We start from the raw sequence: 51,107 nt of genomic DNA, 5'->3' as shown, positions 1-51,107 counted from the left end.
GTTTGAATTTCATTCCACGCAAACAGTTTCAGTTGTGGTATAATAGCCATAGCAGGCGACCCTCCAGAAAATAAAATTGTGGCTTCGTCAACTACAATTTTACCACGGATGAACTCGCCTGTTTACTATTTTTAACCACATCAAGAGGCTGGGGTGGAATTTCGGAACCCGGCCTATTTTTGTGTCTGAAAGGGTACGTTTTCCGCTGATTTTTGGGGGAAAGATTATTTTCGCTTATTTCTCAGCCCTTGTCCCGTTTGGCTTCCCGGACATCGCAAAAAGCTCCTTACAATTTATGCGTTGGATAATGCACTTCCAGCAGCGCCAGTCCGTGCGCAGGGGCCGTGACTCCCGCCCGTTTGCGGTCGCGGGCCTGCAGGATGTCAGGAATCTGCTGCGGATCGATGCGGCCTCTCCCGACATCGACCAAAGTGCCTGCCATGATACGCACCATGTTCCAGAGAAATCCCGATCCTTGCACGGTGATCCTCAGCAAATTCCCCTGTTCCTCGACCGCCACCTGGTCCACACGTCTCACTTTATCCTCAATCGGTGCGGCTGCATTGCAGAAACTGGTAAAATCGTGCTCCCCGGTTAAATGGCCGGCCGCTTGCCGCATTCGCTCCAGGTCCAATTTATAAGGAACGTGCCAGGCATAGCGCCGGCAAAAAACATCCGGAACGGCGCCGCGATCGATCTGGTAACGATACACTTTGCCGCTCGCATCATACCGGGAATGAAACGATTCGGGCACTTCCTGCGCATCCCGCACCACCACGTCAGGCGGCAGATTGGCGTTCATCGCCAGCGGCCATTTTTCCACAGGAATCCGGGACGACGTGAGAAAATTGACGGTTTGCCCCCAGGCATGCACCCCCGCATCGGTCCGCCCAGAGCCGATCACCTGCACCGGTTCGCCGGTAAGCTTGCGGATCGCCTGCTCCAGTTCTCCCTGTACCGTGCGCAGATGCGGTTGGGCCTGAAAACCGTGAAAATCGGTCCCATCATACGCCACCGTCAATTTGATGTTCCTCACGCGGCGCTCACCTTCACTTTGCCATTTGCTTTCGGGCTCCCCCGAAGTACTCGAAATATTCTGCAAAGCTGCACGTTACTTCGGCGGAATGGATTTGGGTTCCCACGAAAGTATTCGGAATGTTCTTCGCAGCTTCACTTCACTTTCGTGGGATAAATTTTCGAGGTTTGCCCGCAGGAGCAAACCCCGTTGTGCTTTACGACCCCCCACGCGAAAAAAGGGCAATGACCCCAGTCATCCCCTTTTCCCGCTTACTTCACCAGTTCAACGATTGCCATCGGCGCTCCGTCGCCGCGGCGAGGACCGATTTTCAGGATCCGCGTGTAGCCGCCTTGCCGTTCCGCGAAACGGGGAGCGATCTCGGCAAACAGTTTTTGCACCGCGTCCTGGCCGGTTTCCGCGTTTGCCGTTTCCGGGCGGACAAACGCAGCCACTTGCCGGCGCGCATGCAGGTCGCCGCGCTTGGCGAGAGAGATCATTTTTTCGGCGATCGAGCGAATTTCTTTCGCTTTCGCTTCCGTCGTTTCGATCCGCTCGTAGATGAACAGGTCGGTCACAAGATCACGGAACAACGCCTTCCGTGCTCCCGTGCGACGATTCAGCTTGCGGTATGCCACTTCAATCCCCTCCTTCGAATCAGGATGATTCGTCCCGCGTTGGCCGCAGGGATGCGGTCGTTCTTAGCGGGCTTCCTCTGCTAATGGTTCATCCCGCGTTCGACGCCGTGCAGCCGACGGTTCCCAGCGGGGTGAACCTTTCTTGCTGTCTCAGTCTTCCTGCCGGAGAGACAGGCCGAGTTCTGCCAGCTTTTCCTGCACTTCCTCAAGCGACTTGCGACCGAGATTCCGCACTTTCATCATCTCTTCCTCGGTCTTCGAGCATAACTCCTGAACGGTGTTGATGCCCGCCCGCTTCAGGCAGTTGTAGGAACGGACGGAAAGATCCAGTTCCTCGATCGTCATCTCGAGCACCTTTTCTTTCTTGTCGTCTTCCTTCTCGACCATAATCTCCGTATCTTTCACTTTATCCGTGAGTCCCACAAACAGCATCAAATGTTCAGTCAGAATTTTGGCAGCCAGGCTGACCGCCTCATCCGGACGAATGCTCCCGTCGGTCCACAGCTCAAGCGTCAGTTTGTCGTAGTTGGTTACTTGTCCGACGCGGGTATTTTCGACGCTGTAATTCACTCGCGAGATCGGAGTGAAAATCGAATCAACCGGAATCACGCCAATTTCCATATCCTCACGCTTGTTGCGATCGGCAGGAACATATCCACGGCCACGGTTTGCCTTGATTTCCATGTAAAACTTCGCCCCGTCAGCCAACGTGGCAATATGCAGATCGGGGTTTAACACTTCCACGTCGGAATCTGCCTGAATGTCGGCAGCCGTTACCACCTTCGGCCCTTCTGCTTCGATTACCAGCGTTTTTTCTTCGTCGGAATGAATCTTTAACGAAAGCCGTTTGATATTGAGGATGATCTCGGTTGTATCTTCGACCACTCCCGGAATCGTCGAGAATTCATGGAGCACCCCTTCAATTTTTACCGAAGTGGCCGCCGCTCCGGGCAAAGACGACAGCAGAATCCGGCGGAGCGAATTCCCGAGCGTCGTGCCATACCCGCGCTCCAGCGGTTCCACCACAAACTTTCCATAAGTGCCTTCGGGGTTAATTTCAACCGCCTCAATTTTCGGCTTTTCAATTTCGATCATGCAGGAACCTCCTTCTCGACAACTGATGCAAGCTGGTACGACGAGCCCGGCACATGCTCATACTGGTCAGAACAGGTAGCGATTAACGCGAGTACAATTCAACGATCATCTGTTCCGCCACAGGGGTGTCGATCTCTTCACGCCCCGGCAGCCGAACGATCCGCCCAGACTTCGCATTCAGATCGCGCTCCAGCCAGCCGACCACCGTTTTGCCCTCAGCCGCTTCCAGGAGTTCCTTGATGCGGGGGGACTCCCAGCTCTTCTCGTTGATGGCGATCACATCGCCGACGTTCGTCAGGTAGGACGGAATGTCGACGCGCTTGCCGTTTACGTTGATATGACCATGCCGCACCAGTTGGCGGGCTTCCGCTCGGGAAGAAGCGAATCCAAGGCGGTACACCACATTGTCAAGACGGCTTTCCAACAGCTGCAGCAAGGTTTCCCCCGTGATCCCCTTGCGGCGGGCAGCTTCCTCATAGTACTTGTGGAATTGCTTTTCCAGTACGCCGTACACCCGGCGCGCTTTTTGCTTTTCACGAAGTTGCAGTCCGTATTCGGACACTTTTTTGCGGCCTTGTCCGTGCTGCCCGGGAGCATACGGACGGCGGTCGATGGCACATTTATCGCTGTAGCAGCGCTCACCTTTCAGATACAGTTTTACGCCTTCACGCCGGCACAGCCGACAGACGGCACCCGTGTATCTTGCCATTCTAGTGTTGACACCTCCTGTTGAGTTTATACTCTTTCACGTATAAAGCGGATCCAATCCGTATATGCTAAAAGTTTCGTTACACGCGACGACGCTTGGGCGGACGGCATCCGTTGTGCGGAATCGGGGTAACGTCCCGGATCATCGCGACTTCCAGACCTGCCGCTTGCAGCGAACGAATCGCCGCTTCCCGACCGGCGCCAGGTCCTTTCACGTAGACTTCGACCGTTTTCATGCCATGCTCCATCGCTGCCTGCGCAGCCGCTTCCGCCGCCATTTGCGCAGCGAACGGAGTCGATTTGCGAGACCCTTTAAAACCGAGTGCGCCCGCGCTTGCCCAGGAGATCGCATTGCCGGCAGGGTCGGTAATGGTCACGATCGTGTTATTGAACGTGGACTTGATGTGCGCAATGCCGGATTCAACATTTTTCCGGTCGCGACGTTTGGTGCGGGTCGCCGTTTTGCCGCGTCCTTTTACCGCTTTTGCCATGCTTTACTTACCCCCCTTTTTACTTCTTCTTGCCGGCAACTGTCCGGCGCGGACCCTTACGGGTACGAGCATTCGTTTTCGTGCGCTGGCCGCGAACCGGCAGACCTTTCCGATGGCGGATGCCACGGTACGATCCGATTTCGATCAGCCGCTTGATGTTCAGCGCGATTTCACGGCGCAGATCTCCTTCCACCGTGTAGTTCTTATCTATCACATCGCGCAGTTTGCTGATTTCTTCTTCCGTCAGATCACGTACCCGAGTATCCGGATTAATTCCGGTGTCAGCCAGAATTTTATTCGCTGTGGAACGACCGATCCCGAAAATATAGGTGAGGCCGATTTCCACCCGCTTGTCACGTGGCAAGTCAACACCTGCAATACGTGCCATGTGTCTGTTACACCTCCTAAAACAATCTCAAACTAAAATTATATACCAATCTGCACATGTATTTCAAACAACTTGGAGGAGAATAGAATCCCCGCACACCGAACGGGGACAGCCGCTCTATCTCTCCGCGCTGACCCAAAACCGACGATCTTCGTTATCCCTGTTTTTGCTTGTGCTTTGGATTTTCGCAGATGACCATGACCGCCCCTTTGCGGCGGATGATCTTGCATTTCTCGCAAATCGGCTTGACTGACGGCCGAACTTTCATCGCGCTGATCCCTCCTTCTCAGCAAGTCGTTACTTAAACCGATAGGTGATGCGGCCACGGGTCAAATCGTATGGCGACAATTCCACCGTGACCCGGTCTCCCGGCAAAATCCGGATATAATTCATACGAATTTTTCCAGAGACGTGGGCAAGAACTTTATGGCCATTCTCCAATTCAACCCGAAACATCGCGTTTGGCAAAGGCTCTATGACAGTACCTTCGACTTCAATCACATCATCTTTCGCCATCTGTGAACTCCCCCTTTGACCTGACATGCTCCGGATGCAGTTGACTTGCAAACCGATTGAGGCAGTATCGCAATTTTGAGTTGGTAACGCGACCTGACTGCTGGATGCTGGTGTAAACCTCCATTGCAAATTCGCCGGTGAAACGGATGTGCTGGATGTTCTTTTTCTTCGGCTGGTCGAACTTCCGCTTGCTTCCGTCCGCCAGCAGCACAAACCGTTCGCTGAGAATGCCGACGACGATTGCGTATTGACCTGTCTCTCTCCCTTTCGTGACTTCCACGATTTGACCGATTAACGGTTCAGGCAACGGTTGGGTCATCACTATTCACCTTTACAGACGGGTCAGAATCTCAGGTCCGTTTTCCGTAATCGCGACAGTGTGCTCAAAATGGGCGGCCAGCGATCCGTCAGCGGTCACCACCGTCCAGTTGTCCGCCAAAGTTTTGCAGTGGTAAGCGCCGACATTCACCATCGGCTCAATCGCAAGCGTCATTCCGACCTTCAAGCGCGGTCCCCGATTGGGAGGCCCATAGTTCGGAATCTGCGGATCCTCATGCATTTGCCTGCCGATCCCATGTCCCACATAATCGCGAACCACGGAAAATCCGGCAGCTTCCACATGTTTTTGGACTGCGTGACCGATATCAGACAGCCGATTTCCTTCGCGGGCCTGTTCAATTCCCTTAAACAGCGCCTCTTCCGTCACCCGCAGCAGGCGAGCCGCCTCGTCTGATATGTTGCCAACCGGATATGTCCAGGCGGAGTCTCCATGAAATCCCTGGTAGTACGCTCCGATGTCGATCGAGATGATGTCTCCCTCGCGCAACACCCGCGGCCCCGGTATTCCATGGACCAATTCCTCATTGACAGATGCACAAATGGAAGCCGGATAACCGTGATACCCTTTAAACGAAGGGGTCGCACCGTGTTTGCGGATCAGTTCCTCCGCAATCTCATCCAGCTCTCGGGTTGTGATTCCGGGCCGAATGGCTTTGGCCAGTTCTTCGTGTGTGAGCGCAACGATTCGCCCGGCCTCGCGCATGATCGCCAGTTCGGTTTTTGACTTGCAGATGATCATTCGACACCTCGAAGGATGTTTGATATCTGGGCAAACACTTCATCAATTTCAGCTTCTCCGTTGACGGAACGGAGCAGACCTCGCGTTTCGTAAAACCGCAACAGCGGTTCCTGCTGCCGAATGTTGACATCCAGTCTCGTTGCGACCGTCTCGACCGAATCGTCTGCACGCTGATACAGTTCGCCGCCGCACTTGTCACATTTTCCTTCCTCTTTCGGAGGATTAAAAATCACGTGATAAGTGGCCCCGCAGGAACGGCAGATGCGGCGGCCCGTCAGCCGCTCCAGCAACGTTTCGCGCTTGACCTCGAGGTGAATCACGACATCGATCTTGCGCCCCATCTCATCCAGCGCTGTTTCCAAAGCTTCGGCTTGGGGAACAGTGCGAGGAAACCCGTCAAGCAGAAAGCCTTTTTTCGTATCCGAACGGCTCAACCGCTCTCGCACGATGCCGATCGTCACTTCATCGGGCACCAGTTGCCCCCTGTCAACATATTCCTTCGCCTTCAATCCAAGCGGAGTTCCTTCCGCCATCGCGGCACGGAACATGTCGCCTGTTGAGATGTGCGGAATGCCAAACTCCTCTACGATTCTTTCTGCTTGAGTCCCTTTGCCTGCGCCAGGCAAGCCCATAAAGATGACTTGCATGTTCCCCGCCTCCCTCAAAAAACCTTCTCTTTTTTGTTTGTTTAACGAATGAACCCTTTGTAGTGACGCTGCAACAGCTGACTTTCCAGTTGCTTCATTGTTTCCAGCGCCACGCTTACCACGATTAACAGCGACGTGCCGCCAAAGTACAGATTCAAGGTCGTAACGTTCGAGAACAGGTACGGGAGCACCGACACAGCCGCCAGGAACAGCGCACCAGCCAACGTAATCCGGTTCATCACGCGGGTGATGAACTGTTCGGTCGGTTTACCAGGACGCACACCGGGAATGTATCCCGAGTTCTTTCGCATCTGGTCTGCCAGTTGTTGCGGATTGATTTGCACAGCCGTATAGAAATACGTGAACCCGATGATCAACAGCACTTCGAGTAAGACATACATCCAGGATCTCGGGCCGAGGTTCGCCACAATCCAGTTCGCCCACGGCTTCGGTTGAAACCAGCTGGCGACCGTCGACGGAAAAATCAACAGCGACGTTGCGAAAATCACCGGAATCACGCCAGCCGCGTTGACTTTCAACGGAATGTGGGTCGTCTGCCCGCCATACATTCTCGGTCCCACCATGCGCTTTGCGTACTGGACAGGGATCCGGCGAACGCCCTGTTGCACATAGATAACGCCGACGATCACAATCAGAATCCCCACCAGCAGCAGCGCCACGTATACCAGGTTGAGGAACAGCCTTTCCGGATGCGTGTAAAACCAAGCGTTGTAGATCTGGTTGATACCCGGCGCGACCCGTGCAATAATCCCGGCGAAAATGATCAGCGAAATGCCGTTGCCAATCCCCTTTTCCGTGATCTGTTCACCGAGCCACATCAAAAATGCGGTGCCTGCCGTCAGCGTGATGGCGATCATAGCGATCGTCGCAAATCCTTTGTCAATGATCAATCCCGGGATCATCCGGTCAAATGACAGCGCAAATCCGACCGCTTGAATCAAGCCGAGGACGACCGTCAAGTAGCGGGTCACCTGGGCCAGCTTGCGGCGGCCGTGCTCCCCTTCTTTCGACCATTCCGCAAACTTCGGAATCACGTCCATCGCCAGCAGTTGGACGATGATCGAGGCGGTGATGTACGGTGTGATCGACATCGCAAAGATCGAAAAGTTTTGCAGCGCACCACCGGAAAATGTGTTCAGGATACCCAAAAACGCGTTTTGCGTTGGGTCGAACAGTCGGGCGTTGACATTCGGAACCGGAATGTAAGAACCGATCCGAAAAACGGCCAGCATGGCCAGCGTGAACAACACACGCCGGCGCAAATCAGGCACTTTAAAAATATTTCGCAGGGTGGAGAACATTTAGATCACCTCGGCCTTACCGCCAGCAGCTTCAATCTTCTCAATGGCCGAAGCGGAGAATCCTTGAGCTTGCACGGTAAGAGCAACTTCGATGTCCCCTTGCCCCAAGATTTTAACGCCATCCTTGATTTTCTTGATGATCTTGGCTTCCAGCAACTTCTCCGGAGTTACCACCGTTCCCGGTTCAAACACGTTCAGTTTGGATACGTTGACTTCCACCAGTTCCTTCTTGAACGGAGCGTTCGTGAAGCCGCGTTTCGGCAGACGACGGTACAACGGAGTTTGACCGCCCTCAAAGCCGGGGCGCACGCCGCCGCCCGAACGCGCCTTCTGGCCTTTGTGACCGCGGCCCGCCGTCTTGCCAAGGCCGGAACCGATCCCGCGGCCTACGCGTTTGCGGGTCTTTCTCGCACCGGGAGCCGAACTCAGTTCATGCAGTTTCATACGTACACCTCCTTGTGCTTGCGCAACGTTTATTCCGTGATTTCTTTCACTTCAACGAGGTGGCTGACCTTGTTCACCATACCTCTGATTGCCGGATTGTCAGGTTGCACAACAGTTTGGTGAAGCTTGCGCAGACCGAGCGTCCTGACGGTGACACGCTGATCCTCCGGACGACCGATCACACTGCGTTTGAGGGTAATCGCCAATTTTTTCGACACGGTATTCCCCTCCTTAACCTAAAAGCTCTTCGACAGTCTTGCCGCGAAGTTTCGCCACTTCTTCCGGGCGCTTCAGCCGTTTCAGACCGTCCAGCGTCGCATGCACCATGTTCAGCGCATTGGACGAACCGAGCGATTTCGTTACGATGTCTTTCACGCCAGCCAGTTCCAGAACGGCGCGCGCCGGACCGCCGGCGATCACTCCGGTACCTTCCGAAGCCGGCTTGATCAACACTTTGCCCGCTCCAAAATGGCCGATCACTTCATGCGGAACGGTGGTTCCAACGATCGGAACCGAAATCAGGTTCTTCTTCGCGTCTTCAATTCCCTTGCGGATCGCATCCGGCACTTCCGCCGCTTTGCCAAGACCGGCACCGACGTGTCCGTTGCCGTCGCCGACGATCACGAGCGCCGAAAAGCTGAACCGGCGACCGCCTTTTACCACTTTCGCTACGCGGTTGATGGCGACCACTTTTTCCGAAAGTTCCAGTTGATTCGGATCAATACGCATGTAGTTTCCCTCCTTCGTGCTTAGAATTCAAGACCCGCTTCGCGCGCAGCATCCGCCAATGCTTGAACCCGTCCATGATAGAGATAGCCGCCGCGGTCGAACACGACCGTTTTGTATCCTTTTTCAAGCGCACGTTTGGCCACCAATTCGCCGACTTTCTGAGCCGCTTGGATATTGCCGCCATTCTCGATCTGATCCCGCAGTTCCTTGTCAACAGTCGATGCGGACACCAAGGTGACGCCTTTTGTATCATCGATCAATTGCGCGTAAATGTGTTGATTGGAACGGAACACGTTGAGACGCGGACGTTCCGGCGTGCCGAACACCTTCTTCCGTACGCGGACGTGACGGCGCTTGCGCGCAATGTTTTTGTCAGGTTTGCTGATCATTCCGTTTCACTCCCTTCAAGCCGCGAGACGATTATTTCTTACCGGTCTTGCCGACTTTACGGCGGATGATTTCGTTCTCGTATTTAATCCCTTTACCTTTGTACGGCTCCGGTTCACGCAGCGAACGAATCTTGGCCGCGAACGTTCCCACTTGCTCCTTGTTGATGCCTTTGATCACCAGCTTGTTGGTGCCTTGCACCTCGATGTCGATTCCCTCTTCCGGAACGATTTCCACCGGATGGGAGAAACCGAGGGACAGGGTCACCTTGTTGTCCGCCTTCGCCGCACGGTAGCCGACGCCGACCAGTTCGAGGGTTTTTTGAAACCCGTTGGTGACGCCTTCGACCATGTTGTTGACAACGGAGCGGGTTGTACCGTGCAGGCTGCGATGCAGCTTTTCGTCAGACGGACGCTCGATCACGATCTGATTGTCTTCGATTTTGACAATCATATCTTTATGCAGTTCGCGGGAGAGCGTCCCTTTCGGTCCCTTGACGGTGATGACGCCGTTGTCATATTTCACTTCGACGCCGCTCGGAATGGCGATCGGTTTCTTTCCAATACGAGACATTCGTTACACCTCCGATCTCGACGAGATTACCAAACGTAGCAAATCACTTCGCCGCCGACGCGAGCACGGCGGGCTTCCTTATCGGTCATCACGCCTTTCGACGTGGACAAAATCGCAATCCCCAATCCGCCCAGGACGCGCGGAATCTGTTCGCGTTTTGCGTAGACGCGCAATCCCGGCTTCGAAATCCGCTTCAGTCCGGTAATCACGCGCTCATTGTTGGCACCGTACTTCAAAAACAGACGGATAACCCCTTGCTTGTTATCCGGAATAAACTCCGCATCCCGAATGAATCCTTCACGCTTGAGAATTTCCGCAATCTGCCGTTTCAGATTCGATGCGGGCACTTCCACTTTTTCGTGACCGACCATGTTCGCGTTGCGGATTCGGGTCAGCATATCTGCAATCGGATCAGTCATCACCATTGAGACTACCTCCTTCCTGTCGCTCCTGATTACCAGCTTGCCTTTTTCACGCCAGGCAATTGGCCCTTGTATGCAAGTTCGCGGAAGCAAATCCGGCACATGCCAAATTTCCGCAAGACGGAATGCGGACGTCCGCAGAGCCGGCAGCGCGTATACGCGCGTACGCGAAACTTGGGTTTCCGTTGGGCCTTGGCGATCATGGACTTTTTAGCCATTGATTGTTACCTCCCATTGTTTGAAGCGCTGCTTCAAATGATTGAGCCCTGCCCATTACGACTGACTGAACGGCATACCAAGCTGTGCGAGCAACTCGCGAGCTTCCTCGTCCGTTTTCGCTGTCGTCACGAATACGACGTCCATTCCGCGCACTTTGTCGATTTTATCATAGTCGATTTCCGGGAAGATTAACTGTTCCTTCAAGCCGAGCGTATAGTTGCCGCGGCCGTCGAACGCTTTCGGCGACACACCGCGGAAGTCACGTACGCGCGGAAGCGCCACGTTGAACAGCTTATCCATGAAGTGGTACATGCGTTCACCGCGCAGCGTCACTTTGACGCCGATCGGCATGCCTTCGCGCAGTTTAAAACCGGCGATCGATTTCTTCGCGCGGGTGATAACCGGTTTTTGACCGGTGATTTGCTGAATATCCTCAACGGTTGCATCCAAGGCTTTCGGGTTTTGGATTGCTTCGCCGAGACCCACGTTCACCACGATCTTTTCCACCTTGGGAACCTGCATCACGTTCTTGTAGTTAAATTTCTGCATCAGAGCAGGAATCACTTCGTTTTTAAACCGTTCTTGCAAACGTGCCACGTTTGGAACCTCCTTTCTTCACCTGGTTACTTGTCGAGCACTTCACCAGATTTTTTCGCATACCGTACTTTGCTGCCGTCTTTCAGGATCTTCTTGCCGATGCGGGTCGGTTCGCCCGTCTTCGGATCGAGCACCATCACATTCGAAGCATGAATCGGAGCTTCCCGCTCGATGATGCCACCTTGCGGATACGCCGCATTCGGGCGGGTGTGACGTTTGATGATGTTGACGCCTTCCACCAGCACGCGGCCTTCCGACGGGTACGCTTCCAGAATCTTTCCTTTCTTGCCTTTATCCTTGCCTGCGATCACTATTACCTGATCGCCTTTTTTCACATGCAGCTTCGGTTTGGACATCCAGCACACCTCCTCGGATGTGAATCATCTGTGGCCTTTACAGAACTTCCGGTGCCAGGGAGATGATTTTCATGAAGTCTTTCTCACGCAGTTCGCGGGCAACCGGACCGAAAATACGGGTTCCGCGCGGGCTTTTGTCTTCCTTGATAATCACGGCCGCATTTTCGTCAAACCGAATGTACGATCCGTCTTCCCGGCGAACTCCGCGCTTTGAACGAACGATGACCGCCTTGACGACGTCACCCTTCTTGACAACGCCACCGGGTGTTGCGCTCTTGACAGAAGCGACGATGATGTCGCCGATGTTGGCAGAGCGACGGTTGGAACCACCCAGTACGCGGAAACACATGATCTCTTTCGCACCAGAGTTATCAGCCACAACAAGCCGTGTTTGCGGTTGAATCATGGAAGAACCTCCTTCCGATTACAGGATAACAGCTTTTTCCACCACTTCAACCAGACGCCAGCGCTTGTCTTTGGACAAGGGGCGGGTTTCCATGATTTTGACGATGTCACCGATCTTGGCGGTGTTGTTTTCATCATGCGCCTTGAATTTTTTTGTCACTTTGATCGTCTTACCGTACAGCGGGTGCTTTTTCGCCTGCTCCACCGCCACGACGATCGTTTTGTCCATCTTGTCGGAGACGACTTTGCCGATCCGTACTTTCCGGTAATTACGCTCTACGCTCATCGCGATCCTCCTTCCGTCAGCGGATTAGCCGATCCCGAGTTCCCGTTCTCTCAGGATGGTTTTAGCGCGGGCAATGTCTTTGCGAACCTCGCGAATCCGCATCGGATTCTCCAGTTGACCCGTTGCCAGTTGGAAACGCAGATTGAAAAGTTCTTCTTTCAACGCGTTGATCTTGTGCTGGATTTCAGCGGTGGACATTTCACGAAAATCTTTAGCTTTCATCTGCCTCACCACCCACTTCTTCGCGTTTTACAAACTTGCACTTGATCGGCAGTTTGTGCATGGCCAGGCGCATCGCTTCACGGGCCACTTCCTCGCTGACGCCCGCCAGTTCGAACAAAATCCGCCCGGGCTTGACCACAGCCACCCATTTTTCCGGCGAGCCTTTCCCCGCACCCATCCGGGTTTCCGCAGGCTTCTGCGTGATCGGGGTGGACGGGAAAATCTTGATCCACACTTTACCGCCCCGGCGAATGTAACGGGTCATCGCAATCCGGGCCGCTTCAATCTGGCGGTTGGTGATCCACGCCGGTTCGAGGGCTTGCAAACCGTATTCGCCAAAGGTTACCTCGTTGCCCGCCTTGGATTTACCGGTGAGGTTTCTCGGACGGTGGGTTTTCCGGTGTTTTGTGCGCTTTGGCATCAACATGGCTTATTTACCCCCTTCTTCGACAGCCGCTTTGTTGCCGCCTTTGGCCGGAAGGATCTGGCCGCGGTAGATCCACACTTTCACGCCGATCCTCCCGTACGTGGTGTGCGCTTCCGCAGTCGCATAGTCGATATCGGCGCGCAACGTATGCAGCGGCACCGTGCCTTCCGAATATCCTTCGGTACGGGCAATTTCCGCACCCGCGAGACGGCCGGACACTTGCACTTTGATCCCTTTCGCGCCCGCGCGCATCGTGCGCTGGATCGCTTGCTTCATCGCTCGGCGGAAAGCCACGCGGCGTTCCAGTTGCTGCGCGATGCTGTCTGCCACGAGCTGGGCGTTCAACTCCGGCACCTTGATTTCCGTGATGTTGATATGCACCCGTTTGCCGGTCATCTTGCTCAGCAGGTTGCGGAGCGCATCGACTTCCGCACCGCCTTTCCCGATCACCATGCCCGGCTTCGCGGTGTGAATGTTCACGTTTACACGGTTTGCAGCCCGCTCAATTTCCACAGATGCCACAGAAGCATCTTTCAAACGGTTAAAAATGGTGTCGCGAATCTTGATGTCTTCGTGCAGGAGTTCCGTGTAGTCCTTTTTGTTGGCAAACCACTTGGACTCCCAATCGCGAATGATGCCGATTCGCAAACCTACAGGGTTGACCTTTTGTCCCATCCGTTATCCCTCCTTACTTTTCGCTGACCACCACAGTAATGTGACTGGTACGCTTGTGAATCCGAGAAGCACGTCCTTGCGCGCGCGGACGGTACCGCTTCAGGGTCGGTCCTTGATCCACATAGATCTTGCTGATGACCAAGTTGTCAACATCCATGTTGTAATTGTGATCCGCGTTGGCAATCGCCGACTTCAGCAGCTTTTCCACCACCGGCGACGCAGCTTTCGGCGTATGCTTGAGAATCGCGATCGCTTCCCCGACTTTCTTGCCGCGGATCAGATCCACCACCAAACGAACTTTGCGCGGCGCAATGCGAACATAACGCGCTACTGCTTTGGCTTCCATCATGAGACCTCCTCTCTGTCCGGAAATCAATTACCGGCGAGACGCTTTTTCGTCACCTGCGTGACCTTTGAACGTACGGGTCGGCGCGAACTCACCCAGTTTGTGCCCCACCATATCTTCCGTCACATACACCGGAACGTGTTTGCGGCCGTCATACACAGCGAACGTATGGCCGACGAATTCCGGAAAAATCGTCGAACGCCGCGACCAGGTCTTGATCACTTTCTTTTCGCCGGAAGCATTCAGCGCTTCGACTTTTTTCATCAGATGCTCATCGACAAACGGTCCTTTTTTCAGCGAACGCCCCATGTAGGTACCTCCCTTCAGACCAGCTTACTTTTTACGAGGACGAACAATGTATTTGTTTGACGGTTTGTTCTTCTTGCGCGTCTTCTTGCCCAAGGTCGGCTTGCCCCAAGGCGATACCGGCGATTTGCGTCCGATCGGCGCTTTCCCTTCACCACCGCCGTGCGGGTGATCGTTCGGGTTCATGACAACCCCGCGGACGGTCGGCCGTCTGCCCAGCCAGCGGGCGCGTCCCGCTTTTCCGATATTGACGTTTTCGTGGTCGAGGTTGCCGACTTGCCCGATCGTAGCACGGCACTCGGCACGGATCAAGCGAACTTCGCCGGAAGCCAGACGAACGTGGCAGTATGCTCCTTCTTTCGCCAGCAACTGCGCTTCCGCACCAGCCGCGCGCGCCAACTGGCCGCCTTTGCCGGGTTTCAGTTCGATGTTGTGTATGACGGTACCGACCGGGATATTGCCGAGCGGCAACGCGTTCCCCACCTTGATGTCCACATCGGGCCCGGAGTAAATCGTATCGCCGACTTTCAATCCGAGCGGTGCCAGAATATACCGCTTTTCACCGTCCGCATAGTGGATCAGCGCGATGTTCGCGGAGCGGTTCGGATCGTATTCAATCGTTGCTACGCGTCCCGGAATCCCGTCCTTGTTGCGCTTGAAATCGATCACCCGATACAAACGCTTGTGGCCGCCGCCGTGATGGCGAGTCGTGATTTTCCCCTGGTTGTTGCGACCCGCATGCTTCTTCAGCGGCTCAAGGAGAGATTTCTCGGGTTTGTCGGTTGTAATCTCTTCGAACGTCAGGACAGACATGCCGCGACGTCCGGGAGACGTGGGTTTGTATTTTTTGATTCCCACTTGAGTACCCTCCTTTGCTTTCTACTTCTTCCGCACCTTTGCTGTTTTCAATGGACTCCCGCCCAACACGTCCCTTCGGCAGGGGTTTTATGCGCCTTCAAACAGCGAAATCGGCTTCGAATCTTCCGTCAGCGTGACAATCGCTTTTTTCCATTCGGAAGTTTTGCCGACAAAACGTCCAACGCGCTTTTGTTTGGCCGGAACCCGCATCGTGTTGACCTTCGCGACTTTTACACCGAAAATGTCTTCGATCGCCTTTTTGATTTCCGTCTTGTTGGCTTTCAGGTCGACTTCGAATGTGTACTTGTTCGCTTCCATCAGTTCCGTGGAGCGCTCGGTAATGACAGGGCGCTTGATGATATCACGTGGATTTTTCATTACGCGAACACCTCCTCCACTTTTGCAACCGCGTCTTTGGTGATGACCAAAGAATCGTGGTTCAGCAGGTCATACACGTTGATGCCGGTTGCGGTCACGAACTTCACGCCGGGAATGTTGCGAGCCGACAGTTGTGCGTTGACATTGTTGCCCATGTCAACGAGCAGCGCCTTTTTCGCTGCTTTCACGTTTTCCAGTACACGGATCATTTCTTTCGTTTTCGGCACGTCAAAATTCAACGAATCGAGCACGATGATCGAATTGTCCTTGACTTTCGTCGAGAGAGCCGATTTCAGAGCCAGACGGCGCACTTTTTTCGGCAATTTATACGCATAGGAACGCGGAGTCGGACCGAACACGACACCGCCGCCGACCCATTGCGGAGCGCGAATCGAACCATGACGAGCGCGACCGGTACCTTTTTGCCGCCACGGCTTGCGACCGCCGCCGCGTACTTCCGACCGGTTCTTCACGTCGTGCGTACCCCGGCGCATGCTTGCCAGCTGCATCACGACCGCCTCGTGCAGAACATGCTTGTTCGGTTCGATTCCGAAGATGGAGTCCGCCAGCTCAATCTCTCCCACTTGCTTACCTTCCATATTCAAAACAGGAACTTTCGGCATGAATGTTTCCCCCTTTCCTCGCAAAGTTATTTCACGGACTTGACAGCCGTCTTAACGGTTACGAACGAATTTTTCGGGCCCGGAACCGAACCTTTCACCAACAGCAAATTCCGCTCCGGATCCACTTTCACAACTTCCAGGTTTTGCACGGTCACGCGCTCGCCACCCATCCGGCCCGGCAGCGTTTGTCCCTTGAACACGCGGTTCGGAGCGATCGAACCGAGCGAACCAGGTCCGCGATGGTAACGGGAACCGTGTGCCATCGGACCGCGGGCTTGGTTGTGCCGCTTAATCGCACCGGCGAAACCTTTTCCCTTCGAGATTCCGACCACGTCGACCAATTCACCGGCGGAAAATACGTCCGCTTTCACCACTTGCCCCACTTCGTACTGGGCCAGATCGACACCGCGGAGTTCGCGCACGTACCGTTTCGGGGTTGTGCCCGCCTTCGCAGCATGGCCGGACTCCGGTTTGTTCGCCCGTTTTTTATCAGCAAAGCCGAGTTGTACGGCCTCATACCCATCGTTTTGCAAATCTTTTTTCTGCAGTACCACGCACGGGCCCGCTTCGATGACAGTCACTGGTACAACCTTTCCGTCTTCGGTAAACACTTGCGTCATGCCCAGCTTGCGTCCCAAAATGCCTTTCATACAAACACCTCCCAAGATTCGAATCATTCTCCCCAAAGGCGAAGGGACAGAGGATTCGTAGTACCGTCAAATCAACTCGACCGGGTGTGTCCCGACCTCTTCTTACAGTTTGATTTCAATGTCGACACCCGACGGCAAGTCCAAACGCATCAGTGCATCGACCGTTTGCGGCGTCGGATTGACGATGTCGATCAACCGCTTGTGTGTCCGCATCTCGAACTGCTCGCGCGAGTCCTTATATTTGTGCGGCGCACGCAAGATCGTAATCACCTGCTTCTCCGTCGGAAGCGGGATCGGACCAGACACGGAAGCACCCGAACGCTTGGCTGTGTCGACAATTTTCTCAGCGGAAGCGTCCAGTACTTTGTGATCGAACGCTTTCAGGCGGATGCGGATTTTTTGCTTTGCCATATGAATTCCCTCCTTTATCGCCCAATGTGTGGACATACTCCGCGAAAATTTCCCTGATTGGCCCCGCATATGGCAACAAATGACGGTGCATCAGCAACCTTTCGCCTCATCGCAGTCTAAGACCAACAATACGAAATTATACAAAAAAGTAGAGATAAACACAATGCTTTTCTCCGAAAAAAAATACATAACACCAAAAAGATTTTAGACCGGCGAGCGGATAAACCGCCTTTCGGCAATCAGCATGAAAAAACCGGGCCTTTCGACCCGGTTGTATTTTTGTTACTGAATGATCGACACGACCACGCCCGCACCAACGGTACGTCCACCTTCGCGGATCGCGAAACGGGTACCTTCTTCGAGAGCGATCGGAGCAATCAGTTCGACTTCCATCGTCACGTTGTCGCCAGGCATCACCATCTCGGTTCCTGCCGGCAGATGCACAACGCCGGTAACGTCGGTCGTGCGAACATAGAATTGCGGACGGTAACCGTTGAAGAACGGGGTATGGCGGCCGCCTTCTTCTTTGGTCAGGACGTACACTTCCGCTTTAAACTTGGTGTGCGGCTTGATCGAACCCGGCTTCACCAACACTTGTCCGCGCTCCACATCTTTCCGGTCGATACCGCGGAGCAGCGCACCGATGTTGTCACCCGCTTGCGCTTGGTCGAGCAGCTTGCGGAACATTTCGATACCGGTTGCAACCGTTTTGCGCGGTTCTTCCGCCAGACCGACGATTTCCACTTCGTCGCCTACTTTCAGAACGCCCCGCTCGACACGACCAGTAGCAACCGTACCACGACCGGTGATCGTGAACACGTCTTCCACAGGCATCAGGAAGGGCTTGTCGGTTTCACGAGCCGGTTCCGGGATGTAGGTGTCCACAGCTTCCATCAGTTCATCGATTTTCTTCGCCCATTCGCCGTTCGGATCTTCCAGAGCTTTCAAGGCGGAACCGCGGATCACCGGAACATCGTCGCCCGGGAATTCGTACTCGGACAGCAGGTCGCGAATTTCCATTTCCACCAGGTCGAGCAGTTCCTCATCATCCACCATGTCGCACTTGTTCATGAACACGACGATGTAAGGAACGCCCACCTGACGGGACAACAGGATGTGCTCGCGGGTTTGCGGCATCGGACCGTCAGCAGCCGACACAACGAGAATCGCACCGTCCATCTGAGCGGCACCCGTGATCATGTTTTTCACGTAGTCAGCGTGGCCCGGGCAGTCGACGTGCGCATAGTGACGGTTTTCCGTCTCGTATTCCACGTGTGCGGTGTTAATGGTAATCCCGCGCTCGCGCTCTTCCGGAGCTTTATCGATTTGATCATAAGCCATCGCTTGCGCTTTACCGCGTTGAGCCAACACGGTGGTGATGGCAGCAGTCAGAGTCGTTTTGCCATGGTCGACGTGACCGATGGTGCCGATGTTAACGTGCGGCTTGGTGCGTTCAAATTTTGCTTTTGCCATGTTTGTTCACTCCTCACTCTTTTACTTGTGGGTGATTACCCTTTGTTTTTCGCGATGATCTCTTGTGCGATGTTCTTCGGAACCTCTTCGTAGGAATGGAATACCATCGAATAGGTCCCGCGTCCTTGCGTGCGCGAACGCAGCGAGGTCGCATAACCGAACATCTCGGCGAGCGGCACGTAGCCCCGGATGATCTGTCCACCCGGAATGGCTTCCATACCCTCGATTCGTCCGCGACGGGAGTTGATGTCACCCATGATGTCACCCATGTACTCTTCCGGCACGGTGACTTCCACCTTCATGATCGGTTCAAGGAGTACCGGATCGGCTTTCAGCGCACCCGCTTTCAACGCCATGGAACCGGCGATCTTGAACGCCATTTCCGAGGAGTCGACATCGTGGTACGAGCCGTCCACCAGGGCAACTTTTATATCGATCAACGGGTAACCCGCCAGGACGCCATTTTCCATCGCTTCTTGCACACCTTCGTCCACAGCCGGGATGTATTCCTTCGGAACCACACCGCCGACAATCTTGTTTTCGAAGATGTAGCCTTGACCGCGCTCAAGCGGTTCAATTTCAAGCCACACATGTCCGTATTGGCCCTTACCGCCGGACTGACGGACAAATTTCCCTTCGACCCTGGTCCGGCCTTTGATCGTTTCTTTGTATGCCACTTGCGGTTTGCCCACATTGGCTTCCACTTTGAATTCCCGCTGCAGCCGGTCAACGATAATTTCCAGATGCAACTCGCCCATACCGGAGATGATCGTTTGGCCCGTTTCCTGGTCGGTATGCGTCCGGAATGTCGGGTCCTCTTCCGCCAGTTTCGCCAGGGCGAGACCCATTTTGTCCTGGTCCGCCTTCGTTTTCGGCTCGATCGCGACCGAAATCACGGGATCCGGGAATTCCATCGATTCAAGAATCACAACGTTCTTCTCATCGCACAGCGTATCCCCGGTGGTCGTGTCTTTCAAGCCGACAGCGGCCGCAATATCCCCCGCGTAAACGGTGGAAATCTCTTCGCGGTGGTTGGCGTGCATCTGCAGGATACGCCCGATCCGCTCACGCTTGTTCTTCGTCGAGTTCAACACATAGGAACCGGAATTCAACACACCGGAATAGACACGGAAGAACGCCAGTTTTCCTACGTATGGGTCCGACATGATTTTGAAGGCAAGCGCAGCGAACGGCTCGTCGTCGCTCGATTTGCGGGTGGTCTCCGTGCCATCTGCCGTAACGCCCTTGATATCCGGAACGTCGACCGGCGAAGGCAGGTAATCCACCACCGCGTCCAGCATCGGCTGAACCCCTTTGTTTTTATAGGAAGATCCGCAAAGCACCGGGACGATTTGGCCGCTGATGGTCCCTTTGCGAAGCGCCGCCTTGATCTCATCGACCGTCAGCTCTTCGCCTTCCAGGTACTTCATCATCAGTTCCTCGTCGATTTCGGCAACCGCCTCGACCAGCTTGGTGCGGTATTCTTCCGCCTGATCTTTCATCTCATCCGGAATCTCACGCGCTTCGGATACTTTCCCGAGGTCGTCGGTGTAAATGATCGCTTTCATTTCGACAAGGTCGACCATCCCGACGAACGTATCCTCCGCCCCGATCGGCAACTGAATGGGAACCGCATTCTTCTTCAGGCGGTCGCGCATCTGTTGAACAGCCCGATAAAAATCGGCCCCGATAATGTCCATCTTGTTGACGTACGCGATCCGCGGAACGCCGTACTTGTCCGCTTGCCGCCAGACCGTTTCGGATTGCGGCTCCACCCCGCCCTTCGCACAGAATACGCCGACGGCACCATCAAGCACGCGCAGCGACCGTTCCACCTCGACGGTGAAGTCCACGTGCCCAGGCGTGTCGATAATGTTGATGCGATGACCTTTCCACTGACAGGTGGTAGCGGCGGACGTGATCGTGATTCCGCGCTCCTGCTCCTGCACCATCCAGTCCATCGTCGCGGCGCCTTCGTGCACTTCGCCGATCTTGTGCACCCGGCCGGTGTAGAACAGGATCCGCTCCGTCGTGGTGGTTTTCCCCGCGTCAATGTGAGCCATGATCCCGATGTTCCGCGTTTTTTCTAACGGAAACGCACGAGCCATTCATTTGCCTCCTTTCTTGCGCTGTAAGTAGCAAAGCTGAGTATGCAGAGGGCCTGGCCGGCCCATTTTATCCTACCAGCGGTAATGCGCAAACGCTTTGTTCGCCTCCGCCATTTTGTGGGTGTCTTCGCGCTTTTTGACAGCGCCCCCGGTGTTGTTGGCCGCATCGAGAATTTCGTTCGCCAGCTTTTCTTGCATGGTTTTTTCTCCACGCTGGCGGGCGTAGTTGACCAACCAACGAATTCCGAGCGTAGTCCGGCGTTCCGGACGAACCTCCACCGGCACCTGGTAGTTGGCACCACCGACGCGGCGGGCTTTCACTTCCAGCACCGGCATCACGTTTTTCAACGCCGTTTCGAACACTTCAACCGGATCTTTGCCGGCTTTCTCGCGAACCTTCTCGAACGCACCGTACACAATTCGCTCCGCCAGGCCTTTCTTCCCGTCTTTCATGACCTTGTTGATCAAACGGGCAACCATCTCATGGTTGTATACCGGATCCGGCGTGATCTCGCGGCGAGGTACAGGTCCTTTACGCGGCATTCATTCCCCCTCCTTTCCAACCGATTTTCCAATCAAAATCAGGATTTCGCTTTCGGACGCTTCGCGCCGTACTTGGATCGACCTTGCATCCTGTCCTTAACGCCGGCGGTGTCCAGCGCACCACGAACGATATGATAACGAACCCCCGGAAGATCTTTCACACGGCCGCCGCGAACAAGCACCACCGAGTGCTCTTGCAAGTTGTGTCCGATACCCGGAATGTATGCCGTCACTTCGATCCCGTTGCTCAAGCGGACACGCGCATACTTCCGCAGCGCAGAGTTCGGTTTTTTCGGCGTCATCGTACCCACACGCGTGCATACGCCACGCTTTTGCGGCGACGATTGGTTGGTTTGCACCTTCTCGAAGCTGTTGTAGCCTTTTTGCAGCGCCGGGGCAGTCGATTTTTTCTCCACCGCCTTGCGGCCTTTTCGAACCAACTGGTTAATTGTCGGCATCCATCTACACCCCCTTCCACACATTTCAAGCCCACAGAGCCTGGCGGTTCATCAACAAGGAAATAAAGAACAGCCGAATCGAAACGGTCGCGAGTTGCCGCTTTCCGATTTCAACTGTTACTCTTGCAGGATCGCCGCCACCGCGGCGCCTACTTCTATTCCACAGACCTTACCGAGTTGTTTCATCGAGTCGACCCAGAAAAACGGAGTGTTTTTCGTTTCGCACAACCGGACAATCCGATCAACGATCTTTTTGTCGGCGTCTTTCGCAACAAACACTTCTTTCGCAACAGATTGCTCCAGGGCCTTAGTTGTCTGATTCGTGCCAACCGCAACCTGTTTGGCACTGCGAATCCGTTCATACGGCAACCGACAACCCCTCCTCGAACAAAATGCGCTAAGGACTGTGAGCACACTCAATCATTGTATCAGCGTCAGGTTTTGATGTCAACAAATTGGATTCATACCCATACGAAATTTATGATTTGCTGATTAAAAGTGAGCCCGGCGGGACGGATGATCCCGCCGAGTACGAGCCGGTTCACTCCGCCACGGTTTCTACTTCCCGCTCGGCAGCCGCTTCTTCCTTCACCTCGGGATTGTCTGGCGCCGGCGCATCCTCTTCCAGTTTGATGTTGCGGTAACGAGACATGCCGGTACCGGCCGGTACCAACTTGCCGATAATCACGTTTTCCTTGAGTCCGAGCAAGCGGTCGACCTTGCCCTTGATCGCCGCTTCCGTCAGAACCCGGGTCGTCTCCTGGAAGGAAGCGGCCGACAGGAACGAATCCGTTTCCAGGGACGCCTTCGTGATCCCGAGCAGCGCAGGCCGGCCGACAGCCGGTTCACGGCCGTCCAGAAGCGCCCGCAGGTTGGCCGCTTCAAATTCATGAATATCCACATAGGTGCCGGGCAACAGTTCCGTATCACCGTTGTCGACGATCCGCACTTTGCGGAGCATCTGCCGCACCATCACTTCGATGTGTTTGTCGTTGATGTCCACACCCTGCAACCGGTACACGCGTTGCACTTCCCGCAGCAGGTAGTTCTGCACGCCGCGCAGGCCTTTCACCTTCAACATGTCTTTCGGGTCGACGGAGCCTTCTGTCAGTTCGTCGCCCGCTTCCACTTTCTGGCCAACGCTGACCCGAATCCGGGAACCGTACGGAACCGGATACACCTTCGTTTCCGTTTCACTGGTGATCTCAATCTCCCGCTTGTCTTTGACTTCCCGGATGTCGGTCACTTCACCGTCCATTTCGGTGATGATCGCTTGCCCCTTCGGATTGCGCGCCTCAAACAGTTCCTGGATCCGCGGCAAACCTTGCGTGATATCGTCGCCGGCCACGCCGCCGGTGTGGAACGTCCGCATCGTCAGCTGGGTACCCGGTTCACCGATCGACTGGGCGGCGATGATGCCAACCGCTTCCCCGATTTCCACCATTTTGCCGGTCGCCAGGTTGCGGCCGTAGCATTTGATACAGACCCCATGCTGAGTGCGACAGGACAGCACGGACCGGATGCGCACGCGCTCAATTCCCGCATCGACGATTGCGCGGGCCATCTCTTCCGTGATCAGCTCATTTTTCCGGACGATGATTTCGCCAGTCTGCGGATGTTTCACCGTCTCAAACGCCACGCGGCCGTTGATGCGGTCAAACAGGTCTTCGATCACTTCCTTGCCGTCGCGGATTTCGTCGACGATGATCCCCTTGTCGGTGCCGCAATCGACTTCCCGCACGATTACATCTTGCGCCACGTCGACCAGACGGCGGGTCAGATACCCGGAATCGGCTGTCCGTAGCGCCGTGTCGGCCAAACCTTTGCGGGCGCCGTGAGTGGAGATAAAGTATTCCAACACGGTCAACCCTTCCCGGAAGTTCGACTTGATCGGCAGCTCGATGATCCGCCCCGATGGGTTCGCCATCAATCCCCGCATACCGGCCAGTTGCGTGATCTGCGACACGTTACCGCGGGCCCCTGAGTTGGCCATCATGTAGATCGGGTTGTAGCGGTCGAGCGATTTCATCAGCACCTCGGTGATCTGGTCTTTCGCCTTGCTCCAGATCGAAATCACCCGGTCATACCGCTCATCGTCGGTGATCAGACCGCGGCGGTACTGGTTGGTGACCGTTTGCACCTTTTTCTCTGCTTCCGCCAGAATTTCTTTCTTTTCTTCCGGCACCGTGATATCGGCGACCGAAATGGTGATGCCCGCCTTGGTCGAATACGAGAAGCCAAGCGCCTTGATCTTGTCGAGGATTTCCGCCGTTTGCGTGGTGCCGTACCGGTTGAACACCTCGGAGATGATCGTTCCCAGGAAGCCCTTGACCACGGCATTCTGCAGCGGCAATTCCTGCACCCGTTTTTTCAGATCGATGCCTTTGTCGAGGATGAAGAACTCCTCCGGCACTCCCTTCAGCAGGTTCTTCTTGTCGCCGACGTTGATGTAAGGAAAATCGCTCGGGAAGATCTCGTTAAAGATGATCTTGCCGACGGTCGTGATCAGCAGTCCCTTTTCCTGTTCCGGCGAGAAATTGGTCTTGCCGAGCGCCTTGACAGGGATGCAAATCCGCGTGTGCAGCGCGATTTGCCCCATCTGGTAGGCCAGGATCGCTTCATGCGCGGTCGCGAAAATGCGGCCTTCGCCGGGGTTGCCCAATTTTTCCATCGTCAGGTAATAAGAGCCCAATACCATGTCCTGCGTCGGCGTGACGACCGGTTTGCCGTCTTTCGGGTTCAGGATGTTGTGAGCCGCCAGCATCAGCAAGCGGGCTTCCGCTTGCGCCTCGGCCGACAGCGGCACGTGCACCGCCATTTGGTCGCCGTCAAAATCGGCGTTGTACGCCGTGCACACCAACGGGTGCAATTTGATGGCGCGCCCCTCGACGAGCACCGGCTCAAACGCCTGAATCCCCAACCGGTGCAGGGTCGGAGCACGGTTCAACAGAACCGGGTGCTCGCGGATCACTTCTTCCAGCACGTCCCACACTTCCGGCGAAACCCGTTCCACCTTCCGCTTCGCCGATTTAATGTTGTGGGCGAGACCTTTCGCCACCAATTCCTTCATAACGAACGGTTTGAACAGTTCAAGCGCCATTTCCTTCGGCAGACCGCACTGGTACATGCGCAGATGCGGGCCGACGACGATCACGGAACGGCCCGAATAGTCCACCCGTTTTCCGAGCAGGTTTTGCCGGAATCGTCCCTGCTTCCCTTTCAGCATATGGGACAGCGACTTCAGCGGCCGGTTGCCGGGGCCTGTCACCGGGCGGCCGCGGCGGCCGTTGTCGATCAGCGCGTCAACCGCTTCTTGCAGCATCCGCTTTTCGTTCTGGACGATGATGTCCGGCGCGCCCAGGTCGAGCAGGCGCTTCAACCGGTTGTTCCGGTTGATCACGCGGCGGTACAGGTCGTTCAGGTCGGAGGTGGCAAAGCGGCCGCCGTCCAATTGCACCATCGGCCGCAGTTCCGGCGGAATCACCGGCAATACATCGAGAATCATCCACTCCGGACGGTTGCCCGATGTGCGGAACGCTTCCAGCACCTCCAGCCGCTTGATGGCCCGGTTTCGCCGCTGCCCCTGCGCCGTTTTCAGCTCTTCTTTCAGCAACTCGACTTCTTTGTCGAGATCGATTTCCATCAGCAGCTTTTTGATCGCTTCCGCGCCCATGCCGGCCTGGAAGGCATAGCCGTATTTTTCCCGGTTGGCCCGGTATTCCTTCTCCGACAGAAGCTGTTTCTTCTCAAGCGGCGTATCGCCGGGATCGGTTACCACGTAGGAGGCAAAATAGATCACTTCCTCCAGCGCTCGCGGCGACATGTCAAGAATTAACCCCATTCGGCTGGGGATCCCTTTAAAAAACCAGATGTGCGAGACGGGAGCCGCCAGCTCGATATGACCCATCCGCTCACGGCGCACCTTCGCCCGCGTCACTTCGACGCCGCAGCGGTCGCAGACGACCCCTTTGTAGCGAACCCGCTTGTATTTTCCGCAATGGCATTCCCAGTCACGGGTCGGTCCAAAGATTTTTTCGCAGAAGAGACCTTCTTTCTCCGGTTTCAACGTGCGGTAGTTGATCGTCTCGGGTTTTTTCACTTCTCCGTGCGACCAGGAGCGAATCTTCTCGGGAGATGCCAACCCGATTTTCATAAACTCGAAATTATTGACATCCAACAAAGGGCCTAACCTCCCTTACTCTTCGTTTGCTTCGCGCGCTTCCAAGTTCAGGTTCAGTTTCTCTCCTGCATCCTCTTCGTCATCGATCTCGCGCATGACGATTTCCTGTTCGTCCTCCGACAGAATCTTCACATCCATGCCGAGCGACTGCAGCTCTTTGATAAGCACCTTAAACGACTCGGGAACACCCGGTTCCGGCACGTTTTCGCCTTTGACGATCGCCTCGTAAGTCTTGACGCGGCCGATTACGTCGTCCGATTTGACAGTCAGGATTTCCTGCAGGGTATAAGCCGCACCATACGCTTCCAGCGCCCACACTTCCATCTCCCCGAACCGCTGGCCGCCAAACTGCGCCTTTCCGCCCAGCGGCTGTTGGGTAACCAGCGAGTAAGGACCGGTCGAACGGGCGTGGATCTTGTCGTCAACCAGATGGTGCAGCTTCAGCATGTACATGACGCCGACCGTCACCCGGTTTTCAAACGGTTCACCGGTACGGCCGTCGTACAGCACGTGCTTGCCGTCGCGGGCAAGACCGGCTTCTTCCAGCGTGTCGAACACATCGTCCTCGCTGGCGCCGTCAAATACCGGCGTCGCCACATGCATGCCGAGCGCTCTCGCCGCCATTCCCAGGTGCACTTCCAACACCTGCCCGATGTTCATCCGCGACGGAACTCCCAGCGGATTCAGGACAACTTGCACTGGTGTTCCGTCTTCCAGGAACGGCATGTCTTCCTCCGGCATAATACGGGCAACGACACCCTTGTTCCCGTGGCGGCCCGCCATTTTGTCCCCTTCGGAAATCTTCCGCTTCTGCGCGATGTAGACGCGGACAAGCTGATTGACTCCTGGCGGCAGTTCGTCCCCGTTTTCACGCGTGAATACCTTGACGTCGACCACGATACCGGCACCACCATTCGGCACGCGCACCGATGTATCGCGGACTTCCCGCGCTTTTTCGCCGAAAATCGCGTGCAGCAGCCGTTCTTCCGCCGTCAGTTCCGTCACGCCTTTCGGCGTCACTTTGCCGACAAGAATGTCGCCCGCGTTGACTTCCGCGCCGATCCGGATGATGCCCCGTTCGTCCAGGTTTCGCAGCGCATCTTCCCCGACGTTCGGAATGTCGCGGGTGATTTCTTCCGGTCCGAGCTTGGTGTCGCGTGCTTCCGCCTCATATTCTTCAATGTGAATCGATGTATAAACGTCTTCCTTCACCAACTTCTCGGACAGCAAAATCGCATCCTCGTAGTTGTACCCTTCCCAGGTCATGAACGCCACCAGCACATTTTTCCCGATCGCCAGTTCGCCTTGGTCGGTGGCCGGCCCGTCCGCGATGATTTCGCCTTTTTGCACCGTGTCGCCGACTTTCACGATCGGCCGCTGGTTGATGCAGGTTCCCTGGTTGGAACGTGCAAACTTCAACAGTTTGTATTTATGGAGATTGCCCTTGACAATTTTGCCGTCGACTTCTTTCTGTTCACGAATCCAGATTTCGCTCGCGTCGACCCGTTCGACGACGCCGTTATGCTTGCTGACGACGACCGCACCCGAGTCTTTGGCCGCTTTATGCTCAAGGCCGGTGCCGACAAACGGAGCGTCCGGCACCAACAGCGGCACCGCCTGCCGCTGCATGTTCGATCCCATCAATGCCCGGTTCGCGTCGTCGTTCTCCAGGAACGGGATCAGCGCGGTCGCCACCGAGACGACCTGTTTCGGCGAGACGTCCACGTAATCCACCCGATCCGGCGGCAAAATCAGTGTTTCCTCTTTGTAGCGGACGATCACCGAATCGTCCAGGAAGTTGCCTTCTTCATCCAACCTAACGTTCGCCTGCGCGATCACATAGTTGTCCTCTTCATCCGCCGTCAGGTAATGGATCTCGTCGGTCACCCGCCCTGTCTCGGGATCGACCCGCCGGTAAGGAGTTTCGATAAATCCGAATTCGTTAATCCGCGCGTATGTGGACAGCGAGTTGATCAGTCCGATGTTCGGACCTTCCGGCGTTTCGATCGGGCACATCCGCCCATAGTGCGAATGATGCACGTCACGCACCTCAAAGCCGGCCCGTTCACGCGTCAAACCGCCCGGTCCCAACGCAGACAGACGGCGCTTGTGGGTCAGCTCGGCGAGCGGGTTGGTTTGGTCCATGAACTGGGACAGCTGGCTTGAGCCGAAAAATTCCTTGATCGCCGCGATCACCGGCCGGATGTTGATCAACGCTTGCGGCGTGATCGCATTCGCGTCCTGGATCGACATCCGTTCCCGTACGACGCGCTCCATCCGCGACAGCCCGATGCGGAACTGATTTTGCAGCAGTTCGCCCACCGAACGCAGGCGGCGGTTGCCCAGATGGTCGATGTCGTCGGTCGAACCGACCCCGTGCAGCAGATTCAGGAAATAGGAAATTGAAGCGACGATATCAGCCGCCGTAATATGTTTCACATGCCGGTCGACACCGCCGTTGCCGATCACCTTCAGCACTTTGCCTTCCTCATACGGCGAGTAGATCAATACCTCCTGCAACCGGATCTGCTCTTCCGCCACAACCCCGGAGGTCGTTCTGTATTCGACAAAATTGACCGCTTCCTCCAGCGCCGGCAAAATCCGGTCCAGCAAACGCCGGTCGACTACCTGCCCGGCTTCCGCCAGCACCTCGCCGGTCCGGGGATCGACCAACTTTTCGGCGAGCCGCTGGTTCAGCAAGCGGTTTTTGATATGCAGTTTCTTGTTGATTTTGTAGCGTCCCACATTGGCCAGGTCGTACCGTTTCGGATCGAAGAAACGGGAGACCAGCAGGTTGCGGGCATTTTCCAGCGTCGGCGGTTCACCAGGGCGCAGCCGTTCGTAAATCTCCAACAGCGCCTTTTCCGCCGAATCGGTGTTGTCCTTGTCGAGCGTGTTGCGAATGAACTCATTTTCCCCAAGCAAATTGAGGATCTCCGCATCGGTCGAAAAGCCGAGAGCGCGCAAAAGCACCGTCACCGGGATCTTCCTTGTGCGGTCAATTCTTACATACACGATATCTTTCGCGTCGGTTTCCAGCTCGAGCCATGCGCCGCGGTTGGGAATCACCGTCGCGGTGTAGGTTTTTTTGCCATTTTTGTCCGTTTTCGTGTTAAAATAGACGCTGGGCGAGCGAACCAGCTGGCTGACGATGACACGCTCCGCCCCGTTGATGATGAAGGTTCCAGTTTCGGTCATCAACGGGAAATCGCCCATGAACACTTCCTGCTCTTTCACTTCGCCCGTTTCCCTGTTGATCAACCGGACCTTGACCCGTAACGGAGCCGCATATGTAACGTCTCGTTCCTTCGATTCCTCAACGTCGTATTTCGGTTCACCCAGACTGTAATCGACAAACTCCAGCACCAGATTGCCGGTGAAATCCTGAATCGGCGAGATTTCCTGGAACATCTCCTTCAGCCCTTCATCCAGGAACCACTGGTAGGATTTCTGCTGGATCTCAATCAGGTTGGGCAGCTCCATCACTTCTTTGATCCGAGCGTACGTGCGACGCTTCCGCCGACCGTACTCAACAAGTTGTCCCCGCAAAACTGTCACCCCTCATCATAAGGTCAGCTAGATTCTGTTCGCTGGTTATAGAAAAAAGCCCGAATAAAAAACATACCTCCCGACACGGAGCGCATCGGGATGATATAAGATTCGAGCTTCAAGAGCACAAGGAGGGCTACTTTTTTACATTTGCCCAAAAGTTATGCGAATTATTCATCTGTGTCCCTCAAATGCATAAATGTCTTTACGCATTTTCTTACGTTACCATATGGGAAAACACTTGTCAATGCAGTCAAGCGAAACTTTTCGGGTTTTTGCAGCAGAAAATTCGATACCCTGCATCTTTCGCCCTGTCTTCCACCTGCTCGAACAATCCCTCGAGTTTCCTGCGGGCGGAAGGCGCTCCCTGTTTCTTTTGAATCACAATCCACAGTTCCCCGTCCGGTTTCAACCGGTCGGCCGCCCCCTCGAAGATCTGGTGGACGACAGCTTTCCCCGCACGGATCGGCGGATTCGTCAAAATTCGGTCAAACGGTTCGTCCGGCACGACCGCGAACAAGTCGCTCACCCGGGCCTGCGCATTCGTGATCGAGTTGTGAACGATGTTTTTCCGGGCGAGTTCGACTGCCCGTTCATTCACATCCACCATCAGCACCGTTCCGTCGACCGCCAATTTTGCCGCCGCGATGCCGATAGGCCCGTAGCCGCACCCGATGTCGAGCACCCGTGCAGCACGCGGAATCTCCATTGTTTCTATTAACAGACGGCTGCCGAAATCGACGCCTCCCTTCGAGAACACCCCGGCATCCGTCCAGAACTCAAACGGAAAGCCGCGCAGTCGTTCCCGGATCAGACGCAAGTCATGGGCCGCCGCCGGCCGGTTGGAAAAATAATGGTCCGCCACATGCGATCATCCTTTACCCAATTCACTGCCACCATTATAGCGGAACGGACACTCAAAAACAAAATAGGCTGTTCAGGGAACAGCCTATTGTCCAGCAACCGAAAATTACTTGATCTCGACCGTAGCGCCCGCTTCTTCCAGCTTCGCCTTGATCGCTTCGGCATCTTCTTTCGAAGTTTTTTCCTTGATCGCCTTCGGCGCGTTGTCAGCGATTTCCTTCGCTTCTTTCAAGCCAAGGCCCGTCACTTCGCGGATCACTTTGATCACGTTGATCTTGGAAGCGCCAGCGCTCGCCAGGATCACGTCAAATTCGGTTTTCTCTTCAACGGCAGCGCCTGCAGTAGCCGCACCGCCAGCCATGACGACCGGAGCAGCAGCCGTTACGCCAAACTCTTCTTCGATCGCTTTGACCAGTTCGTTCAATTCCAAAACGGACATGCCTTTAATCGCTTCAATGATTTGTTCTTTCGACATGGATAGTACCTCCCCAAAAGAATATAGATTGAAAGGATGATGTTACGCCTGCTGTTCCTTTTGCTCGGCGATCTGCTTGACGGCGTATGCAAAGTTCCGCATCGGAGCCTGCAAGACGCTGAGCAGCATCGAGATGAGACCTTCACGCGACGGCAAGGAAGCCAGCGCCTTTACTTCTTCGAGACCGACCACACGGCCTTCCAGCACGCCCGCTTTCAGCTCGAGCGCTTTATGTTCCTTCGCGAAGTCGTTCAAAATGCGGGCCGGCGCCACCACATCGTCATACGAGAACGCGATCGCCGTCGGACCGGTCAGATGCGCATCCAGTTCGGTCAGCCCCAGCTCGGCGGTCGCCCGGCGGGTGAGCGTATTTTTCAACACTTTGAATTCGATACCCGCTTCCCGCAGCCTTTTCCGCAACTCGGTCACTTCCGCCACGGTCAGTCCCCGATAGTCGGTTACGATCGTACTCTTGCTGTCGCGCAATTTTTGCGCTATCTCCTGCACCAGTTGCGCTTTTTCCTCACGAATTCCCATCATTACACCTCCTGCACGGGTCAGATCCAACAAAAAGAGTCCCCGCAGACATACGAGGACCCGAACATGCAATCAGCATCTATCACGTTCACAACCTCGGCAGGCAACATTAAGTGCAAACGCACGCCTGCTGTCTACGGTTCGTCAAATTCGGTTGTCATTTCACGCTTGACATCATACCATTTGCGGCAGCCGATGTCAAAATGGAAAAATTTACTTCGCTTCCGGCGACAGTTTGGCCAGGTTCACTTTGATGCCCGGCCCCATCGTGGAGCTGATGGAAACGTTCCGGATGTATTGCCCTTTTGCAGCAGCCGGTTTCGCTTTTTGCAGGGCGTCGATCAACACGTAGAAGTTGTCGAGCAGCTTCCCTTCGTCAAACGACACCTTGCCGATCGGCGCGTGGATGTTGCCCGCTTTGTCGGTGCGGTATTCGATCTTACCGGATTTGATCTCTTCGACCGCTTTTTTCACATCGAACGTAACCGTGCCGGTCTTCGGGTTCGGCATCAGCCCTTTCGGACCGAGCACGCGGCCGAGTTTACCAACGGACGCCATCATGTCGGGGGTCGCAACGACCACATCGAACTCAAACCAGCCCTGGTTGATTTTGTTGATCAGGTCTTCATCCCCTACATAGTCAGCGCCGGCAGCTTCCGCTTCCTTCGCCTTTTCGCCCTTCGCGAACACCAGCACGCGGGGCACTTTACCGGTGCCGTGCGGCAGCACAACCGCACCGCGCACTTGCTGATCCGCTTTCTTGACGTCGACACCGAGACGAACGGCCACTTCGACCGTTTCATCAAATTTCGCTTTCGCCGCTTTTTTTACCAGCGAGACCGCTTCCGCCGGATCGTAGACAGCGTCTTTATTGATCAGCTTGGCAGCCTCCAGGTAGTTCTTCCCTTTTTTCGCCATGGTTCAAATATTCCTCCTTGTGTGGTATGACGGTACAAACCTCCCACAACCCTCACAACGGCACCGAGCGTGCCATTTTACGTTCAGTCTTCGATGACAATCCCCATCGAACGGGCGGTTCCTTCCACCATCCGCATTGCAGCCTCAATGTCTGCAGCGTTCAGGTCAGGCATTTTGGTTTCCGCGATTTCGCGGACCTTCGCGCGCTTGAGGGTGGCCACCTTCTTCTTGTTCGGTTCGCCGGATCCAGACTCGATACCCGCCGCTTTTTTCAGCAGAACGGCAGCCGGTGGCGTCTTCGTTTCGAACGTGAAGGAACGGTCCTCGTACACGGTGATCACAACCGGGATAATCAGCCCGCCCTGATCGGCCGTTCGCGCGTTGAACTCCTTGCAGAATCCCATGATGTTAACCCCAGCCTGACCCAGAGCCGGACCAACCGGTGGCGCAGGGGTGGCTTTACCGGCAGGAATCTGAAGCTTGACCACTTTAATCACTTTCTTCGCCACAACATCCACCTCCTTCTCGTAGTGTGGTAGACGGGCCAATCGCCCTCCCACGTTCACCCAGCCAGCGCCGAAACGGGGCGGATTTTTCTCAACAACCGCCGCTTCGGCGAAGTCAAACAGAGTCTATTATAACTTCTCAACTTGCGAAAAATCAAGTTCCAGAGGGGTTTCCCGGCCAAACATGGAAACGAGAACTTTCAGTTTCTGCTTATCCGGATGAATCTCTTCCACGCTGCCGACAAAATTGGCAAACGGCCCCTCGACCACCCGCACCGCTTCCTTCAGCGAGAAGTCGACCTTCGGCTTGGCTTCCTCGACGCCCATCTGCCGAAGTATGCTGCGAACCTCGTGCGGCATGAGGGGAGTCGGTTTTGAACCGGAACCGGAAGATCCGACAAACCCGGTGACGCCAGGCGTATTGCGCACCACGTACCAGGAATCGTCCGTCATGATCATCTCGACCAACACATAACCCGGAAAAACCTTGCGTGCAACCGCCTTCTTCTTCCCGTTCTTAACCTCGATCTCCTCTTCCGTCGGAACCAGAACGCGGAAAATCTTGTCTTGCATGTCCATCGACTGGACACGCCGTTCCAGATTCGTTTTCACCTTGTTCTCATAGCCCGAATAGGTATGCACGACATACCAGCGTTTTTCCATGTTTTCCATCCAATTGAGGGCGGTTGCCCTTCCCCCCTACTCAAGTGATTGCCTACCGGCCGAGGCCGATCAACTTCAACAATTCGCTAACGCCGAGATCAAACAGAAAGATCACGACCGACAGAATCACGCAAGTTACAACCACAACCGTCGTGTAAGACAGCAATTCTTTGCGATTCGGCCAACGTACCCGCTTCAGCTCTCCCCATCCGTCGCGGAAGAAGGAGATGATCCCCGTCATCTTCCTCATGCTCTGCCTACCCTCGTTTCAACACCACGAGACATTAACGGGTTTCGCGATGAAGAGTATGATGGTTGCAATACTTGCAGTACTTCTTCAGTTCGATGCGATCCGGGTTGTTCTTCTTGTTTTTCTTGGTAATATAATTTCGCTGTTTGCATTCGGTGCAAGCCAGCGTGACCGCTACACGCATCCAAGACACCTCCCACAGGTACTTTCTACGCTTTTTGTGCCCATCGACTCACTTTGGTGGGTATTTTACACGGATACCTAAGTTAATTTAGCACAAGGGTTATAGGATGTCAACAAAAACCGGGAGTCAATTGACATCCCGGACTTCAAGGTAACGCTCCAATTTTCGTTTGACTCTTTGCAACGCGTTATCGATCGATTTCACATGCCGCTTCAGATCGACCGCGATCTCCTGGTACGACCGCCCGTCCAAGTACAGCATCAGCACTTTGCGTTCCAAATCGCTCAGGATTTCCCCCATTTTCGCCTCGATATCAACAAATTCTTCCTGATTGATCAGCAGCTCCTCCGGATCGGACACCCGCGATCCGACGATCACGTCGAGCAGCGTGCGATCCGAATCTTCGTCATAAATGGGCTTGTCCAACGAAACGTAGGAATTGAGGGGTATGTGCTTTTGTCTGGTGGCGGTTTTGATCGCGGTGATGATTTGGCGTGTGATACAAAGTTCGGCAAACGCTTTGAAGGAGGTCAGTTTGTCGTCGCGGTAGTCGCGCACCGCCTTGTACAAACCGATCATGCCCTCCTGCACGATGTCTTCCCGGTCCGCCCCGATCAAAAAATAGGAACGGGCCTTCGCCTTGACGAAATTCTTGTATCTGTGAATCAGGTGTTCGAGCGCCTCATCGTCGCCTTCCCTGACGAATTCAACCAGGTCCTCGTCCGACAACTCATTCAGGTCCTTCTCCTCTTCAATCGCTCGCGCATGAAGATTCATTGGCAACATGTATCCCTCCGACCCGGCAACAACTCACGACATAGATTAATTATACTTTATGTAATCTTGCAGGGTCAATTGTCAATCCGTGTCTTTTCGCCGCCACTTTTCGAAAATTTCAGCGATTCTTCCGTCCAACTGGTCTGCAAGCGTATTTCTTGACGGATTCAGTTTCCGCACCGCTTTCCGGACCGATTTGCGCGCTTCCTTCACCCTTCTTTCCAGTTCCCGCGCGCTGATGCGCAGCGCGCCTTCGCCAAACGTGATCTGCTGTTCGACCTGATCCGATGTCGCCACGTAAATGTGGGCAGCCCGTTTCTCCATCTCGTACACGATCCGTTCGATCCGTTCATCCGCCGTCTCGCCTTCCTTGGAAAAAACCACCTGCACGTTGCCCACTTTGTATTCCTTGCGCGCTCCCGACGACATGTGCGCATCAAAAACAACAATCACTTGCATGCCGGTGAAGCTCTGAAATTCCTTGAGCATCCCGACCAGCTGGTCGCGGGCCAGTTCCAGGCTTTCGTTCTTCAATTCCACAAGCGCCGGCCAGGAACCGATGATGTTGTACCCGTCTACGATCAAAACTTCTCTCATGATGCGGCGACCGCAGCGGCGACTATTTTTTGCTTCCCCGCTGGCGCACCGCTTCGTACAGCAGAACGCCTGCAGCCACGCCGGCATTCAAGGATTGCACCTGTCCGATCATCGGCAGCCGGACGAGATAGTCACACCTTTTTTTCACCACTTCCCCCAGTCCCTTGCTTTCGTTCCCGATCACCATGACGATCGGTCCGGTCATGTCCACTTGATAATACATGCTGTCCGCGTTCACGTCGGTGCCGATCACCCAGTACCCGGCTCGCTTGAGCATTTCAAGCGTCTGCGAAATGTTGGTGACACGGGCAACCGGGATATGCTCAATCGCTCCGGCAGACGCCTTGGCGACGGTGGCCGTCAGGGGAACGGCCCGCCGTTTCGGAATCACCACTCCATGCGCTCCCACCCCGTCTGCCGTCCGCAAAATCGACCCGAGATTGTGCGGATCTTCAATTTCATCCAGCACGACGATCAGACCCGGGCGAGGGGAACGATCGGCCGCCTGCAGGATCACCTCCAGATCGACATATTCCTTTGCGGCCAGATAGGCGATCACCCCCTGGTGGTTGCGGGTGACTGCTGCCGCGTCGATTTTGGCTTTCGGCACCCGCTGCACGACGATTCCCCGCTCTTTGGCGCGCGTCAAAATGTCATTGACCGAACCGCCTTCCGCCCCCTCAGCCAGCAAAATCTTGTTCAGCTGCCGGCCGCTTTTCAACGCTTCCAGCACCGGATGGCGGCCTTCCAACTGCTCGCCGATGTCCGCCGCCTGCGCAGCTTCCCGCCGCCGGTCGGAACCGGCCGCTTCCTTTCCCGCCTTTCCTTGCGGCCTCGTTCGTTCCGCTTTTCTCATCCTCATCCGTCCTTTCGCCACTGCGCATCTACATATTCAATCGCCTTGCCGGCCAATTCTCGCAGCCGTTCGTGCTGACCGCAGAGAAACAAATAGCCGATCAAACTTTCAAACCCCGTACTGTGCCGATAATCGATCACGTCCGCATGCTTTGGCACCGTCCTCGACTTGGCATTTCTGCCTCTGCGCACAACGGCCGCCTCTTCCTCCGACAAATCCTCCAGCAAAAAATGCAGAATGTCCGCCTGCGCCTTCGCCTTCACATAGCGAACCGACGCCTGCTGCAGCCGATGCGGCCGCATCTCCCCCAGCGCCAGCAAATGCTGCCTGACAAACAGTTCCCAGACCGCATCTCCCAGGTAGGCAAGCGCCAACGCTGGCATTTCCTGCGGGCGGCGCGCTGCCTCCCTCCGCCTGTCCTCCATTCGCTCACTTCCGCTTCCAGCGTACGCCTTGCGGCGTATCTTCCAAAATGATCCCCATCGCCGCCAGTTGGTCGCGAATCTCGTCCGCCCGTTTGAAATCCCTGTCTTTCCGGGCCTGTGTCCGTTCCTGAATCAGCCGTTCCACTTCTTCCGCCAGTTGGTCCTGTTGGGCGGCTGGCGTCAGGCCCAACACATCCACCAGTTCCACCAGGGCGTCGCGGTACGCTTTCACTCCAGCCACCTTCGCCTGCCCGCCGTGCAAATAGGAATTGGCTTCCCGCACCAATTCAAAAATCGTCGCAATCGCATCGGCCGTGTTAAAATCGTCGTCCATCGCCTTGATGAATTTGGCCCGCAGCCCGGCAGGATCGATCCCCGCACTGCCAGCATCCCCTTGTTCCGCCGACGCCAGGCAGTGGTTCAGGTTGGCGATCGCCGTATCGATCCGCTCCAGTCCGACGGCAGCCTGTTCCATCAACTCCGCCGAAAAATTGATCGGGTTCCGGTAATGGGCGGACAGCAGGAAGAACCGGATGACCCTGGCATCGTACCGTTCCAGCAGATCATGCACCAGCACGAAATTTCCCAGCGACTTCGACATCTTCTCATTGTTGATGTTGATATACCCGTTGTGCATCCAATAGCGGGCGAACGGTTTGCCGTTGGCCGCTTCCGACTGGGCAATCTCATTTTCGTGGTGGGGAAAAATCAGGTCGTGCCCGCCAGCGTGAATATCCAGCGTCTCCCCCAGATACTTTTTGCTCATCGCGGAACATTCGATATGCCAGCCGGGCCGCCCTTCGCCCCACGGCGAAGGCCAACTCACCTCGCCCGGTTTGGCCGCTTTCCACAAGGTAAAGTCGAGCGGGTTGCGCTTTTTCTCCGACACTTCGATGCGGGCGCCGGCGAGCAGGTCATCGATCGGCTGTTTCGACAGTTTACCGTAGTCGGGAAATTTGTCCGTGCTATAATACACGTCCCCATCCGCAACGTAAGCATAACCTTTGTCGATCAGCCGGCCAATCATCGCGATGATGTCCCGGATATGCCCGGTCACCCGCGGGTGGGCGTCCGCCCTGCGAATCCCCAACCGTTCCGCATCCTGAAAATAGGCCTCCACAAACCGATCGGCCACCACCTGCGGATGGACTCCTTCCTCGTTTGCCACCCGGATGATTTTGTCGTCCACGTCCGTGAAATTCTGCACATATTTGACCTGAAAACCCCGGTACTCCAGATAGCGGCGCACCACATCGAAAAACAGAAAGGGCCGCGCATTGCCGATGTGAAAATAATTGTAGACTGTCGGCCCGCATACATACATTCGCACCTTGCCGGGCTCCTGCGGGATGAATTCTTCTTTTTCACGCGTCAGCGTGTTGTAGATGCGAATCACTCCACCGTCACTCCTCTTTTCATTTCCTGCAGTTCCTTCCGCAACGAGGAGATTTCGTCCTGCATTTGCTTGATCATCTCCATCACAGGGTCAGGCAGATTGCAATGGTCCAGATCATCCACCCGCCGCCCGTCCTGAATCACCACGCGACCCGGCACGCCAACGACGGTCGAGTTGGGAGGCACCGGCTTAAGCACCACCGATCCCGCACCGATCTTCGAATTGTCGCCGACGGTGATCGACCCGAGCACTTTCGCGCCGCTTGAGATCAGCACGTTGTTGCCGATGGTGGGATGGCGCTTGCCTTTTTCCTTGCCGGTTCCGCCGAGCGTCACCCCCTGGTAAATCGTCACATCATCGCCGATTTCGGCCGTTTCGCCAATCACTACACCCGCCCCGTGGTCGATAAACAGCCGACGGCCGATTTTCGCGCCCGGATGGATCTCAATCCCGGTGAAAAATCGGGCCAACTGCGAAATGAAGCGGGCGAGCGTATAATACCGCCGCTTATAAAAAGCATGAGCAATCCGATAGGCCCATAATGCATGCAGTCCGGAATAGGTCAAAACCACTTCGAATGTGCTTCTGGCGGCCGGATCCCGCTCAAATACGGTCCGGATATCTTCCTTGATCAATTTCAGCATTGCGATCTCCCCCCTAGAGAACTCGGCTTCCACTTTCATCTCGGCTAGAAATAGAAAAACCGCCCCTGACGCCAGAGGCGGCTGAATGCCGCGGTCCCACTCTGATTGGTTCTCTTTGCCTGATAACGGAGGCGTCCGTCGGGCATTACTCAGCTGCCGCCTTTCCTCCCGCGAAAACAAGGGGCATTCTGCGCAGTTCCTGCGATCGCCACTTCCAGCCGTGTCCGGTGACGACTCTCTGGCGCATTTCGTGCGCATACTTGTCCTTGCTATGCTCTTTCGTGTTGTTCATCCTTTGCATACCATTATGCTTGAACCAGCACGTTTTGTAAACGGGATACCACGCGTTCCCGGCCCAGCAATTCCAACGACTGGTTGAGATCCGGCCCGTGCGTCTGCCCGGTCGCCGCCACCCGGATCGTCATGAACAGGGCGCGGCCTTTGTAACCGGTCTCCGTCTGTACTTCCTTCAACGCCGCCTTGATCGAATCGGCGTTCCAATCCGGCAGCTGTTTCGCTTTTTCCAGGAAAGCGGCAACCACGACCGGCACCTGCTCTTCCTTCAGCACAGCGGCTGCTTCGCCCTCGTAGACTACCTGCTCCTCAAAGAATTGTTTGGCCAGTTCCGGCAGTTCGGCCACATAGGACATTTGCTCCTTGTACAGAGAGACCAGCTTGGTTACCCATTCGCGGTCGAAACTTTCTCCGATCTGCCCCGCTCGCTGCAGATGGGGAATCGCCAATTCGACAATCCGCTCCAAATCCGCCTGCTTGATGTAATAGCCGTTCATCCAGGCCAGTTTTTCCGTGTCAAAAATCGCCCCGGATTTGGACACCCGATCCAGCGAGAATGCCTCAACCAGTTCCTCCAACGAAAATATCTCCTGTTCGCCGCCGGGCGACCAGCCAAGCAGCGCCAAAAAGTTGATCAGCGCTTCCGGCAGATACCCGAGCTGCCGGTATTGCTCGATAAACTGGACGATCGACTCGTCCCGCTTCGACAGCTTCTTTCCATCCTGATTCAGAATCAGCGAGACGTGGGCAAATTCCGGAATCTCCCACCCAAACGCCTGATAAATCAAAATCTGCCGGGGCGTGTTGGAAAGATGTTCCTCACCGCGGATCACATGCGTAATCTTCATCAAATGGTCGTCAATTGTGACGGCAAAATTGTAGGTCGGGATGCCATCCGACTTGACGATCACAAAGTCACCGATCCCATCCGATTCAAATTGCATCTCACCGCGGACATGATCGGTGAAGCGGATGATCTTGCCTTCCGGCACGCGGAAGCGGACCGTTTTTTTGCGGCCTTCCGCTTCAAACGCCGCTTTCTGCTCCTCCGTCAGATGCCGGCACCTGCCCATATATCTTGGCATTTGCCCCTTGGTGAGCAACGCTTCCCGCTCTTTCTCCAGTTCTTCTTCCGTGCAGTAACAAGAATAGGCCTTGCCTTCCGCCAGCAACTGATCCACATAGTTTTGATAGATATCCAGTCGCTCCATGCAACTGTACGGCCCGTACTCGCCGCCGACGCCCGGTCCCTCGTCCCAGAGCAAGCCGAGCCAGCGGAAATTTTCCAGAAACTTCTCTTCGGCTTGCTCCACGTTGCGGGCCTGGTCGGTATCCTCGATTCGCAAGATGTAGGTTCCGCCCATTTTTTTCGCCAGCAAATAGTTAAACAGAGCGGTGCGCGCCCCGCCGATATGCAAATGTCCCGTCGGACTTGGCGCATAACGCACTCGTACAGACATCCGGTTCATCTCCTAACAGTCTTGGTACATCCTTCGTCTATTCTACTCAACCGTCACCAGCAACACAACCGCTTGCGCCGCGATGCCCTCTTCCCGGCCGGTGAAGCCCAATTGTTCCGTCGTGGTTGCTTTCACGTTGACCTGTGCCAGATCAGCCTCCAGCTCTTTCGCAATCACGCCGCGCATCTCTTCAATATAGGGCGCCAGCTTCGGCTTTTGCGCCATCACCGTACAGTCGATGTTGCCAAGCCGAAACCCTTTTTGCTTCACCATCCCCCACACATGACGCAACAGTTCCACCGAATCGGCGCCGCGGTATGTTTCATCCGTATCGGGAAAATGGCGGCCGATATCCCCTTCGCCAATCGCCCCGAGCAACGCATCCTTCACCGCGTGCAGCAGCACATCCGCATCCGAATGGCCGAGCAGCCCTTTATCATGGGGAATCTTCACACCCCCCAGCACCAACGGCCGCCCCTCGACCAAGCGGTGAACGTCAAAACCGATCCCGACTCTCAACATATCCGACGTCTCCCCTTTACAGTTCCCGTTCCACAAACGCTTCCGCGATCAGCAGATCTTCCGGCGTCGTGATTTTGATATTGCGGTAGGAGCCTTCCACCACCCGGACCGGATGGCCTGTCCACTCGACCAAAGACGCATCGTCCGTGCTGCGGCAGCCGGCTGCCACCGCCATTGCGTGCGCTTTCCGCAACAATTGCGCGCGAAACGCCTGCGGTGTCTGCACCGCGAACAAAGTTTCCCGCGGCAGGGTCTCCTCGACGGTTCCATCTGCCACTTTTTTGATGGTGTCTTTGACAGGCGTTCCAATCGTTGCCGCTCCGCACTCGGCCGCCGCCGCAATCACGCGGTCGATCTCATCAGCCGTCACAAATGGCCGGGCGCCGTCATGCACCACAATCAGATCGGCCGCATCGTCCACCATGCGCAGCCCGTTCCGAACGGAGTCCTGCCGCTCCGCTCCACCCGCCGCATACCGGATCACCTTGCGAATCCCGTACTGGTCGATCAGCCGTTTTGCTTCGGCCAGCTCTTCCTCTCTTACCACCAGCACGATTTCGCGGATCAAAGCGGACCGTTCGAGCGCCCGCAGCGTGCGAACCAAGAGCGGTACGCCCGCAATCTCCAGGTACGGCTTCTTGATCTTCGTTTGCATGCGGGAGCCGCTCCCCGCCGCCACCACGATCGCCACCACTCGCATCGAACCCACCCCCAACTGAAAAAAGGGGGCCAGTAATGGACACCCCAATCATACATTATAACGCTTTTTCCAGCAGTTTGGGCTTGGCAAAAATCATTCGACCGGCCGACGTTTGCAGCACACTGGTCACCATCACCTCAAGCCGCGTCCCGATAAATTCCTTGCCGCCCTCCACCACGATCATTGTACCGTCATCCAGATAACCAATGCCCTGGCCATACTCTTTCCCGTCCTTGATCACCTGCACCAGAATCTCCTCGCCGGGCAGCACGATCGGTTTCACCGCATTCGCCAGATCATTGATGTTCAACACCGGAACCCCTTGCAGTTCGCACACTTTGTTCAGGTTAAAATCGTTGGTCACCACCTTGCCGTTGAGCTGTTTCGCCAGGCGAATCAGCTTCGAATCGACTTCCTGAATGTCCTCGAAATCGATTTCCATCACATTGACTTTGATCTTCAGTTCCTTCTGAATCCGGTTCAGAATATCCAATCCGCGGCGTCCGCGGTTTCGCTTTAACACGTCGGACGAATCGGCAATATGCTGCAACTCCTCGAGCACGAACGTCGGGATCACCAGCGTCCCATCGAGAAACCCCGTTTTGATGATGTCAGCGATCCGCCCGTCGATGATCACACTCGTATCCAGCAGCTTCGCATCGCCCGCTTTCGGCACGTTTTTCTGCTTCTCCTTGCCGCCGAATTTGCCCGGAAAAAATGACTTCAGCTCCTCCCGCTTGCTGTACCCGATGCGGAAGCCAAGGATCCCAAGCAACAGACTGAGGAAAATCTGCACCACTTTTCCGACTATCGGGATGCTGGTGACCGCTGGCGACAACAGATACGCGACAATCAATCCAGCCACCGTGCCCAGCACGCCGGCAAACACGTCAGGCAGGGGCGCTTTCAGCAACTTCTCCTCGAACCAGCGGATGAACGACACGCTGTAATTGACCGCCCAGGCGGTTGCCAGAACAAACACCCCCCCGCCTAAGGCCGCCCCGAAAAACGGGGACGTGAACGGTTGCCCGTTCAGGTTGATATAGTCCGTATGAATCAATGCAAACAAATCCGGCCCAAACGTATACCCAAGTACAATCCCGATCATCGCGAAGAACAAATGAACGATTCGCTTAATCACGATCGGTTCACCTCCTTGTATCCATTATAGACAATAATTAGCACCCAAAAAACATTCTATATGGAAATTTCAAGATATTTTACTGTACCAATAGGATACCACAACAAAAAAACAAAAGCAGCCCCAGGCGGGCTGTCACAGTTCAAATTTGGAGTCAAACCGCTCCTGCATCATCAATTCGCGTTTTCGTTTGCGGGAGCTATAGTTTTTTTTTAAGCCATAAAGCGCATACAACGCCAACGGCAGAAAGATCAGCTTGCCCGCCTGGCCCGGATAATAAACGAACACGAACGTGACGAACGCCGCCAACACCGGCACGATCCAATAGGCGGCTTTGGGAATGCCGACTTTCTTAAAATTCGGGTATTTGATGCGGGAGATCATCAGGTATGACAGGCCGACCATTGCCAACGGCAAAATCACTCGCGAGCCCGGAATTAGGTTGTGATACAGCGCCATCGTCGCCAGTATGCCGCCGGCTGCCGTGATCGGGAGCCCGACAAAATAATTCGGGGTGCCGCTCATCACATTGAAGCGGGCCAGCCTGAGCGCTCCGCAGATCGGGAAAAAGCCGGTGAGCACAATCCCGATCCAGCCCAGTTGATGCAGGATCACCCCATACATGATAAAGGCGGGCGCCACCCCAAACGAAATCACATCGGACAAGGAGTCCAGTTCCTTGCCGAATTCGCTGGTCGCGTTCAGTGCCCGGGCGATCCTGCCGTCAAGACCGTCCAGCAGCATGCCGATGATCACCAGGATGGCGGCGATCGAATATTGCTCATTAAACGCAAGGATGATCGAAATGATGCCTAGGAAAAGGTTGGCCAACGTAAAAGCGCTCGGAAGCGCTTTGACAAACATACAGGTACCCCCCGTCAGGTGAACAAAACGAAAATAAGCTATTAGTATTCTTCCCATCATAACTGCATTAAATGTGTCTGTCAATAAACACCTGCTCCTGGATTCGCCGCAGTCCTTCCTTGATCGCCCGCGCGCGAACCTCTCCGATCCCCTCCACATCATCCAGTTCTTCCGTCGTCGCGTTCAGGATCCGCGGCAAGCTGGAAAAACGGGATACCAGATTTTCGATTACAGGATGCGGCAAGCGCGGGATTTTCGTCAAAATCCGGTAGCCGCGCGATGAGACAGGTTCCTCGGTAATGTTGATATCGCCGCTGTATCCGAGAATGCCTGCGATCACCTCACCGTCCAGCAAGTCCTCCGACGATAGCGCATGCAGTTCAGTCAGGATCTGATGCGGCGTCAGCTCCGTATCGCGGCAATAATCTTTCACCAACAGATACGCTTCCTCGTCCACTTTCGAGACCAGTTCGTCGAGCTGCATCGAAATCAGCCGGCCTTCTGTCCCTAATTCTGTAATATATCGCCGGATTTCCATTTTTATGCGCAAAACCATTTCGATCCTTTGCATCACCATGGCCACTTCATGCAGCGTCACCAGTTCCTCGAACTCGAGGGCGCTGAGGTTGGTCAACGACTGGTCGAGCACCGTTTTGTATTTCTCCAGCGTGTTGATCGCCTGGTTCGCCTTCGCCAGGATCACGCTGATGTCTTTCAGCGTATAGCGAAAACTGGACTGGTACAGCGTGATCACGTCGCGCCGTTGCGAGATGCAAATCACAAGCTGGCCGGTTTGTTTGGCGACCCGCTCCGCCGTGCGGTGGCGCGTGCCCGTCTCAAACGAGGGAATCGAAGCGTCGGGAGTCAACTGCGCGTTCGCAATCAAAATCCGCTTCATGTCTTCGCTCAGGATGATCGCCCCGTCCATCTTCGCCAGCTCGTACAGATTGGCGGGAGTAAAATCACAATCGATCTTGAAGCCGCCGTCGACGATTTTCTCCGTCGCCTCGGTCAGCCCGACCACGATCAACGCGCCCGTCTTCGCCCGCAGCACATTTTCCAGCCCTTCCCGCAGCGCGGTCCCCGGCGCCGTCACGCGCAACAGCTTGTTGATCATCGTTTCTTTTTTCAGATCCTCTCTCATCCTGGTCACTCCCGCAACACGATTTCAAACGCCTGTTGTATGCTATCGACACCTATGACCTCAATTCCTGCAGGAGGCGTCCAGCCCCTCAGATTTTTAGCCGGAATGATGCATCGGGTGAAGCCGAGTTTTTGCGCTTCCTTGACGCGCTGTTCGATCCGTGAGACACCGCGGATTTCGCCGGCGAGGCCGACTTCCCCGATGTAAACTTCCTGCGGGCTCATGCCGGTATCGCGAAAGCTGGAAGCGATCGCCAACGCCATCCCCAGGTCAACCGCCGGCTCATCCAGCCGTACGCCACCCGCCACATTCACATACGCATCCTGCGAACCAAGATACAACCCCATTCGCTTTTCCAGCACCGCCATAATCATTGACACCCGGTTGTGATCAATGCCGTTTGCCTGCCGGCGGGGGGTGCCAAACGCGGTTGGACTGACCAGCGCCTGGATCTCGACCAGCACCGGCCGCGTGCCTTCGACCGAGGCGACCACGGCAGAACCCGGCGCCCCGTGCGACCGCTCCGACAGGAACAGTTCGGACGGATTGCCGACTTCGACCAGCCCCTGTTCCCTCATTTCAAAAATCCCGATCTCGTTGGTCGAGCCAAACCGGTTTTTCACCGCCCGCAGAATTCGGTAGGAATGATGCCGTTCCCCTTCAAAATAGAGCACTGCATCGACCATATGCTCCAGCAAACGCGGGCCGGCGATCGCTCCTTCCTTCGTCACGTGTCCGACGATAAACGTCGCAATGCCGCCGGTTTTGGCAATCCGCAGCAGATGTCCCGTGCACTCCCGCACTTGGCCGACCGAGCCGGGCGTCGAACCGATCACCGGATGAAAGATGGTCTGAATCGAATCGATTACCAGAAAATCCGGTTTGACCGTTGTGATGTGCATCTCGATTTGCGTCAGGTCTGTCTCGGGCAGTACGAACAGATTCGGCGACAACAGTTGCAGCCGGTCGGCCCGCAACTTGATCTGCTGCGCCGATTCTTCGCCGGACACATACAACACCGTCAGTCCCTGCACCGCCAGCTGGTACGAGGTTTGCAGCAGCAGCGTCGATTTCCCGATGCCGGGGTCGCCGCCGACCAGCACCAGCGACCCGGGAACGATGCCGCCGCCGAGCACCCGGTTGGTTTCTTCCGACCCCGTCCGAATCCGCGGCTGTTGGGACACGTCGATCTGCTGGATGCTCTCCACCTTCGATTCATTGTTCATGAAACCCGCAGGCAGGCCAGCCCGGGCCGAACGCCCCATTTCCTCGACCATCCGGTTCCACGCGTTGCACCCCGGGCATTTGCCCATCCATTTCGGACTTTCATAGCCGCATTCCTGACAGACGAACTTCACTTTTGCCTTCGCCATATCTTTCCTCCAACCGTTCCCCCGGCCCAAGCATCATCCACTTCTTCAATATATACCAAAAAGGGGGGTTTTTCTATTGAAACGCAACAAAGAGAACGGCCGAACGGCTCGTTCTCTTTGGTTTGCATCCACCCGGCGCTTCACACCTCTGCTGGAGAAATTTCCAGTTTCGTCACTTTCAAGTGATCGCCTTCCACATCGATTTTCACTTTGTCGCCCCGCTGGATCTCGCCGGTCAGCAACGCTTCCGACAAGCGGTCCTCGATGTGCCGCTGGATCGCCCGCTTCAGCGGGCGGGCGCCGTAGGTGGGATCGAAGCCTTCTTTTGCCAGGAACGCTTTCGCTTCATCCGTCAGAACGAAGTCGATGTTGTGCTCCCGCAGCCGCTTCCGCAGATCTTCCGTCATCAGATTGACGATCTGTTTGATGTCGTCTGCCGACAGCGGATGGAAGACGATAATCTCGTCGATCCGATTGAGGAACTCCGGCCGGAACTGCTTCTTCAACTCGTCCATCACGCGGGCTTTCATGTCGATATAGTCCGCTTCGCGGTTGGCTGTGAAGCCCAAAGCACCGCCTTTTTTGATCGTTTGCGCGCCAACGTTTGAGGTCATGATGACGATCGTGTTGCGGAAGTCAACCGTCCGGCCCTTCGCGTCGGTCAGCCGTCCGTCATCCAGCAGTTGCAGCAGAATGTTGAACACTTCCGGATGAGCTTTCTCAATCTCGTCCAGCAGGACAACCGAGTACGGCTTGCGGCGAACCGCTTCCGTCAACTGGCCGCCCTCCTCATAGCCGACATATCCCGGAGGCGCCCCGACCAAACGCGAGGTGGTGTGCCGCTCCATGTACTCCGACATGTCGATCCGGATCATTGCGTTTTCGTCGCCAAACATCGCTTCCGCCAGTGCTCTTGCAAGCTCCGTCTTGCCGACCCCGGTCGGTCCCAGGAAGATGAACGAGCCGATCGGCCGTTTCGGATCTTTCAATCCAGCGCGGGCACGACGCACGGCACGGGCGACCGCTTTCACCGCTTCTTCCTGACCGATCACACGGTTATGCAGCAGTTTCTCCAGATTGATCAAGCGCTCTGTTTCTTCCTCGGCCAATTTGCGAACCGGGATTCCCGTCCACATCGACACGATTTCCGCAATATCTTCCTCGGTCACGACGGTGTCGTTTTTCACTTGGTTTTGCTGCCATTCGATCTTGCGGGCCTCCAGCTCTTCCCGCAATTTTTGTTCCTTGTCGCGGAGCGCGGCCGCTTTTTCAAACTCCTGGCTTTGCACCGCCGATTCCTTCTCAAACCGCACTTCTTCCAGCTTTTCTTCGAGTTCTTTCAGGTTCGGCGGCTGCGTGTGGCTGCGCAGACGGACGCGGGAAGCCGCTTCATCGATCAGGTCGATCGCCTTGTCAGGCAGGAAGCGGTCGGTGATGTAGCGATCGGACAAACGGACAGCCGCTTCCAGTGCTTCATCCGAGATTTTCACACGGTGATGGGCTTCATACCGGTCACGCAGTCCGTGCAGGATCTGAATCGCGTCCTCGACGCTCGGCTGTTCCACCATGATCGGCTGGAACCGCCGCTCCAGCGCGGCATCTTTTTCAATATGCTTGCGGTATTCATCCAATGTGGTGGCGCCGATACACTGCAGCTCGCCACGGGCCAACGCCGGTTTTAGAATGTTCGAGGCGTCGATCGCACCTTCCGCGCCGCCCGCCCCGATCAGTGTGTGCAGCTCGTCGATGAACAGGATAACGTTGCCAGCCTGACGGATTTCATCCATGATCTTTTTCAGCCGATCCTCAAATTCGCCCCGGTACTTGGTGCCGGCGACCACCGTGCCCATATCGAGCACCATCACCCGCTTGTTGCGGAGCGTCTCCGGAATTTCATTGGCGACGATCCGTTGTGCCAGCCCTTCTGCGATCGCCGTTTTTCCGACGCCAGGTTCTCCGATCAGCACCGGATTGTTTTTGGTACGCCGTGACAGCACCTGGATCACGCGCTCGATCTCCTTCGCACGGCCGATCACCGGATCCAATTTTCCGTCACGCGCCATTTGCGTCAGGTCGCGCGCCAGCGAATCGAGCGTCGGCGTATTCGCTGCTTGCGGCGATTCCTGGTTGTTGTCATTCACATCGCCGCCCAGCAACTGGAGAACCTGTTGCCGCGCTTTGTTGAGGGACACCCCCAGATTGGACAGCACGCGGGCCGCCACGCCTTCCCCTTCGCGGATGAGACCGAGCAAAATATGCTCGGTGCCCACATAATTATGCCCCAGTTTGCGCGCTTCGTCGATCGACAGTTCGATCACTTTCTTGGCTCGTGGCGTATACGCCATACCGCCGACCGGCGCCTGACCGCGGCCGATGATTTTCTCCACTTCTTTTTGCACCTTTTCGCTCGACAGTCCGAGGCTGACCAGCGCTTTCGCCGCAATTCCTTCGCCTTCCCGGACGAGCCCCAGCAAAATATGCTCGGTGCCGACCCCGGAATGACCCAGCCGACTGGCTTCCTCTTGTGCCAGCGCCAACACTTTTTGTGCACGTTCCGTAAACCGTCCAAACATCATCGCATACCACCCCTTTTGTAAAATTTTATGACACAGAAGCTGAATCGGAACGCAAACGTTCCCGGATGATCGCCGCTCGCCGCCAATCCCGCTCGCCGGGCGCCAATTCCTTGCCTGTCAGCTTCTGCAAAATCGCCGGCCGCGTCATCACCATCAATTCCTTCAGGATACCGGCCGACACGCCTTTAATCGTGCCCAGATCGATCCCCAGCTTGACATCCGACAGACGCTGCATCGCTTCTTTCGATTCGATTTTTCGCGCGTAGGCGAGGATGCCGTACGACCGCCAGATGCGGTCCTCCAACGCTTCCCGGTTGTCGCGCAACAGCTGCTTGCGGGCTGCCCGCTCATGCTCGAGAATCTGCTTGACAACACCTTGTAGGTTTTCCAAAATCTCTTCTTCCGATTGCCCCAACGTGATCTGGTTCGAAATCTGGAACAGGTTGCCGATCGCGTCGCTGCCTTCCCCGTACAATCCGCGCACCACCAAGCCGACTTGCGAAATGGCGGACAGGATGCGGTTGATCTGTTGGGTCAGCACCAAACCGGGCAAATGCATCATCACAGACGCCCGAATCCCGGTACCTACGTTGGTCGGACATGAAGTCAAATATCCGTATTTCTCATGAAACGCGTAATCCAGTTTTGACTCCAGTATATCATCCACGAGGCTCGCCAACTGCCACGCATGGCGGACTTGAAAACCGGGGACGATGCACTGGATGCGCAAATGGTCCTCTTCATTGATCATGATCGACACCGATTCGTCGCTCGATACGGCGAATGCACCGCGCCTTGCCTCCTCGGCCAAAGCGGGGGAAATCAGATGTTTTTCGACGAACACTTGCCGTTCCACATCGGACAGCTCCCAACTGCGGAACAATTCAAACCGGCCGACTTGCCGCATGTCAGGACTTTTCAACGCCCTGCGGGCTTCCTCGACGATTTTTTCCGCATCGCTGTCGGTCAACAGGGTGCAAAACGGATAGCGGGCGAGATTGCGAGCGATGCGGATGCGGGTTGAGACGACAATATCCGATTCCGGTCCGCTTTCCTTCATCCAGGCAGGACTTGTGTTGAGAAAATCGTGCACGGACATCTACACACCCCCTCAGTTTCCCAACTGTTGTTCAAACGCGCGAATTTTGTCCCGCAGTTCGGCAGCTTCCTCAAACCGCTCCGCCTGGACAGCCGCTTGCAGTTGTGCGCGCAGTTTGTCCAGCTCCCGCTGCAGCTTGATCTTGCCGCCGGTGCGCCGCGGCACCTTGCCCGCATGCGTAGTCGAACCGTGCACCTTCCTCAGCAGCGGTTCCAGCCGCGATTGAAAATGCTTGTAACAATCGGCGCAGCCAAAGCGCCCGTATTGACTGAATTGCGAATAGGTCAAGCCGCACGTGCTGCACCGAGGCGGCGCGGCAGCCGTCCCGCCCGGCGGATCAAAATTCAACAGCCCCGACAACAGGCTGTTGAGCGAAAATCCCGCGCTCGCCGGGCTCATCCACTCCCCTTTTTCACGGGCACAGACTTCGCACAGGTGGAATTCGCTTTTGTCGCCCTGGACGATTTTGGTGAAATGTACGGTAGCCGGTCGCTGCCCGCATTCCTGACATTTCATCACACATCCCTCCTACCCTGTCAAAATCGCACGTAGCATGGCGGACAGCAGGTTGGCCCGCAGTTGATCCCGTTCCGCAACACTGGTTTGCAATACGTCGCGGGAAACGGCCGCTTCCAGCATCCGCGCTTCGCGGGCGGTGATGATTCCTTCCTCCCGCAAACGCTGGATGACTCCTTGCGCTTCCCTTTGCGTAATTTGAGAACCGATCAGTTTTATAACCGCCTGCAACGCATTGGCATCCGTTTTCAAATCAAGCTTGCGGATACGGATATAGCCGCCGCCGCCGCGCTTGGATTCGACGACATAGCCTTTTTCAAAAGTGAATCGTGTACTGATCACATAGTTGATTTGCGATGGGACGCACTGAAACCGATCGGCCAGTTCGCTGCGTTGAATCTCGACAGAATTAGACGGGCCTGATTTCAGCATCTGCTTGATATATTGTTCAATGATATCGGAGATGTTCAGAACGATTCACTCCTATCATTGACAGTATGACGTTCATTGAGCAAAGGTTTTTGACTTTGACTATCCTTGACCTTTGTCTTCATTATAGCGCGTTGGTTTTTTCTTTGCAAGTCATCCGGAAAAATCATTTCCGCGGAATTGCGAATCGCTGTTTCCAACTGGTAAATAACGTTCCCTCCCAATGGATGCGATATACTTGCCGACCGCCCCCGGCGGTCAATGCGTAGATTTGTATTTGTCAACCCAAAATTCCGCCATTCGCTCATTTAATTTTCCCCCACCTGTGAAACAGAGAACTTACAGATGGCGGTAATTCCCCTTCGGATTTTTTT

The 51,107-nt window shown here is 55.5% G+C and carries 66 protein-coding genes and 1 other annotated feature; all 66 genes read right to left on the bottom strand.

The genetic code is table 11. The features are described from left to right. Positions 1-286 precede the first annotated feature (286 nt). Entirely contained in the window at positions 287-1,036 is a 750-nt protein-coding gene (truA, locus tag C230_RS0106970; RefSeq protein ID WP_018131311.1) for a tRNA pseudouridine(38-40) synthase TruA, read from the bottom strand. Between the two features lie 251 nt (positions 1,037-1,287). Next, on the bottom strand, positions 1,288-1,653 hold the full coding sequence (rplQ, locus tag C230_RS0106965; protein ID WP_018131310.1) for a 50S ribosomal protein L17: 366 nt from the start codon (positions 1,651-1,653) through the stop codon (positions 1,288-1,290). 150 nt (positions 1,654-1,803) lie between these two features. Continuing rightward, on the bottom strand, positions 1,804-2,748 hold the full coding sequence (locus C230_RS0106960) for a DNA-directed RNA polymerase subunit alpha (protein WP_018131309.1): 945 nt from the start codon (positions 2,746-2,748) through the stop codon (positions 1,804-1,806). 82 nt (positions 2,749-2,830) lie between these two features. Beyond that, positions 2,831-3,457 (bottom strand): 30S ribosomal protein S4, encoded by a 627-nt coding sequence (gene rpsD, locus C230_RS0106955; protein ID WP_018131308.1) that lies wholly within the window; start codon positions 3,455-3,457, stop codon positions 2,831-2,833. Between the two features lie 79 nt (positions 3,458-3,536). After that, entirely contained in the window at positions 3,537-3,947 is a 411-nt protein-coding gene (gene rpsK / locus C230_RS0106950; protein WP_018131307.1) for a 30S ribosomal protein S11, read from the bottom strand. 19 nt (positions 3,948-3,966) lie between these two features. Further along, complete coding sequence (gene rpsM / locus C230_RS0106945) at positions 3,967-4,335, bottom strand: 30S ribosomal protein S13 (protein WP_018131306.1); 369 nt, start codon at positions 4,333-4,335, stop codon at positions 3,967-3,969. A 154-nt stretch (positions 4,336-4,489) separates the two neighbouring features. After that, positions 4,490-4,603, bottom strand: coding sequence for a 50S ribosomal protein L36 (rpmJ, locus tag C230_RS0106940; RefSeq protein WP_018131305.1), 114 nt, complete (start codon positions 4,601-4,603; stop codon positions 4,490-4,492). A gap of 29 nt (positions 4,604-4,632) precedes the next feature. Then, a complete protein-coding gene (infA, locus tag C230_RS0106935) occupies positions 4,633-4,851 on the bottom strand; it encodes a translation initiation factor IF-1 (RefSeq protein WP_018131304.1) in 219 nt (72 codons plus the stop codon). After that, positions 4,838-5,170 (bottom strand): KOW domain-containing RNA-binding protein, encoded by a 333-nt coding sequence (locus C230_RS0106930; RefSeq protein WP_018131303.1) that lies wholly within the window; start codon positions 5,168-5,170, stop codon positions 4,838-4,840. Before C230_RS0106930 ends, infA begins: the two co-directional genes overlap by 14 nt. A 12-nt stretch (positions 5,171-5,182) precedes the next feature. Continuing rightward, positions 5,183-5,929, bottom strand: a complete 747-nt coding sequence (gene map / locus C230_RS0106925; protein ID WP_018131302.1) for a type I methionyl aminopeptidase — start codon at positions 5,927-5,929, stop codon at positions 5,183-5,185. Next, positions 5,926-6,576, bottom strand: coding sequence for an adenylate kinase (locus tag C230_RS0106920; protein WP_018131301.1), 651 nt, complete (start codon positions 6,574-6,576; stop codon positions 5,926-5,928). The genes map and C230_RS0106920 overlap by 4 nt, the downstream gene beginning before the upstream one ends. A 41-nt stretch (positions 6,577-6,617) precedes the next feature. Then, positions 6,618-7,898 carry a preprotein translocase subunit SecY gene (secY, locus tag C230_RS0106915; protein ID WP_018131300.1) on the bottom strand — a complete coding sequence of 427 codons (1,281 nt, stop codon included), beginning with the start codon at positions 7,896-7,898 and terminating at the stop codon, positions 6,618-6,620. Continuing rightward, on the bottom strand, positions 7,899-8,342 hold the full coding sequence (rplO, locus tag C230_RS0106910; protein WP_018131299.1) for a 50S ribosomal protein L15: 444 nt from the start codon (positions 8,340-8,342) through the stop codon (positions 7,899-7,901). 29 nt (positions 8,343-8,371) lie between these two features. Then, positions 8,372-8,560, bottom strand: coding sequence for a 50S ribosomal protein L30 (rpmD, locus tag C230_RS0106905; protein ID WP_018131298.1), 189 nt, complete (start codon positions 8,558-8,560; stop codon positions 8,372-8,374). Positions 8,561-8,573: 13 nt separating this feature from the next. Continuing rightward, positions 8,574-9,071 carry a 30S ribosomal protein S5 gene (gene rpsE, locus C230_RS0106900; protein ID WP_018131297.1) on the bottom strand — a complete coding sequence of 166 codons (498 nt, stop codon included), beginning with the start codon at positions 9,069-9,071 and terminating at the stop codon, positions 8,574-8,576. A gap of 20 nt (positions 9,072-9,091) precedes the next feature. Next, positions 9,092-9,460, bottom strand: coding sequence for a 50S ribosomal protein L18 (gene rplR / locus C230_RS0106895; RefSeq protein ID WP_018131296.1), 369 nt, complete (start codon positions 9,458-9,460; stop codon positions 9,092-9,094). A gap of 31 nt (positions 9,461-9,491) precedes the next feature. Next, a complete protein-coding gene (gene rplF / locus C230_RS0106890) occupies positions 9,492-10,031 on the bottom strand; it encodes a 50S ribosomal protein L6 (RefSeq protein WP_018131295.1) in 540 nt (179 codons plus the stop codon). Between the two features lie 26 nt (positions 10,032-10,057). After that, entirely contained in the window at positions 10,058-10,456 is a 399-nt protein-coding gene (gene rpsH, locus C230_RS0106885) for a 30S ribosomal protein S8 (RefSeq protein WP_018131294.1), read from the bottom strand. Between the two features lie 29 nt (positions 10,457-10,485). Continuing rightward, positions 10,486-10,671 carry a type Z 30S ribosomal protein S14 gene (locus tag C230_RS0106880; protein WP_018131293.1) on the bottom strand — a complete coding sequence of 62 codons (186 nt, stop codon included), beginning with the start codon at positions 10,669-10,671 and terminating at the stop codon, positions 10,486-10,488. A gap of 55 nt (positions 10,672-10,726) precedes the next feature. Further along, positions 10,727-11,269: a 50S ribosomal protein L5 gene (gene rplE, locus C230_RS0106875; protein WP_018131292.1), complete on the bottom strand. Its 543-nt coding sequence runs from the start codon at positions 11,267-11,269 to the stop codon at positions 10,727-10,729. Positions 11,270-11,295: 26 nt separating this feature from the next. Then, entirely contained in the window at positions 11,296-11,610 is a 315-nt protein-coding gene (rplX, locus tag C230_RS0106870) for a 50S ribosomal protein L24 (protein ID WP_026174189.1), read from the bottom strand. 52 nt (positions 11,611-11,662) lie between these two features. Next, on the bottom strand, positions 11,663-12,031 hold the full coding sequence (rplN, locus tag C230_RS0106865) for a 50S ribosomal protein L14 (RefSeq protein WP_018131290.1): 369 nt from the start codon (positions 12,029-12,031) through the stop codon (positions 11,663-11,665). A gap of 18 nt (positions 12,032-12,049) precedes the next feature. After that, complete coding sequence (rpsQ, locus tag C230_RS0106860) at positions 12,050-12,316, bottom strand: 30S ribosomal protein S17 (RefSeq protein WP_018131289.1); 267 nt, start codon at positions 12,314-12,316, stop codon at positions 12,050-12,052. Positions 12,317-12,340: 24 nt separating this feature from the next. Next, positions 12,341-12,538, bottom strand: coding sequence for a 50S ribosomal protein L29 (rpmC, locus tag C230_RS0106855; RefSeq protein WP_018131288.1), 198 nt, complete (start codon positions 12,536-12,538; stop codon positions 12,341-12,343). After that, positions 12,528-12,965, bottom strand: coding sequence for a 50S ribosomal protein L16 (gene rplP, locus C230_RS0106850; RefSeq protein WP_018131287.1), 438 nt, complete (start codon positions 12,963-12,965; stop codon positions 12,528-12,530). Before rplP ends, rpmC begins: the two co-directional genes overlap by 11 nt. Positions 12,966-12,968: 3 nt before the next feature. Beyond that, the gene (gene rpsC, locus C230_RS0106845) at positions 12,969-13,640 is read right to left on the bottom strand and encodes a 30S ribosomal protein S3 (RefSeq protein WP_018131286.1); all 672 of its coding nucleotides are present in this window, start codon (positions 13,638-13,640) and stop codon (positions 12,969-12,971) included. Between the two features lie 13 nt (positions 13,641-13,653). Beyond that, positions 13,654-13,986, bottom strand: coding sequence for a 50S ribosomal protein L22 (gene rplV / locus C230_RS0106840; RefSeq protein WP_018131285.1), 333 nt, complete (start codon positions 13,984-13,986; stop codon positions 13,654-13,656). 30 nt (positions 13,987-14,016) lie between these two features. Next, a complete protein-coding gene (gene rpsS, locus C230_RS0106835) occupies positions 14,017-14,295 on the bottom strand; it encodes a 30S ribosomal protein S19 (RefSeq protein ID WP_018131284.1) in 279 nt (92 codons plus the stop codon). 24 nt (positions 14,296-14,319) lie between these two features. Continuing rightward, a complete protein-coding gene (gene rplB / locus C230_RS0106830) occupies positions 14,320-15,150 on the bottom strand; it encodes a 50S ribosomal protein L2 (RefSeq protein ID WP_018131283.1) in 831 nt (276 codons plus the stop codon). 87 nt (positions 15,151-15,237) lie between these two features. Further along, complete coding sequence (rplW, locus tag C230_RS0106825; protein ID WP_018131282.1) at positions 15,238-15,528, bottom strand: 50S ribosomal protein L23; 291 nt, start codon at positions 15,526-15,528, stop codon at positions 15,238-15,240. Next, positions 15,528-16,151, bottom strand: a complete 624-nt coding sequence (gene rplD, locus C230_RS0106820; RefSeq protein WP_018131281.1) for a 50S ribosomal protein L4 — start codon at positions 16,149-16,151, stop codon at positions 15,528-15,530. The genes rplW and rplD overlap by 1 nt, the downstream gene beginning before the upstream one ends. Positions 16,152-16,177: 26 nt before the next feature. Then, positions 16,178-16,801, bottom strand: a complete 624-nt coding sequence (rplC, locus tag C230_RS0106815) for a 50S ribosomal protein L3 (RefSeq protein WP_018131280.1) — start codon at positions 16,799-16,801, stop codon at positions 16,178-16,180. A 102-nt stretch (positions 16,802-16,903) separates the two neighbouring features. Then, on the bottom strand, positions 16,904-17,212 hold the full coding sequence (gene rpsJ / locus C230_RS0106810) for a 30S ribosomal protein S10 (RefSeq protein WP_018131279.1): 309 nt from the start codon (positions 17,210-17,212) through the stop codon (positions 16,904-16,906). A 282-nt stretch (positions 17,213-17,494) separates the two neighbouring features. Then, positions 17,495-18,685 carry an elongation factor Tu gene (tuf, locus tag C230_RS0106805; protein ID WP_018131278.1) on the bottom strand — a complete coding sequence of 397 codons (1,191 nt, stop codon included), beginning with the start codon at positions 18,683-18,685 and terminating at the stop codon, positions 17,495-17,497. A 35-nt stretch (positions 18,686-18,720) separates the two neighbouring features. Next, positions 18,721-20,793, bottom strand: a complete 2,073-nt coding sequence (gene fusA / locus C230_RS0106800) for an elongation factor G (protein WP_018131277.1) — start codon at positions 20,791-20,793, stop codon at positions 18,721-18,723. Between the two features lie 72 nt (positions 20,794-20,865). Beyond that, complete coding sequence (gene rpsG, locus C230_RS0106795; RefSeq protein ID WP_018131276.1) at positions 20,866-21,336, bottom strand: 30S ribosomal protein S7; 471 nt, start codon at positions 21,334-21,336, stop codon at positions 20,866-20,868. A gap of 38 nt (positions 21,337-21,374) precedes the next feature. Beyond that, positions 21,375-21,794, bottom strand: coding sequence for a 30S ribosomal protein S12 (rpsL, locus tag C230_RS0106790; protein WP_018131275.1), 420 nt, complete (start codon positions 21,792-21,794; stop codon positions 21,375-21,377). A gap of 117 nt (positions 21,795-21,911) precedes the next feature. Then, a complete protein-coding gene (locus C230_RS0106785; protein WP_018131274.1) occupies positions 21,912-22,163 on the bottom strand; it encodes a ribosomal L7Ae/L30e/S12e/Gadd45 family protein in 252 nt (83 codons plus the stop codon). A gap of 172 nt (positions 22,164-22,335) precedes the next feature. Next, positions 22,336-25,974 carry a DNA-directed RNA polymerase subunit beta' gene (gene rpoC, locus C230_RS0106780; protein ID WP_018131273.1) on the bottom strand — a complete coding sequence of 1,213 codons (3,639 nt, stop codon included), beginning with the start codon at positions 25,972-25,974 and terminating at the stop codon, positions 22,336-22,338. A 15-nt stretch (positions 25,975-25,989) separates the two neighbouring features. Continuing rightward, positions 25,990-29,523 carry a DNA-directed RNA polymerase subunit beta gene (rpoB, locus tag C230_RS0106775; RefSeq protein ID WP_018131272.1) on the bottom strand — a complete coding sequence of 1,178 codons (3,534 nt, stop codon included), beginning with the start codon at positions 29,521-29,523 and terminating at the stop codon, positions 25,990-25,992. A 253-nt stretch (positions 29,524-29,776) separates the two neighbouring features. Next, positions 29,777-30,388 (bottom strand): class I SAM-dependent methyltransferase, encoded by a 612-nt coding sequence (locus tag C230_RS0106770; RefSeq protein ID WP_018131271.1) that lies wholly within the window; start codon positions 30,386-30,388, stop codon positions 29,777-29,779. A gap of 105 nt (positions 30,389-30,493) precedes the next feature. Beyond that, the gene (gene rplL, locus C230_RS0106765) at positions 30,494-30,862 is read right to left on the bottom strand and encodes a 50S ribosomal protein L7/L12 (protein WP_018131270.1); all 369 of its coding nucleotides are present in this window, start codon (positions 30,860-30,862) and stop codon (positions 30,494-30,496) included. 42 nt (positions 30,863-30,904) lie between these two features. Further along, complete coding sequence (gene rplJ, locus C230_RS0106760; protein WP_018131269.1) at positions 30,905-31,399, bottom strand: 50S ribosomal protein L10; 495 nt, start codon at positions 31,397-31,399, stop codon at positions 30,905-30,907. Positions 31,400-31,422: 23 nt separating this feature from the next. Continuing rightward, positions 31,423-31,557, bottom strand: a sequence feature (ribosomal protein L10 leader region). Between the two features lie 55 nt (positions 31,558-31,612). Then, positions 31,613-32,317: a 50S ribosomal protein L1 gene (gene rplA, locus C230_RS0106755; RefSeq protein ID WP_018131268.1), complete on the bottom strand. Its 705-nt coding sequence runs from the start codon at positions 32,315-32,317 to the stop codon at positions 31,613-31,615. 83 nt (positions 32,318-32,400) lie between these two features. Then, on the bottom strand, positions 32,401-32,826 hold the full coding sequence (rplK, locus tag C230_RS0106750; RefSeq protein ID WP_018131267.1) for a 50S ribosomal protein L11: 426 nt from the start codon (positions 32,824-32,826) through the stop codon (positions 32,401-32,403). A 126-nt stretch (positions 32,827-32,952) separates the two neighbouring features. Next, positions 32,953-33,486: a transcription termination/antitermination protein NusG gene (gene nusG, locus C230_RS0106745; protein ID WP_026174186.1), complete on the bottom strand. Its 534-nt coding sequence runs from the start codon at positions 33,484-33,486 to the stop codon at positions 32,953-32,955. Between the two features lie 52 nt (positions 33,487-33,538). Further along, positions 33,539-33,736 carry a preprotein translocase subunit SecE gene (gene secE / locus C230_RS0106740; protein WP_018131265.1) on the bottom strand — a complete coding sequence of 66 codons (198 nt, stop codon included), beginning with the start codon at positions 33,734-33,736 and terminating at the stop codon, positions 33,539-33,541. A gap of 34 nt (positions 33,737-33,770) precedes the next feature. Continuing rightward, on the bottom strand, positions 33,771-33,920 hold the full coding sequence (gene rpmG, locus C230_RS0106735) for a 50S ribosomal protein L33 (protein WP_018131264.1): 150 nt from the start codon (positions 33,918-33,920) through the stop codon (positions 33,771-33,773). A gap of 126 nt (positions 33,921-34,046) precedes the next feature. Then, complete coding sequence (gene sigH, locus C230_RS0106730; protein ID WP_018131263.1) at positions 34,047-34,706, bottom strand: RNA polymerase sporulation sigma factor SigH; 660 nt, start codon at positions 34,704-34,706, stop codon at positions 34,047-34,049. Positions 34,707-34,778: 72 nt separating this feature from the next. Then, entirely contained in the window at positions 34,779-35,294 is a 516-nt protein-coding gene (locus tag C230_RS0106725; RefSeq protein WP_018131262.1) for an NYN domain-containing protein, read from the bottom strand. A gap of 22 nt (positions 35,295-35,316) precedes the next feature. Beyond that, complete coding sequence (gene rlmB, locus C230_RS0106720) at positions 35,317-36,150, bottom strand: 23S rRNA (guanosine(2251)-2'-O)-methyltransferase RlmB (protein ID WP_018131261.1); 834 nt, start codon at positions 36,148-36,150, stop codon at positions 35,317-35,319. A gap of 2 nt (positions 36,151-36,152) precedes the next feature. Continuing rightward, positions 36,153-36,575 (bottom strand): Mini-ribonuclease 3, encoded by a 423-nt coding sequence (locus C230_RS0106715; protein WP_018131260.1) that lies wholly within the window; start codon positions 36,573-36,575, stop codon positions 36,153-36,155. 4 nt (positions 36,576-36,579) lie between these two features. Continuing rightward, positions 36,580-37,971, bottom strand: a complete 1,392-nt coding sequence (gene cysS, locus C230_RS0106710) for a cysteine--tRNA ligase (protein WP_018131259.1) — start codon at positions 37,969-37,971, stop codon at positions 36,580-36,582. Then, positions 37,968-38,615: a serine O-acetyltransferase gene (gene cysE / locus C230_RS0106705; RefSeq protein ID WP_018131258.1), complete on the bottom strand. Its 648-nt coding sequence runs from the start codon at positions 38,613-38,615 to the stop codon at positions 37,968-37,970. The genes cysS and cysE overlap by 4 nt, the downstream gene beginning before the upstream one ends. Before the next feature lie 305 nt (positions 38,616-38,920). Then, positions 38,921-40,369, bottom strand: coding sequence for a glutamate--tRNA ligase (gene gltX / locus C230_RS0106700; protein ID WP_018131257.1), 1,449 nt, complete (start codon positions 40,367-40,369; stop codon positions 38,921-38,923). A gap of 42 nt (positions 40,370-40,411) precedes the next feature. After that, entirely contained in the window at positions 40,412-40,891 is a 480-nt protein-coding gene (ispF, locus tag C230_RS0106695) for a 2-C-methyl-D-erythritol 2,4-cyclodiphosphate synthase (RefSeq protein ID WP_018131256.1), read from the bottom strand. A gap of 16 nt (positions 40,892-40,907) precedes the next feature. Further along, positions 40,908-41,591 (bottom strand): 2-C-methyl-D-erythritol 4-phosphate cytidylyltransferase, encoded by a 684-nt coding sequence (gene ispD, locus C230_RS0106690; protein WP_018131255.1) that lies wholly within the window; start codon positions 41,589-41,591, stop codon positions 40,908-40,910. Positions 41,592-41,646: 55 nt separating this feature from the next. Beyond that, the gene (locus C230_RS0106685) at positions 41,647-42,732 is read right to left on the bottom strand and encodes a PIN/TRAM domain-containing protein (protein ID WP_018131254.1); all 1,086 of its coding nucleotides are present in this window, start codon (positions 42,730-42,732) and stop codon (positions 41,647-41,649) included. Between the two features lie 135 nt (positions 42,733-42,867). Continuing rightward, a complete protein-coding gene (gene pssA, locus C230_RS0106680; protein WP_018131253.1) occupies positions 42,868-43,596 on the bottom strand; it encodes a CDP-diacylglycerol--serine O-phosphatidyltransferase in 729 nt (242 codons plus the stop codon). A gap of 67 nt (positions 43,597-43,663) precedes the next feature. Next, positions 43,664-44,740, bottom strand: a complete 1,077-nt coding sequence (gene disA, locus C230_RS0106675) for a DNA integrity scanning diadenylate cyclase DisA (RefSeq protein WP_018131252.1) — start codon at positions 44,738-44,740, stop codon at positions 43,664-43,666. 5 nt (positions 44,741-44,745) lie between these two features. After that, a complete protein-coding gene (radA, locus tag C230_RS0106670; RefSeq protein WP_018131251.1) occupies positions 44,746-46,113 on the bottom strand; it encodes a DNA repair protein RadA in 1,368 nt (455 codons plus the stop codon). A 140-nt stretch (positions 46,114-46,253) separates the two neighbouring features. After that, a complete protein-coding gene (locus C230_RS0106665) occupies positions 46,254-48,689 on the bottom strand; it encodes an ATP-dependent Clp protease ATP-binding subunit (protein ID WP_018131250.1) in 2,436 nt (811 codons plus the stop codon). Positions 48,690-48,714: 25 nt separating this feature from the next. Continuing rightward, complete coding sequence (locus C230_RS0106660; RefSeq protein ID WP_018131249.1) at positions 48,715-49,788, bottom strand: protein arginine kinase; 1,074 nt, start codon at positions 49,786-49,788, stop codon at positions 48,715-48,717. Between the two features lie 12 nt (positions 49,789-49,800). After that, a complete protein-coding gene (locus C230_RS0106655) occupies positions 49,801-50,304 on the bottom strand; it encodes a UvrB/UvrC motif-containing protein (RefSeq protein ID WP_018131248.1) in 504 nt (167 codons plus the stop codon). A 12-nt stretch (positions 50,305-50,316) separates the two neighbouring features. Further along, positions 50,317-50,781 carry a CtsR family transcriptional regulator gene (locus tag C230_RS0106650; RefSeq protein ID WP_040393110.1) on the bottom strand — a complete coding sequence of 155 codons (465 nt, stop codon included), beginning with the start codon at positions 50,779-50,781 and terminating at the stop codon, positions 50,317-50,319. Beyond that, on the bottom strand, positions 50,772-51,041 hold the full coding sequence (locus C230_RS0106645) for a hypothetical protein (protein WP_018131246.1): 270 nt from the start codon (positions 51,039-51,041) through the stop codon (positions 50,772-50,774). The genes C230_RS0106650 and C230_RS0106645 overlap by 10 nt, the downstream gene beginning before the upstream one ends. Between the last annotated feature and the right edge of the window lie 66 nt (positions 51,042-51,107).

The sequence above is a fragment of the Effusibacillus pohliae DSM 22757 genome (assembly GCF_000376225.1).
GTDB lineage: Bacteria > Bacillota > Bacilli > Tumebacillales > Effusibacillaceae > Effusibacillus > Effusibacillus pohliae.
The sequence above is the reverse complement of the archived record's forward strand: the minus strand, read 5'-3'. Positions and strand labels throughout refer to the sequence as shown.

Coding starts and splice junctions, on each gene's coding strand:
- rplN (WP_018131290.1), bottom strand. CDS start 12,031: ATGATTCAACCGCAAACACGGCTTGTTGTGGCTGATAACTCTGGTGCG.
- rpmG (WP_018131264.1), bottom strand. CDS start 33,920: ATGCGTGTAGCGGTCACGCTGGCTTGCACCGAATGCAAACAGCGAAAT.
- infA (WP_018131304.1), bottom strand. CDS start 4,851: ATGGCGAAAGATGATGTGATTGAAGTCGAAGGTACTGTCATAGAGCCT.
- C230_RS0106960 (WP_018131309.1), bottom strand. CDS start 2,748: ATGATCGAAATTGAAAAGCCGAAAATTGAGGCGGTTGAAATTAACCCC.
- C230_RS0106665 (WP_018131250.1), bottom strand. CDS start 48,689: ATGATGTTTGGACGGTTTACGGAACGTGCACAAAAAGTGTTGGCGCTG.
- fusA (WP_018131277.1), bottom strand. CDS start 20,793: ATGGCTCGTGCGTTTCCGTTAGAAAAAACGCGGAACATCGGGATCATG.
- rpsG (WP_018131276.1), bottom strand. CDS start 21,336: ATGCCGCGTAAAGGACCTGTACCTCGCCGCGAGATCACGCCGGATCCG.
- ispF (WP_018131256.1), bottom strand. CDS start 40,891: ATGTTGAGAGTCGGGATCGGTTTTGACGTTCACCGCTTGGTCGAGGGG.
- rlmB (WP_018131261.1), bottom strand. CDS start 36,150: ATGAGAAAAGCGGAACGAACGAGGCCGCAAGGAAAGGCGGGAAAGGAA.
- rplJ (WP_018131269.1), bottom strand. CDS start 31,399: ATGGGAATTCGTGAGGAAAAAGCGCAACTGGTGCAGGAGATAGCGCAA.
- rpmJ (WP_018131305.1), bottom strand. CDS start 4,603: ATGAAAGTTCGGCCGTCAGTCAAGCCGATTTGCGAGAAATGCAAGATC.
- rplP (WP_018131287.1), bottom strand. CDS start 12,965: ATGTTGATGCCAAAGCGCACAAAACACCGGAAAACCCACCGTCCGAGA.
- ispD (WP_018131255.1), bottom strand. CDS start 41,591: ATGCGAGTGGTGGCGATCGTGGTGGCGGCGGGGAGCGGCTCCCGCATG.
- C230_RS0106930 (WP_018131303.1), bottom strand. CDS start 5,170: ATGACCCAACCGTTGCCTGAACCGTTAATCGGTCAAATCGTGGAAGTC.
- C230_RS0106725 (WP_018131262.1), bottom strand. CDS start 35,294: ATGAGAGAAGTTTTGATCGTAGACGGGTACAACATCATCGGTTCCTGG.
- tuf (WP_018131278.1), bottom strand. CDS start 18,685: ATGGCAAAAGCAAAATTTGAACGCACCAAGCCGCACGTTAACATCGGC.
- rpsS (WP_018131284.1), bottom strand. CDS start 14,295: ATGGGGCGTTCGCTGAAAAAAGGACCGTTTGTCGATGAGCATCTGATG.
- disA (WP_018131252.1), bottom strand. CDS start 44,740: ATGAGAGAGGATCTGAAAAAAGAAACGATGATCAACAAGCTGTTGCGC.
- rpsJ (WP_018131279.1), bottom strand. CDS start 17,212: ATGGCAAAGCAAAAAATCCGCATCCGCCTGAAAGCGTTCGATCACAAA.
- C230_RS0106920 (WP_018131301.1), bottom strand. CDS start 6,576: ATGCAAGTCATCTTTATGGGCTTGCCTGGCGCAGGCAAAGGGACTCAA.
- rpsQ (WP_018131289.1), bottom strand. CDS start 12,316: ATGAGCGTAGAGCGTAATTACCGGAAAGTACGGATCGGCAAAGTCGTC.
- C230_RS0106715 (WP_018131260.1), bottom strand. CDS start 36,575: ATGGAGGACAGGCGGAGGGAGGCAGCGCGCCGCCCGCAGGAAATGCCA.
- rpsM (WP_018131306.1), bottom strand. CDS start 4,335: ATGGCACGTATTGCAGGTGTTGACTTGCCACGTGACAAGCGGGTGGAA.
- rplF (WP_018131295.1), bottom strand. CDS start 10,031: ATGTCTCGTATTGGAAAGAAACCGATCGCCATTCCGAGCGGCGTCGAA.
- rpsK (WP_018131307.1), bottom strand. CDS start 3,947: ATGGCAAAAGCGGTAAAAGGACGCGGCAAAACGGCGACCCGCACCAAA.
- pssA (WP_018131253.1), bottom strand. CDS start 43,596: ATGTTTGTCAAAGCGCTTCCGAGCGCTTTTACGTTGGCCAACCTTTTC.
- rplV (WP_018131285.1), bottom strand. CDS start 13,986: ATGGAAGCCAAAGCAGTAGCGCGTTATGTTCGCATTGCGCCGCGCAAA.
- C230_RS0106655 (WP_018131248.1), bottom strand. CDS start 50,304: ATGAAATGTCAGGAATGCGGGCAGCGACCGGCTACCGTACATTTCACC.
- C230_RS0106660 (WP_018131249.1), bottom strand. CDS start 49,788: ATGTCCGTGCACGATTTTCTCAACACAAGTCCTGCCTGGATGAAGGAA.
- C230_RS0106880 (WP_018131293.1), bottom strand. CDS start 10,671: ATGGCTAAAAAGTCCATGATCGCCAAGGCCCAACGGAAACCCAAGTTT.
- rpsD (WP_018131308.1), bottom strand. CDS start 3,457: ATGGCAAGATACACGGGTGCCGTCTGTCGGCTGTGCCGGCGTGAAGGC.
- map (WP_018131302.1), bottom strand. CDS start 5,929: ATGATCATCTGCAAGTCAAAAACCGAACTGGCGATCATGCGCGAGGCC.
- rplO (WP_018131299.1), bottom strand. CDS start 8,342: ATGAAACTGCATGAACTGAGTTCGGCTCCCGGTGCGAGAAAGACCCGC.
- rpsE (WP_018131297.1), bottom strand. CDS start 9,071: ATGCGTATTGATCCGAATCAACTGGAACTTTCGGAAAAAGTGGTCGCC.
- rpsL (WP_018131275.1), bottom strand. CDS start 21,794: ATGCCGACAATTAACCAGTTGGTTCGAAAAGGCCGCAAGGCGGTGGAG.
- rplL (WP_018131270.1), bottom strand. CDS start 30,862: ATGTCGAAAGAACAAATCATTGAAGCGATTAAAGGCATGTCCGTTTTG.
- rpsH (WP_018131294.1), bottom strand. CDS start 10,456: ATGGTGATGACTGATCCGATTGCAGATATGCTGACCCGAATCCGCAAC.
- rpsC (WP_018131286.1), bottom strand. CDS start 13,640: ATGGGACAAAAGGTCAACCCTGTAGGTTTGCGAATCGGCATCATTCGC.
- nusG (WP_026174186.1), bottom strand. CDS start 33,486: ATGGAAAAACGCTGGTATGTCGTGCATACCTATTCGGGCTATGAGAAC.
- rpmC (WP_018131288.1), bottom strand. CDS start 12,538: ATGAAAGCTAAAGATTTTCGTGAAATGTCCACCGCTGAAATCCAGCAC.
- secY (WP_018131300.1), bottom strand. CDS start 7,898: ATGTTCTCCACCCTGCGAAATATTTTTAAAGTGCCTGATTTGCGCCGG.
- radA (WP_018131251.1), bottom strand. CDS start 46,113: ATGGCGAAGGCAAAAGTGAAGTTCGTCTGTCAGGAATGCGGCTATGAA.
- rplW (WP_018131282.1), bottom strand. CDS start 15,528: ATGAAAAATCCACGTGATATCATCAAGCGCCCTGTCATTACCGAGCGC.
- cysE (WP_018131258.1), bottom strand. CDS start 38,615: ATGCTGAAATTGATCAAGGAAGATATCCGGACCGTATTTGAGCGGGAT.
- rplA (WP_018131268.1), bottom strand. CDS start 32,317: ATGGCGAAAAAAGGGAAGAACTACCTGGAGGCTGCCAAGCTGATCAAT.
- gltX (WP_018131257.1), bottom strand. CDS start 40,369: ATGTCTGTACGAGTGCGTTATGCGCCAAGTCCGACGGGACATTTGCAT.
- rplC (WP_018131280.1), bottom strand. CDS start 16,801: ATGAAAGGCATTTTGGGACGCAAGCTGGGCATGACGCAAGTGTTTACC.
- secE (WP_018131265.1), bottom strand. CDS start 33,736: ATGAGGAAGATGACGGGGATCATCTCCTTCTTCCGCGACGGATGGGGA.
- C230_RS0106645 (WP_018131246.1), bottom strand. CDS start 51,041: ATGAGCGAATGGCGGAATTTTGGGTTGACAAATACAAATCTACGCATT.
- sigH (WP_018131263.1), bottom strand. CDS start 34,706: ATGTTGCCAATGAATCTTCATGCGCGAGCGATTGAAGAGGAGAAGGAC.
- rplD (WP_018131281.1), bottom strand. CDS start 16,151: ATGCCGAAAGTTCCTGTTTTGAATATGGAAGGTAAGCAAGTGGGAGAG.
- rplR (WP_018131296.1), bottom strand. CDS start 9,460: ATGATCAGCAAACCTGACAAAAACATTGCGCGCAAGCGCCGTCACGTC.